At 56.5% G+C, this 54542-nt stretch carries 61 protein-coding genes, 1 tRNA gene and 1 other RNA gene (1 of these 63 only partly in view); 33 read left to right on the top strand and 30 right to left on the bottom strand.

Annotated elements, in window-relative coordinates; all coding sequences use genetic code 11:
• Nucleotides 1–746: the 3' portion of a fructose bisphosphate aldolase gene (locus tag ACR0CE_RS03680; RefSeq protein WP_480830977.1), read on the top strand. It extends 136 nt beyond the left edge of the window; only the last 746 of its 882 coding nucleotides appear in the window; its start codon lies beyond the left edge, outside the window; it ends in the stop codon at nucleotides 744–746.
• Nucleotides 747–749: 3 nt separating this feature from the next.
• On the opposite strand, the gene ACR0CE_RS03675 is transcribed toward ACR0CE_RS03680, so the two are convergent.
• Genes ACR0CE_RS03675 through fumC form a run of 4 tightly spaced genes read right to left on the bottom strand, consistent with a single transcriptional unit; the run spans nucleotide 750 to nucleotide 3200 of the window.
• On the bottom strand, nucleotides 750–1352 hold the full coding sequence (locus ACR0CE_RS03675; protein ID WP_480830975.1) for a DNA-3-methyladenine glycosylase I: 603 nt from the start codon (nucleotides 1350–1352) through the stop codon (nucleotides 750–752).
• 59 nt (nucleotides 1353–1411) lie between these two features.
• Nucleotides 1412–1633: a ribbon-helix-helix domain-containing protein gene (locus tag ACR0CE_RS03670; RefSeq protein WP_209504003.1), complete on the bottom strand. Its 222-nt coding sequence runs from the start codon at nucleotides 1631–1633 to the stop codon at nucleotides 1412–1414.
• Nucleotides 1630–1806 carry a DUF4169 family protein gene (locus tag ACR0CE_RS03665; RefSeq protein ID WP_480481060.1) on the bottom strand — a complete coding sequence of 59 codons (177 nt, stop codon included), beginning with the start codon at nucleotides 1804–1806 and terminating at the stop codon, nucleotides 1630–1632. Before ACR0CE_RS03665 ends, ACR0CE_RS03670 begins: the two co-directional genes overlap by 4 nt.
• Nucleotides 1806–3200 (bottom strand): class II fumarate hydratase, encoded by a 1395-nt coding sequence (gene fumC / locus ACR0CE_RS03660; RefSeq protein WP_480481058.1) that lies wholly within the window; start codon nucleotides 3198–3200, stop codon nucleotides 1806–1808. Before fumC ends, ACR0CE_RS03665 begins: the two co-directional genes overlap by 1 nt.
• A gap of 206 nt (nucleotides 3201–3406) precedes the next feature.
• On the opposite strand from fumC, the gene ACR0CE_RS03655 reads away from it, so the two are divergent.
• Nucleotides 3407–3970, top strand: a complete 564-nt coding sequence (locus ACR0CE_RS03655; RefSeq protein ID WP_480481056.1) for a hypothetical protein — start codon at nucleotides 3407–3409, stop codon at nucleotides 3968–3970.
• Nucleotides 3971–3997: 27 nt separating this feature from the next.
• On the opposite strand, the gene ACR0CE_RS03650 is transcribed toward ACR0CE_RS03655, so the two are convergent.
• The 9 genes from ACR0CE_RS03650 to ACR0CE_RS03610 form a co-directional block, all read right to left on the bottom strand.
• The gene (locus ACR0CE_RS03650; protein WP_480481054.1) at nucleotides 3998–4459 is read right to left on the bottom strand and encodes an SspB family protein; all 462 of its coding nucleotides are present in this window, start codon (nucleotides 4457–4459) and stop codon (nucleotides 3998–4000) included.
• Between the two features lie 76 nt (nucleotides 4460–4535).
• Nucleotides 4536–5789 (bottom strand): chromate efflux transporter, encoded by a 1254-nt coding sequence (gene chrA / locus ACR0CE_RS03645; protein WP_480830973.1) that lies wholly within the window; start codon nucleotides 5787–5789, stop codon nucleotides 4536–4538.
• Nucleotides 5786–6601, bottom strand: coding sequence for a chromate resistance protein ChrB domain-containing protein (locus ACR0CE_RS03640; protein ID WP_480830971.1), 816 nt, complete (start codon nucleotides 6599–6601; stop codon nucleotides 5786–5788). Before ACR0CE_RS03640 ends, chrA begins: the two co-directional genes overlap by 4 nt.
• A 131-nt stretch (nucleotides 6602–6732) precedes the next feature.
• Entirely contained in the window at nucleotides 6733–7164 is a 432-nt protein-coding gene (locus ACR0CE_RS03635; protein ID WP_267364373.1) for an ester cyclase, read from the bottom strand.
• 99 nt (nucleotides 7165–7263) lie between these two features.
• Nucleotides 7264–7610, bottom strand: a transfer-messenger RNA (tmRNA) gene (ssrA, locus tag ACR0CE_RS03630).
• Nucleotides 7611–7646: 36 nt separating this feature from the next.
• Nucleotides 7647–8009: a DUF4345 family protein gene (locus ACR0CE_RS03625; protein WP_480481048.1), complete on the bottom strand. Its 363-nt coding sequence runs from the start codon at nucleotides 8007–8009 to the stop codon at nucleotides 7647–7649.
• Nucleotides 8010–8074: 65 nt separating this feature from the next.
• Nucleotides 8075–8725: a hypothetical protein gene (locus ACR0CE_RS03620; RefSeq protein WP_480537820.1), complete on the bottom strand. Its 651-nt coding sequence runs from the start codon at nucleotides 8723–8725 to the stop codon at nucleotides 8075–8077.
• A 13-nt stretch (nucleotides 8726–8738) separates the two neighbouring features.
• Complete coding sequence (locus ACR0CE_RS03615; protein WP_480545599.1) at nucleotides 8739–10139, bottom strand: selenium-binding protein SBP56-related protein; 1401 nt, start codon at nucleotides 10137–10139, stop codon at nucleotides 8739–8741.
• A gap of 115 nt (nucleotides 10140–10254) precedes the next feature.
• The gene (locus tag ACR0CE_RS03610; protein WP_480830969.1) at nucleotides 10255–10986 is read right to left on the bottom strand and encodes a FadR/GntR family transcriptional regulator; all 732 of its coding nucleotides are present in this window, start codon (nucleotides 10984–10986) and stop codon (nucleotides 10255–10257) included.
• Between the two features lie 115 nt (nucleotides 10987–11101).
• Here ACR0CE_RS03610 and ACR0CE_RS03605 point away from each other — a divergent pair, with 115 nt between their 5' ends.
• The 19 genes from ACR0CE_RS03605 (at nucleotide 11102) to ACR0CE_RS03515 (ending at nucleotide 27650) form a co-directional block, all read left to right on the top strand.
• Complete coding sequence (locus ACR0CE_RS03605) at nucleotides 11102–11866, top strand: DUF2182 domain-containing protein (RefSeq protein ID WP_480831223.1); 765 nt, start codon at nucleotides 11102–11104, stop codon at nucleotides 11864–11866.
• 4 nt (nucleotides 11867–11870) lie between these two features.
• Nucleotides 11871–12575 carry a DUF1326 domain-containing protein gene (locus ACR0CE_RS03600; protein WP_209596177.1) on the top strand — a complete coding sequence of 235 codons (705 nt, stop codon included), beginning with the start codon at nucleotides 11871–11873 and terminating at the stop codon, nucleotides 12573–12575.
• 154 nt (nucleotides 12576–12729) lie between these two features.
• The gene (locus ACR0CE_RS03595) at nucleotides 12730–12864 is read left to right on the top strand and encodes a DinB family protein (protein ID WP_480564860.1); all 135 of its coding nucleotides are present in this window, start codon (nucleotides 12730–12732) and stop codon (nucleotides 12862–12864) included.
• Nucleotides 12865–13968, top strand: coding sequence for a dimethylsulfoniopropionate demethylase (locus tag ACR0CE_RS03590; protein WP_480830966.1), 1104 nt, complete (start codon nucleotides 12865–12867; stop codon nucleotides 13966–13968).
• A gap of 104 nt (nucleotides 13969–14072) precedes the next feature.
• On the top strand, nucleotides 14073–15068 hold the full coding sequence (acuI, locus tag ACR0CE_RS03585) for an acryloyl-CoA reductase (protein WP_480830964.1): 996 nt from the start codon (nucleotides 14073–14075) through the stop codon (nucleotides 15066–15068).
• A 181-nt stretch (nucleotides 15069–15249) separates the two neighbouring features.
• Nucleotides 15250–15813 (top strand): ribosome recycling factor, encoded by a 564-nt coding sequence (gene frr, locus ACR0CE_RS03580; RefSeq protein ID WP_209596181.1) that lies wholly within the window; start codon nucleotides 15250–15252, stop codon nucleotides 15811–15813.
• A 9-nt stretch (nucleotides 15814–15822) separates the two neighbouring features.
• A complete protein-coding gene (locus tag ACR0CE_RS03575) occupies nucleotides 15823–16554 on the top strand; it encodes an isoprenyl transferase (RefSeq protein WP_480505250.1) in 732 nt (243 codons plus the stop codon).
• Complete coding sequence (locus ACR0CE_RS03570; protein ID WP_480564848.1) at nucleotides 16551–17333, top strand: phosphatidate cytidylyltransferase; 783 nt, start codon at nucleotides 16551–16553, stop codon at nucleotides 17331–17333. Before ACR0CE_RS03575 ends, ACR0CE_RS03570 begins: the two co-directional genes overlap by 4 nt.
• A complete protein-coding gene (gene dxr, locus ACR0CE_RS03565; RefSeq protein WP_480830962.1) occupies nucleotides 17333–18505 on the top strand; it encodes a 1-deoxy-D-xylulose-5-phosphate reductoisomerase in 1173 nt (390 codons plus the stop codon). Before ACR0CE_RS03570 ends, dxr begins: the two co-directional genes overlap by 1 nt.
• Nucleotides 18506–18509: 4 nt before the next feature.
• Nucleotides 18510–19862 carry an RIP metalloprotease RseP gene (gene rseP / locus ACR0CE_RS03560; RefSeq protein ID WP_480584175.1) on the top strand — a complete coding sequence of 451 codons (1353 nt, stop codon included), beginning with the start codon at nucleotides 18510–18512 and terminating at the stop codon, nucleotides 19860–19862.
• Nucleotides 19863–19941: 79 nt separating this feature from the next.
• Nucleotides 19942–20070, top strand: a complete 129-nt coding sequence (locus ACR0CE_RS03555) for a hypothetical protein (protein WP_267364732.1) — start codon at nucleotides 19942–19944, stop codon at nucleotides 20068–20070.
• 128 nt (nucleotides 20071–20198) lie between these two features.
• The gene (gene bamA, locus ACR0CE_RS03550; protein ID WP_480545594.1) at nucleotides 20199–22559 is read left to right on the top strand and encodes an outer membrane protein assembly factor BamA; all 2361 of its coding nucleotides are present in this window, start codon (nucleotides 20199–20201) and stop codon (nucleotides 22557–22559) included.
• A 6-nt stretch (nucleotides 22560–22565) separates the two neighbouring features.
• Nucleotides 22566–23144, top strand: coding sequence for an OmpH/Skp family outer membrane protein (locus tag ACR0CE_RS03545; RefSeq protein ID WP_480830959.1), 579 nt, complete (start codon nucleotides 22566–22568; stop codon nucleotides 23142–23144).
• Between the two features lie 73 nt (nucleotides 23145–23217).
• Nucleotides 23218–23691, top strand: coding sequence for a 3-hydroxyacyl-ACP dehydratase FabZ (fabZ, locus tag ACR0CE_RS03540; RefSeq protein WP_480831221.1), 474 nt, complete (start codon nucleotides 23218–23220; stop codon nucleotides 23689–23691).
• Nucleotides 23688–24473, top strand: a complete 786-nt coding sequence (lpxA, locus tag ACR0CE_RS03535) for an acyl-ACP--UDP-N-acetylglucosamine O-acyltransferase (protein ID WP_480564843.1) — start codon at nucleotides 23688–23690, stop codon at nucleotides 24471–24473. Before fabZ ends, lpxA begins: the two co-directional genes overlap by 4 nt.
• Before the next feature lie 4 nt (nucleotides 24474–24477).
• Nucleotides 24478–25272, top strand: a complete 795-nt coding sequence (locus tag ACR0CE_RS03530) for an LpxI family protein (protein ID WP_480830957.1) — start codon at nucleotides 24478–24480, stop codon at nucleotides 25270–25272.
• Nucleotides 25272–26438: a lipid-A-disaccharide synthase gene (gene lpxB, locus ACR0CE_RS03525; protein ID WP_480772673.1), complete on the top strand. Its 1167-nt coding sequence runs from the start codon at nucleotides 25272–25274 to the stop codon at nucleotides 26436–26438. The genes ACR0CE_RS03530 and lpxB overlap by 1 nt, the downstream gene beginning before the upstream one ends.
• Nucleotides 26431–27006 (top strand): hypothetical protein, encoded by a 576-nt coding sequence (locus ACR0CE_RS03520; RefSeq protein ID WP_267364740.1) that lies wholly within the window; start codon nucleotides 26431–26433, stop codon nucleotides 27004–27006. The genes lpxB and ACR0CE_RS03520 overlap by 8 nt, the downstream gene beginning before the upstream one ends.
• A 98-nt stretch (nucleotides 27007–27104) precedes the next feature.
• On the top strand, nucleotides 27105–27650 hold the full coding sequence (locus ACR0CE_RS03515; RefSeq protein ID WP_480493210.1) for a carboxymuconolactone decarboxylase family protein: 546 nt from the start codon (nucleotides 27105–27107) through the stop codon (nucleotides 27648–27650).
• On the opposite strand, the gene mnmA is transcribed toward ACR0CE_RS03515, so the two are convergent.
• A complete protein-coding gene (gene mnmA, locus ACR0CE_RS03510) occupies nucleotides 27647–28792 on the bottom strand; it encodes a tRNA 2-thiouridine(34) synthase MnmA (protein ID WP_480493209.1) in 1146 nt (381 codons plus the stop codon). The genes ACR0CE_RS03515 and mnmA overlap by 4 nt on opposite strands.
• Before the next feature lie 128 nt (nucleotides 28793–28920).
• On the opposite strand from mnmA, the gene sciP reads away from it, so the two are divergent.
• The 5 genes from sciP to ACR0CE_RS03485 all read left to right on the top strand — a co-directional run bounded on the left by sciP (nucleotide 28921) and on the right by ACR0CE_RS03485 (nucleotide 34714).
• Nucleotides 28921–29214 (top strand): CtrA inhibitor SciP, encoded by a 294-nt coding sequence (sciP, locus tag ACR0CE_RS03505; RefSeq protein WP_480481012.1) that lies wholly within the window; start codon nucleotides 28921–28923, stop codon nucleotides 29212–29214.
• An 85-nt stretch (nucleotides 29215–29299) separates the two neighbouring features.
• Nucleotides 29300–30016, top strand: a complete 717-nt coding sequence (gene ctrA, locus ACR0CE_RS03500; RefSeq protein WP_267364745.1) for a response regulator transcription factor CtrA — start codon at nucleotides 29300–29302, stop codon at nucleotides 30014–30016.
• A gap of 123 nt (nucleotides 30017–30139) precedes the next feature.
• On the top strand, nucleotides 30140–32392 hold the full coding sequence (gene ligA, locus ACR0CE_RS03495; protein WP_480830953.1) for an NAD-dependent DNA ligase LigA: 2253 nt from the start codon (nucleotides 30140–30142) through the stop codon (nucleotides 32390–32392).
• The gene (gene recG / locus ACR0CE_RS03490) at nucleotides 32389–34479 is read left to right on the top strand and encodes an ATP-dependent DNA helicase RecG (RefSeq protein ID WP_480830951.1); all 2091 of its coding nucleotides are present in this window, start codon (nucleotides 32389–32391) and stop codon (nucleotides 34477–34479) included. The genes ligA and recG overlap by 4 nt, the downstream gene beginning before the upstream one ends.
• A gap of 112 nt (nucleotides 34480–34591) precedes the next feature.
• Complete coding sequence (locus tag ACR0CE_RS03485; RefSeq protein ID WP_267366389.1) at nucleotides 34592–34714, top strand: hypothetical protein; 123 nt, start codon at nucleotides 34592–34594, stop codon at nucleotides 34712–34714.
• Between the two features lie 184 nt (nucleotides 34715–34898).
• Here the strand turns inward: ACR0CE_RS03485 and ACR0CE_RS03480 are convergent, their stop codons facing one another.
• Nucleotides 34899–35537, bottom strand: coding sequence for a MarC family protein (locus ACR0CE_RS03480; RefSeq protein WP_209596212.1), 639 nt, complete (start codon nucleotides 35535–35537; stop codon nucleotides 34899–34901).
• 58 nt (nucleotides 35538–35595) lie between these two features.
• On the bottom strand, nucleotides 35596–36048 hold the full coding sequence (locus tag ACR0CE_RS03475) for an iron-sulfur cluster assembly scaffold protein (RefSeq protein WP_480553459.1): 453 nt from the start codon (nucleotides 36046–36048) through the stop codon (nucleotides 35596–35598).
• 48 nt (nucleotides 36049–36096) lie between these two features.
• Here ACR0CE_RS03475 and hisI point away from each other — a divergent pair, with 48 nt between their 5' ends.
• On the top strand, nucleotides 36097–36486 hold the full coding sequence (gene hisI, locus ACR0CE_RS03470) for a phosphoribosyl-AMP cyclohydrolase (protein ID WP_480553460.1): 390 nt from the start codon (nucleotides 36097–36099) through the stop codon (nucleotides 36484–36486).
• 4 nt (nucleotides 36487–36490) lie between these two features.
• Here the strand turns inward: hisI and gluQRS are convergent, their stop codons facing one another.
• The 4 genes from gluQRS to ACR0CE_RS03450 all read right to left on the bottom strand — a co-directional run bounded on the left by gluQRS (nucleotide 36491) and on the right by ACR0CE_RS03450 (nucleotide 40402).
• A complete protein-coding gene (gene gluQRS / locus ACR0CE_RS03465; protein ID WP_480830948.1) occupies nucleotides 36491–37372 on the bottom strand; it encodes a tRNA glutamyl-Q(34) synthetase GluQRS in 882 nt (293 codons plus the stop codon).
• Nucleotides 37369–37983: a class I SAM-dependent DNA methyltransferase gene (locus ACR0CE_RS03460; RefSeq protein ID WP_480830946.1), complete on the bottom strand. Its 615-nt coding sequence runs from the start codon at nucleotides 37981–37983 to the stop codon at nucleotides 37369–37371. Before ACR0CE_RS03460 ends, gluQRS begins: the two co-directional genes overlap by 4 nt.
• A gap of 37 nt (nucleotides 37984–38020) precedes the next feature.
• Nucleotides 38021–39361 carry a methylenetetrahydrofolate--tRNA-(uracil(54)-C(5))-methyltransferase (FADH(2)-oxidizing) TrmFO gene (gene trmFO / locus ACR0CE_RS03455; protein ID WP_480830944.1) on the bottom strand — a complete coding sequence of 447 codons (1341 nt, stop codon included), beginning with the start codon at nucleotides 39359–39361 and terminating at the stop codon, nucleotides 38021–38023.
• Between the two features lie 255 nt (nucleotides 39362–39616).
• Complete coding sequence (locus ACR0CE_RS03450) at nucleotides 39617–40402, bottom strand: enoyl-CoA hydratase (RefSeq protein ID WP_480505211.1); 786 nt, start codon at nucleotides 40400–40402, stop codon at nucleotides 39617–39619.
• A gap of 58 nt (nucleotides 40403–40460) precedes the next feature.
• On the opposite strand from ACR0CE_RS03450, the gene ACR0CE_RS03445 reads away from it, so the two are divergent.
• Nucleotides 40461–40904, top strand: a complete 444-nt coding sequence (locus ACR0CE_RS03445) for a PaaI family thioesterase (RefSeq protein ID WP_480505210.1) — start codon at nucleotides 40461–40463, stop codon at nucleotides 40902–40904.
• Between the two features lie 60 nt (nucleotides 40905–40964).
• On the opposite strand, the gene ACR0CE_RS03440 is transcribed toward ACR0CE_RS03445, so the two are convergent.
• On the bottom strand, nucleotides 40965–41192 hold the full coding sequence (locus tag ACR0CE_RS03440; protein WP_480472702.1) for a DUF1127 domain-containing protein: 228 nt from the start codon (nucleotides 41190–41192) through the stop codon (nucleotides 40965–40967).
• A 98-nt stretch (nucleotides 41193–41290) separates the two neighbouring features.
• Between ACR0CE_RS03440 and ACR0CE_RS03435 the strand changes: the two genes are divergently transcribed.
• The 3 genes from ACR0CE_RS03435 (at nucleotide 41291) to rpsI (ending at nucleotide 43806) form a co-directional block, all read left to right on the top strand.
• Nucleotides 41291–42694 carry an aminotransferase-like domain-containing protein gene (locus tag ACR0CE_RS03435; protein ID WP_480830942.1) on the top strand — a complete coding sequence of 468 codons (1404 nt, stop codon included), beginning with the start codon at nucleotides 41291–41293 and terminating at the stop codon, nucleotides 42692–42694.
• Nucleotides 42695–42855: 161 nt separating this feature from the next.
• Nucleotides 42856–43314: a 50S ribosomal protein L13 gene (gene rplM, locus ACR0CE_RS03430; protein ID WP_209503960.1), complete on the top strand. Its 459-nt coding sequence runs from the start codon at nucleotides 42856–42858 to the stop codon at nucleotides 43312–43314.
• A gap of 6 nt (nucleotides 43315–43320) precedes the next feature.
• Nucleotides 43321–43806: a 30S ribosomal protein S9 gene (gene rpsI, locus ACR0CE_RS03425; protein WP_209503959.1), complete on the top strand. Its 486-nt coding sequence runs from the start codon at nucleotides 43321–43323 to the stop codon at nucleotides 43804–43806.
• A 68-nt stretch (nucleotides 43807–43874) separates the two neighbouring features.
• Here rpsI and ACR0CE_RS03420 read toward each other — a convergent pair whose 3' ends face one another.
• From ACR0CE_RS03420 to ACR0CE_RS03380, 9 genes are all read right to left on the bottom strand, one after another.
• Nucleotides 43875–45035: an ABC transporter substrate-binding protein gene (locus ACR0CE_RS03420; RefSeq protein WP_480537837.1), complete on the bottom strand. Its 1161-nt coding sequence runs from the start codon at nucleotides 45033–45035 to the stop codon at nucleotides 43875–43877.
• A 25-nt stretch (nucleotides 45036–45060) separates the two neighbouring features.
• Complete coding sequence (locus ACR0CE_RS03415; protein ID WP_480830940.1) at nucleotides 45061–46947, bottom strand: AMP-dependent synthetase/ligase; 1887 nt, start codon at nucleotides 46945–46947, stop codon at nucleotides 45061–45063.
• A gap of 5 nt (nucleotides 46948–46952) precedes the next feature.
• Nucleotides 46953–47726: an ABC transporter ATP-binding protein gene (locus tag ACR0CE_RS03410; RefSeq protein ID WP_480558414.1), complete on the bottom strand. Its 774-nt coding sequence runs from the start codon at nucleotides 47724–47726 to the stop codon at nucleotides 46953–46955.
• Nucleotides 47723–48487: an ABC transporter ATP-binding protein gene (locus ACR0CE_RS03405; RefSeq protein WP_480830938.1), complete on the bottom strand. Its 765-nt coding sequence runs from the start codon at nucleotides 48485–48487 to the stop codon at nucleotides 47723–47725. Before ACR0CE_RS03405 ends, ACR0CE_RS03410 begins: the two co-directional genes overlap by 4 nt.
• On the bottom strand, nucleotides 48484–49581 hold the full coding sequence (locus ACR0CE_RS03400; protein WP_480830936.1) for a branched-chain amino acid ABC transporter permease: 1098 nt from the start codon (nucleotides 49579–49581) through the stop codon (nucleotides 48484–48486). Before ACR0CE_RS03400 ends, ACR0CE_RS03405 begins: the two co-directional genes overlap by 4 nt.
• A 3-nt stretch (nucleotides 49582–49584) precedes the next feature.
• Nucleotides 49585–50460 carry a branched-chain amino acid ABC transporter permease gene (locus tag ACR0CE_RS03395; RefSeq protein WP_480830934.1) on the bottom strand — a complete coding sequence of 292 codons (876 nt, stop codon included), beginning with the start codon at nucleotides 50458–50460 and terminating at the stop codon, nucleotides 49585–49587.
• Nucleotides 50461–50535: 75 nt separating this feature from the next.
• Complete coding sequence (locus ACR0CE_RS03390; RefSeq protein ID WP_480830932.1) at nucleotides 50536–51564, bottom strand: alcohol dehydrogenase catalytic domain-containing protein; 1029 nt, start codon at nucleotides 51562–51564, stop codon at nucleotides 50536–50538.
• Between the two features lie 209 nt (nucleotides 51565–51773).
• Nucleotides 51774–52328: a hypothetical protein gene (locus ACR0CE_RS03385; protein ID WP_480830930.1), complete on the bottom strand. Its 555-nt coding sequence runs from the start codon at nucleotides 52326–52328 to the stop codon at nucleotides 51774–51776.
• A gap of 249 nt (nucleotides 52329–52577) precedes the next feature.
• Nucleotides 52578–52667 (bottom strand) — tRNA-Ser (locus ACR0CE_RS03380).
• A 123-nt stretch (nucleotides 52668–52790) separates the two neighbouring features.
• Here ACR0CE_RS03380 and ACR0CE_RS03375 point away from each other — a divergent pair.
• Nucleotides 52791–53633, top strand: coding sequence for a DUF2059 domain-containing protein (locus ACR0CE_RS03375; RefSeq protein ID WP_480830928.1), 843 nt, complete (start codon nucleotides 52791–52793; stop codon nucleotides 53631–53633).
• A complete protein-coding gene (locus ACR0CE_RS03370) occupies nucleotides 53633–54436 on the top strand; it encodes a DUF2059 domain-containing protein (RefSeq protein WP_480830926.1) in 804 nt (267 codons plus the stop codon). The genes ACR0CE_RS03375 and ACR0CE_RS03370 overlap by 1 nt, the downstream gene beginning before the upstream one ends.
• Nucleotides 54437–54542 lie beyond the last annotated feature (106 nt).

Below are 54542 nucleotides of genomic sequence, written 5' to 3'. Positions count from 1 at the left end.
AGATGTTCGGCGAAATTCAAAAGATGCGCGCGCGGATCATTCTGGCAAATGACTTCACCAAAGACAAAGTCATCGGTGCGATCCTGTTCGAACGCACCCTTGGTGAAGAGATCGAGGGCCGCAAAGTCGCTGATTACCTCTGGTCGGTCAAAGGAATCGTGCCATTCCTGAAAATCGACAAGGGCCTTGAGGATCAGGCCAACGGTGTTCAGTTGATGAAACCGATCCCCGGTCTGGCCGACACGCTGGCTAAGGCAGAAGGCGTGTTCGGTACCAAAGAACGTTCGGTCATCCACGAGGCCAATGCCGAAGGCATCGCGGCCGTGGTTGGCCAGCAATTCGACGTTGCCCGTGAAGTGACTGACGCCGGAATGGTTCCGATCGTCGAGCCTGAGGTCAACATTCATTCAGAAACCAAGGCTGAGGCCGAGGAGATTCTGAAAGCTGAAATCCTGAAGAACCTCGACCAGCTGGGTGAGGGGCAGGAGGTCATGCTGAAGCTGACGATCCCGACACAGGCAAACCTGTATGACGAACTGGCCGACCATCCTCGCGTTCTGCGCGTTGTTGCGCTGTCAGGTGGGTATTCGACCGAAGAGGCCTGCGACCTGTTGGGGCAAAACGGCAAGATGATTGCGTCTTTCTCGCGCGCACTGACCGAAGGTCTCTCGAAACAGCAGTCGGACGCCGATTTCAACGCCGCCTTGGGCGGCAATATCGACAAGATCTTCAAAGCCTCTGTCTGATCCTCAGACAGGTTTCGTGAAAGAGCGGCGCAACTGTGCCGCTTTTTTTCTGCTGATACAGCCTTTGGCATGGTCATTGACCAGCCCCATGGCCTGCATGAACGCAAACACCGTCGTGGGACCAACAAATTTCCAGCCCCGTTTCTTGAGGTCCTTCGACATTGCCACCGACTCGGGCGATGTGGATGTCGATTGTGGCGGCGGCGGGGTTTCCGCCTCATACCGCCAGACATAAGCCGCCAGCGATCCTTCCGATGCCACCAGTTCCTGCACGCGGCGGGCGTTGTTGATCACCGCCTCGATCTTGCCCCGGTGGCGAATGATCCCATCATTTTGCAGCAGACGTTCAACATCGGCTTCAGAGAACTCGGCCATCTTGTTGAAATCAAACCCGTAAAACGCTTCTCGGAAATTCTCGCGCTTGTTCAGGATCGTGCGCCAGCTAAGACCCGACTGAAAGCTTTCCAGGCACAGTTTCTCGAACAGTCGCTGGTCATCCGAGACCGGAAAGCCCCATTCGGTGTCATGATAGTCAAAGAATTCCGGCGCCGCCTGGCACCAGGAACACCGAGGTTGACCGTCAGGTCCCAATACCGTGTTTCCCATGAGTGTACCCCTTTTGTTCCTTGGGGACGTTACACCCAACAGCCAAGATCTGACAAGCGTTAAACCTTGTCTCGGTACCAGTTCAGAATAAACACGCGAATAGCCGAGGCCAATCCGGTTTCCGGGTCGCGGTCAACATCAATTTGCGCGGCCAGTGCATTGATTGGCTGATCTTTTTCTTTCGCAATGTCGCGAAATGCCCGCCAAAACTCATCTTCAAGCGAGACAGATGTCCGGTGTCCTTTGAGGGTCAATGAACGTTTTACCGGGCGGCCGCTCATTCATCCAGCTCGTGATTGTCAAGGTCACGCCTCTGCTTGTCCTGCTGAAGCCTGACGATTGTTTTCTCGGACTTGGTGCGCCCAAAGGCGACGGCATTCTGGTCTGCGCGGGCCTTCTTTTCGGCCCGCGCCTTTTCTTTTCGATACCGGTTCAGGTTGACCGGCTTGCCCATCAGTCTTTCGGGCCGATCATCTGTTCGGGGCGCACAACGGCATCAAAGGTTGCCTCGTCCACAAACCCCAGCGCAATGGCTTCTTCCTTGAGGGTTGTGCCGTTCTTATGCGCGGTCTTGGCGACCGTGGTGGCGTTGTCATAGCCGATGGTCGGGGCCAGCGCCGTCACCAGCATCAGCGATTCCTTCATCAGCTTGTCGATGCGCGGCTCATTGGCCTTGATGCCCAGCAACATCCGCTCGGTAAAGCTGTCGGCAGCGTCGCCCAGCAACTGGATGGATTGCAACAGGTTGTAGGACATCATCGGGTTATAGACGTTCAGCTCGAAATGGCCCTGACTGCCTGCAAAATTCATCGCGGCGTTGTTGCCCATCACGTGCGCAGCAACCTGTGTCAGAGCCTCGGCCTGGGTCGGGTTCACCTTGCCGGGCATGATGGACGAGCCGGGCTCGTTCTCGGGCAGGATCAGTTCTCCAAGCCCCGAACGCGGGCCAGAGCCCAGGAAACGGATGTCGTTGGCGATTTTATAGCAGCTGCCCGCGATGGTCGCCAAAGCCCCGGACATAAAGACCATGGCGTCATGGGCGGCCAGCGCTTCGAACTTGTTCGGCGCGGTCACGAAGGGCAGGCCGGTGATCTGCGCCATATGGCCCGCAACCGCTTCGCCCCAACCGTTTTGGGTGTTCAGGCCGGTGCCTACGGCGGTGCCGCCTTGCGCCAGTTCGTAGATGCCGGGCAGCGCTGCGTGAACGCGTGCAATCCCCTGACGAATCTGGTGGGCATAACCGCTGAATTCCTGCCCCAGTGTCAGAGGCGTTGCATCCTGCGTATGAGTCCGGCCGATCTTGATGATGTCCTTGAACTCATCAGCCTTCTGCTCAAGACCAGAGGCCAGTTTTTCAAGCCCAGGCAAAAGGACGTCACGAACACTCATCGCTGTGGCGATGTGCATCGCGGTGGGAAAGGTGTCATTCGACGACTGACCCATGTTGCAGTGATCGTTCGGATGCACGGGGTCTTTTGAACCGATGACACCGCCCAGAATTTCGATGGCGCGGTTCGCGATGACCTCGTTCGAGTTCATGTTCGACTGGGTGCCGGAACCCGTCTGCCAGACGACCAGCGGAAAGTTGTCGTCAAACTTGCCTTCGATCACCTCACCCGCGGCCTGAATGATGGCGTCGGCAATCCTGGCATCCAGTTTTCCGGTCGCCTTGTTCTCCATCGCGCAGGCTTGCTTGATCACGCCCAGCGCACGCACAATGGCAATGGGTTGTTTCTCCCAACCGATCGGGAAGTTCATGATCGAACGCTGCGTTTGCGCGCCCCAATACTTGTCGACAGGAACCTCGAGCGGGCCAAAGCTGTCGGATTCGGTGCGGGTCTGAGACATCTGTCACTCCGTCTGGTATGCTGTTGTATGCCGTTTAGCCGCAGCCAAGCTGTGACGCAATCGGCCAGTTGCGCGCACCTTAAACCCAAGGGCGTCAAAGGTATAGGCGCGGGGTGCGTCACTTTTATTGTTATCGTCAGGGAATGTGCCATTGTGCGCGGCCCCCTCTCAGCTACAATAGGTTCGTAGCCGCCTTGGAGGACAAGATGTCAAATTTCCATCGCATTACGCTTGAAAAAGCGATCGTGTTATTTGCTGTCTGTGCTTTGTGGCTGTCTGTTCTGGGCGCATCTGCGCGCGCCGCGGACATTACCCCGTTCCTGGGGGATTATGTGGGCTCGGCAAATGTCGTAGATGCGGACGGAACCTCAACCCCGCGGGATATGAGCGTTTCCATTTTCGAGACCAAAAACGGGTTCAACGTCAGCTGGCAAACCACGACCTACAAGCTTGATGGGCGGGTAAAAGAACAGCAGTTTTCCATCGACTTCGTGCCCTCGGACCGCCCGGATGTGTTTTCAGCCGCAATGAAACGCAACGTGTTCGGTCATGAGGTTCCGCTGGATCCGATGAAAGGTGAACCCTTCGTCTGGGGGCGTATCGAAGGCGAAACGCTGACGGTGTTTTCGTTGTTCATTGACGTTGACGGCGGATATGAATTGCAGCAGTTCGACCGAACCCTGGCCGAAGACGGGCTGAACCTGTCATTCTCGCGCTTCATAGACGGTCAGAAATCCCGATCTGTCGAAACATTTCTGATGAAACGCTGAACCCCGCGCAGGGCGGGGCTCAAAGGCTTATTTGCGGAAGCTGTCCAGCGACACGACATCGGCGTCGTGATGCGCCTGTTCTTCCTCTTCGACTTCGATCAAGTCCTCTGCAACATAATCGTCCTCATCTTCGTCGTCCGGGCTTTCGAACCGCAGTCCAAATTCCACCGATGGATCGACAAAGGTCTTGATCGCGCCATAGGGGATGTAAAGCGGTTCCGGCGCGTCTCCGAAATTAAGGGTAATGGCGAATCCGTTCTCTCCGACCTCGAGGTTTTCAAACCAGTGTTGCATGACGATTGTCATTTCTTCCGGATACCGGTCGCGCAGCCAATCGGCGATATCCACGCCATCTTCGCGTGTGTCGAAGGTAATGAAAAAGTGATGCGCTCCGGGCAGACCGGATTTCGATACATCCGTCAGCACAGTCTTGATAAGCCCGCGCATGGCGGTGTGCATCAGGTTGCCATAGTCGATGCCTTGCGACATGTGTCATCCTCAAAAGTGGTTAAGCTCAGCATAGGGGTTTTGTTCGGAAACGAAAGGGCAGGTATGATCGGATTGATCAGATATTATGCGCAACCAGCCCTGCCAGTGACATCAGAACCAACACTGTTCCGATCCCCAATTTTAGTCGAAATATCAATATTCCAGCAATAAAGGTTAACGCAAGCGCCGGAATGTTCAGCGAAGACACTTGGGGCACGGGTATTGCCGCCGGACCCAAATTCATGTCTGGCACCGATTCGAAAAGAACGTTCAGGGCAAACCACACGGAAAGGTTGAGAATCACTCCGACAACAGCGGCGGTAATGCCGTGAAGGGCGGCAGACAGGCGGGGGCGTGTGGCCAGACGGTCAAGGTAAGGGGCCGTCAGGAAAATCCACAGAAAGCAGGGCACAAACGTTGCCCATAGCGCAACAGCGCCCGCAGCAAGCGCCAGTGAGAATCCACCGTTGATCTGTCCCGCCAGCATGGCGACAAACTGTGTAACCAGTATCAATGGCCCAGGGGTGGTTTCTGCCAGCCCCAATCCGTCAATCATCTGGTCTGCACTGATCCAGTGGTACTGATCCACAACGGTTTGCGACATATAGGCCAGAACGGCATAGGCGCCGCCAAAGGTCACAACAGCCAGACGGGCAAAGAACCACCCCAGATCGCTGAGCAATTGATGGCCGCTGAGTGTTAAAGCAACAAGCGGCCCCAGCCAAAGCGGCAACCAGACCGCTATCGTCCGGGCCGAACGGGCAAGGTGCGGCGTGTCCTGAACAGCGGTTGCCCCAATGGATCCGTTATAACGCAAATACCCCCACAGGGCCGCGATCAGAATGATCAGCGGGAAGGGCAGGTTGAACAGAAAGATTGACAGAAACGACAGGCCTGCGATGACACGATGTTCCGTATCCGTCAGCGCCTTACCTGACAGCTTGCGCAGGGCTTGCAGGACGATCACGATGACGGTCGCCTTGATGCCGGTAAATGCGGATTGCACCAGTGGAACGTCGCCGAATGCTGAATAAAGCGCGACCAGGACAGTAATGACAAACGCCCCCGGCAAAACGAACAGGCTGCCCGCAATCAGCCCGCCCGCGACGCCGCGCAAGCGCCAGCCTGCGTAGGTTGCCAATTGCATTGCCTCGGGACCGGGCAGCAACATGCACAAGGAAAGCGCGCGCAGATAGGTCTGTTCATCCAGCCAGGGCCTGCGCTCGACCAGTTCCTGATGCATCAGCGAGATCTGGGCAGCGGGCCCCCCAAATGACAACAGGCCGATCCGTCCGAATACCTTGAAAAGGTCCAGTGCCGTAGGTCTCATGCGCCATGACCCGATGGCCAGTCATGCTTTTCATCAAACCCGTCGCGTGCCCAGCGGAACAGGGCATCATAAAGGTGCAACCCGGCTTCAAGCTGAGCATGATCATCGCGATACTGGCGGGACAAACCGACCGAGAACGCCAGCAACCCAGCGGCTTCCGGGGCCAGATCATGCTGGTCGGTATCTGCAGCGTGAATGATCCGGGCCATACGCTCAAGCGCCTCGGTTCGCAGGTCAAATGCCCGGATCATCGTGTCAAATGTGCAGCCGCTGTCCTGATGCGTCCAAAATGTATTCGGAACGTCAAAGGGGGTGGCACCAAAGTGATCAACGACTCCCTGAACTTCTTCCGACGCGACGAAAAGGAACCGTGCATTGCGATCAACAAACCGGCGGATCAGCCAGGGGCAGGCGATACGGTCAATTTTGGGCCTTTGGCGCGTAACCCACAATGTGCTGCCATTAATGGGCGCCGGCAGAATCGACTGTGGGACCAACGGCGCCTCGCGCTGTTCGTGCCACCCTTCAAACCCGCCTTCCAGATGTTCGGCGTTTTTGCCCTTCCCGCGCAGCCAGGACGCCACCCCCTGACTCAGCTTTTTGCCTTTGTGGCAGATAATTACACAAGGGTCGTTGCCAATCAGACGAGTCATCGCGTCGATTTCCGTGTGCGGTAAGCGAGTTGATCCCGGTATCAGCCGCGGGTCCTCACTGAAATCCGCGTCGGTGCGTATGTCGATCAGAACAGGCGCCTGAGGCGTTCCGATCAATCGGCTCAATTGGGTTGGTGTGATGGCGTTAAGAGCAGCCATAGCATGTCTCCTTTAGTCATTCGGATCCATGCGAAGCTTGGGCTGACGCCTCACGGGGTGTTCGCAAGCTGACCCCCTGCATCAGTGCTACCGCGCAAGAACGTAGGGGGTCAAGTTTGCGTTTTGAACCGTCAGGCCCAGTCGAGCCGCTGACCGGTCATACACACGGGAAGGGTGTCGGCGGGAAACTGACCCATCTCTTCAAAGAACGAGATGAAATCGAAATGATTATACGCTTCGACCATCTTATTGTCCTTGAACCGGGCCATGACCTGACCGGTCACCTCCAAAGGGGCACCATTATCGGCCCGGCACGTCTGCACATGCAGGATGGCGGATACCCAATCGCCATTCTCGATGATCTTGGGCAAATCCACTTTGATATCCCCCAAGACATGACGAAAAGCCGTTACGAGGTCCCGAAAATCGTCTGCACCCACCTGCATTTCGGGGATCAGCCCCTCGGCCATGGTTTCGGGCGCAAAGAACTGATCGATCGCCTCGGTGTTTCCGTTTTCCCAAACCTCAGAATACCAGGATCTGAGTATCTCTGAATTCGTCATCCCAACGCTCCTGTCCAACTGCGAACACGATGGCAAAAAGGAATGAACAAACTCTGAATCTGCGCAAAGGCGGCATAAATCTCAGACATATTGGGGGGAAGTGCAGGTTTCTGTTGCCAGGTACCTGCGAACCCCGCCTTACGCGGCTAGGCGCAAGGACTTAAGTTTCGGTCTTGTTACTGCTTACGCAGCAACTGCAACCGGAGCACGATTGTCGTTTGCAATTGTACTGTTTTCGCCGGTAACGGTGGCAGACAGCCGAGACAAAGCTTACCCCTTTAGACGTTCGTCGATCCTGTTTCGGCCCCGTGATCCTCAAACGAAGGATTTTGGTGGAGCCGCCGGGTACCGCCCCCGGGTCCGATCCGCTTATTACGAGCGCGTTTATGTCCATAGTCCCGAAGGACACCTCATATATAGGTGAGGTCAGCGACGGATGCAAACCTGGATTGCACATCTTTGTTAGCTTTAATTACAGATCGTTACGCGGCCCTATTGAAGTTGGCGGCGATCAACCATGTCGCCAGAACCAGTTCGATTCCTCCAAAAGTCGCTGCCTTCAAAAAAGGCGGGTTATCTAGCGCCAGTGACAGGAAGCGGCCCAGTGCGGCACCGGCATAGACAATGCCCAACATCGTGTAGGCCATCGGAGAATTCAGCCAGATGACAGCAATGCCCGAGACGACAAACAGCCCTCCGACCGAAGCGCGCAGTTCGCTCAGACCCATGGTGCTGTTGGTGGGTGCCAGATCCAGCGCGTTGGCGGTATGAACTGGCGCCAGAAAGCCGAACAGGCCAAAACCGATTGTCAGCAACGCGGCAATGACATTCAGGGTCGTGATCATCCGGGCCTCATTGAATTGTAATATCAGCACCTGAGGATAGTGTGTTGCGGCCCAAAGGAAAGCGATTAAACCGCCGACCACAGCCCCAAAAGACCAACTAAAACAAGGCTGAGCGCCCAGATGAGTTCCAGGTTGAACCAGCTGCGGGACAGGAAACGCAGCCCCAGCCAACGATAAACAGCGAAGGCCAGAAACCCTCCGCCCAGAACCATGGCGGCGGTATGCAAGGCCGCAACTCCCAGAACCAGCAGACCGTTTGTTGTCATGATTTTGGAGATCGCCTGATGACCGGCATCCAGTTCATCCAACTGGCACAGACCAAGATAGATCGGAACCAGCATAAGGGCGGCCCCGTGGGCAAGCGCCACGAGAAACGACCACAGTGCCAGTTTGCTGGGCGGTATGCGCGACAGAAAACGGGGATGACGGCGGGTGATCGCAATGTATAGCCCCATCGCGATGACAATCAACGCAGCCCCGATGCGGATTTCCCGTTGATTGTCGACCAGAACGGCCATCAGCGCAAAAGGCAGAAGGACACCCAGCATGGCAACAAAATGCCCGCCGGCCAAAGCCGCCAGCGCGCGCCAGAGAGCGGATTGGCGCTGCTCCATCAGGGCCGAGGAAACCGCCAGCGGCCAGCCCATCCCGGGGTTCAGCCCGTGATACGCGCCGCTCAGAACAACGGCCAGCCAAAGGCCAGCCGTTGATGTCATCAGAATCTCCAATTCAGACCGAGGGGTAGCAGAAACTGTCGGTTGAGCAATCCCCCCCCTCCAGCCGGATTTGGTGGCTGCGATATCCTTTGGGGAAATCAACCCAGAATTTCGGGTCCAAAACCAGCCCGCCATTCTCGCCGACATCCGCCTTGACCATGGCCGCGCCGCCTTCTTCGGGATAGAACTGATCGTCCCACGTGGAATAAAGTGAATTGGTCCAATAAACGCGTTTACCATCGCGGCTGATCTCGACCATTTGTGGCCCATAGCCAAAGGTCTGTCCGTTCGGATGTTTGGTCTTTTTTACAATACCTCCGATTTCAACTTTCCCGGCAAGGGTCGGGTTCATCGGATCGGATACATCATATTGATGCATCTCGCCGGTGCCCCAGCAGGCGACATAAAGGTATTTGTCATCCAGGCTCAGGTCGATATCGGTGACCAGCGGTGGTACGGCGGCAAACCCCTTCAGAAGTTCAGGAAGATCATCTGGATCAGCGGGTTGTGGGTCGATGGTGATCGTTTTCTTGGCTTCGAACGTGCCATCTTCATTGCGCCACCACGTAAAGATTGCGCCTTGCAGGTTGGTGGTATCGACGACAACACCACAGAACCCGTATTGTTTGACCGGGTCATGCGCGGGCCGGATTTCCAGCGCCATCTGGTGGTTTTCGCCCAGATCGATGGTTTGGATATTGGTCCGGTTGCGCAGGTTCCAGAAATGGATGCGGTGACCGTATTTGTTCGAAAGCAGATCCTCGGCCACTAGCCCGTTTTCAAATTGCGGGGGAAGGCCCCATTCGGAACTGACCATGTAATCGCGCGGCAGATTCCACCAGAAATCATAGTGCTTGTCCTGCACGCCGCGCTCAATCTCATAGCGCCCGATGATCTCGAAGGTTTCACAATCCATGATGAAAATACCCGGAGGGCCATCCATGCCGTCCTCACCGCCGCCGCCCAGCGTGCTCACATAGATGCCTTCCGGCCCGCAATGGATCGTGTGTGGTCGTGAATACCCTGTTTTGTCAAAGACTTCCTCGGGTTCGATGATCTTGTGAATCTTCGCCTCAAGCGGGTTCTTTACATCGATGATGTATATCCGGCTCGACCGGATGCCGGGGATAATCAGATAGCGACGTTCCAGAAACGCATGACCACTGAGCGGTGACAGCGACGACGAACAGGCATTCCAACCAAAATGGTGAAACTCGTCGCCTTTTTCGGGCATGATCACCTGATGCACGATCTTCCCGAAATCGGCCGAGGTTGGATCGACATTCACTACTGCCAGCCCGTCGGGTTGCGAAAAATCGGGGCTGAGCATCAGCGTGAAAGCAAGCGTTTCTGCGGGGCCCTTCATCGCCAGCTTGGCCGAAGGATAAAAGGTTGGGTCCGGTCTTTTGTTCATAACGTCCTCCCGTAAATCATTGTCATTCAATTCTTATTGAGAGTTCCGGTCTTGATGCCGGATGACATTCTGCCTGCTCGACCTCTGCCTTTAAAGTATGTTTCCGTTTAAGCCTTCAGGCCGGTTTCCGTTTGCGTTCGGCCACATTGTGGGCCAGTTGCTGTGTGTAATATTCCAGATCGACCAGCGCGGCGTCGACGGTATCTGCGTCTCTGGCCTCAAGCGCGTCTGCAATTCTGGTGTGCAATGCGATGATTTCTTCGCGCGAACGTGCCGTGAAGGTAATCATGTTCATCAAAGGCTGCATCGCCTCGACCGCGCCAGCCAGTTGATAGGACAGGACCGGGTTGTCGGCCCCGTCTACCAGGGCCCTGTGAAAGGTGACGTCTGAGGCACAAAACGCCTCATCCGTCAGACCGGGCTGGGACTGGCGAAAGATTTCCGCCCGCATCGTGGCAAGCTGATCCGCCGTTCGTCGTTGGGCAGACAGGGGGGCACAGGCCCGTTCCAGCGCATAGCGGGCCTCGCAGGCCGTATCAAAGCTGACCGCGTTCATCGACAGCAGCAGGGTCGAGGTCGTGATCTGCTGCGAATAGGCATCTTCGAAACTCAGACGGTTTACGAACGCACCTCCGGTTGCGCCACGCTGCGTGCGGATCAGGGATTGCGCCGCCAGTCGTTTCAAAGCCTCACGCACAGTTGGGCGCGAGACTTGAAATTGCTCGGAAAGTTCCGCTTCCGAGGGTAGGCGCGCATCCACGATCAACTCGCCTGAGACAATCGCGTCCCGGATGGCATGTGCAATCTGGGCAGACAGGTCGGCGGTTTTCCGAGGCGCGGTTTTCATGTTCAGAAGACCCTGAGCAAATTTTTATTTGTCTGACATTTAAAAGTCTGACATTTGAAAAGCAAGAGAGTTGAGTCGGGAGGCCGAAGTGAGTCGTACTTGGCTACGCAGCGGAATGTGGCTGGGCTTTTATGTCCTGATCCTGTGGGCATGGTGGGTCATGTTCGCGATGGGCCGCGACATGGACTTGGACCTGATCGGTCGTCCGGGGCCCATGGGGCAGGCGATGGCTGCGATGGACCCGCGCATGGACATGTACATGCCCATGGCCGAGTTTGGCACGCTGTTCTGGATGTGGGCGATCATGATGGCGGCCATGATGCTGCCAACGCTTGTTCCGACCCTGCGCAGCTATGACGACCTGATCCAAAGCGCCAATGGCACCCGTGCCGGGTGGCTGGGTGTGCTTGCAGGGTATTCCTTGGTCTGGGTCGGATTTGCGGCTGTGATCGCGGGAACGCAACTGGCTTTGCTGTTTGGTGGTGTGATCGACATGCTGGGCATTGCCAGATCCGGCTGGGTTGCGGGCGGGTTGATGATCGCGGTTGGCGCGTTTCAGTTCTCGCGCGTCAAAGAGGTCTGCCATGGCGTGTGCCACGCCCCAATGACCTATTTCCTGGGCCATTGGAAAACCGGATTTGCGGGCGGTGTGCGCATGGGGCTGGGCCTTGGTGCCTTCTGCGTCGGATGCTGCTGGGGTTTCATGGCGCTGGGATTTGTGGGCGGCGTCATGAGCCTGTTGTGGATGGGTCTTGCGACCCTGTTCATGGTATTGGAGAAACTTCCCCAGATCGGGCATGCTGTGACCCGGCCAATGGGGTTTGCGCTGATTGCGGGCGGTCTTGTTCTGCTCGTTTATCCAATTAGCTACGGAGGATAAGCCAATGGCTAAGAACAGAAAACCAGACGCCGACCGGTTGCCCGTCAGCCAACGCATCGACAGCCGGATGCCCAATCCCAAACGGCGCGAGATGAGTCCGACGGACTGGGCCATCAAGGGTGAGTTGATCCTGAACTGCTCGTGTGATGTGTTCTGTCCCTGCGTCGTTTCACTGGGCGCGCACCCTCCGACCGAAGGGCATTGCCATGCCTGGATGGGTATTATCGTTGATGAGGGCCATTATGAGGGCGAGGACCTGTCGGGTCTGAATGTCGGCCTGCTTGTGGATATTCCCGGCCGGATGGGTGAAGGCCAGTGGAAAGTGGCGGCTTACGTCGACGAACGCGCCAGCGGCAAAGCCTATAACGGGCTGCTGCAAATCTTCAGCGGGCAGGCGGGCGGTACCACCGGTCTGTTCACCATGCTCGTCAGCGAAATCATCGGAGCCGAACGGGCGCCGGTTCAGATCGAGCGCGACGGCACCAAACGCCGCATCATGATCGGTCGCAAGATTCAGGGTGAGATCGAGATGTTGGCGGGCAAAGACCCCGAGCATCCCGTGATGGTTTCAAACTCAAAATACTGGATGGGACCGGACATCATCGTGGCGCGCGGCACCAAATCGAAAGTGCGCGACTACGGTCGCGTTTGGGATTTTGGTGGCAAGTCCGCTGAGATTTGCCCGATTGATTGGCACGGGCCCAAATGATGATCACAGGCGCGTTTGCGCAAGATGTGGCGCGCCAAAAACACTGGCAAAACTCGCAGTTGGCCGCGTTTCTGCATTAGCTGTCGCATCAGGAACTGACCTGTTTATCGGGCCAATCACCTGTTGCTTAGTCGTAAAAGAGGTCGATGTCACAATGCCTTACGAAAACTATGTGATCCATTTCTTCAACCATCAGACCCACCACCGGGGTCAAATGCGCAAGATGCTGACCGAAGTTGGGTCGCAAGCGCCCGTCAGCGATATCATTTTTATGCCCAAGGAGGTTTGAATGCCGCAGATTTCCGCCTCTCGCCGCTTGCGGCGCACACCGTTTTCAGAAGGGGTCGAGGCCGCAGGGGTCAAAGGATACACGGTTTATAACCGTATGCTGTTGCCCACGGTCTTCGAAAGCGTCCAAGTCGATTACCGGCACCTGAAATCCCACGTGCAGGTCTGGGATGTCGCATGCGAGCGGCAGATCGAGCTACGCGGACCGGACGCCGCGCGCCTGATGCAGATGCTGACCCCGCGCGATTTGCGGGGGATGTTGCCGGGGCAATGTTTCTATGTCCCCATCGTGGATGAAACCGGCGGTATGCTGAATGACCCGGTTGCGGTAAAACTGTCCGAAGACCGCTGGTGGATTTCAATCGCTGACAGCGATCTGTTGTTGTGGGTCAAGGGAATCGCCGTTGGATATCGTCTGGACGTGCTGGTGGACGAACCGGATGTGTCACCTCTTGCTGTTCAGGGTCCCAAAGCCGACGATCTGATGGCGCGTGTCTTTGGCGACCGGGTGCGCGACATCCGGTTCTTCAAATTCGATATGTTCCAGTTTGAAGGTCGCGATCTGGCTGTGGCGCGATCGGGTTATTCCAAACAAGGCGGGTTCGAGATTTATGTGGAAGGCAGCGATATCGGCATGCCCCTGTGGAACGCTCTGTTTGCAGCAGGGGAAGATTTGCAGGTGCGCGCCGGGTGCCCGAACCTGATCGAACGGATTGAAGGCGGTCTGCTGTCTTATGGCAATGACATGACCGACGACAACACCCCGCATGAGTGCGGTTTGGGCAAGTTCTGCAATACACATACCGCGATTGGCTGTATCGGCAGGGACGCGTTGCTGCGCGTGGCCAAGGAGGGGCCTGTTCAGCAAATCCGCCCCGTCGCCATTGCGGGCGATCCGGTGCCGGGCTGTGACCGACCATGGGGCCTTTACGCGGACAGCAAGCGTGTGGGGCAGGTGACCTCGGCCGCGTGGTCACCCGATTTCAACACCAACGTCGCCATTGGCATGGTACGCCTGAGCCATTGGGATTCGGGAACGGAGCTGGACGTGGAAACACCAGATGGAATGCGCCGCGCGACCGTGCAGTCACGTTTCTGGATTTAAAGGGGATTTGGGGGCGCTGCCCCCGTCGCTGCGCGACTCCCCCGGGATATTTAGGGCCAGGTGAAGCAACGGGCCGGTTACAGAAACACGAAAGGAATTGAGAGATGTTCAATGCACTTGTGATGGACAAGGACGAAGAAAGCGGTTTGGCGAGCGCGTCGGTCAGGCAGCTTACGCTGGATGATCTGCCGCATGGCGACGTCACGGTCGCGGTTGAATATTCCACAGTGAACTACAAGGACGGTCTGTGTCTGTCCCCCAAGGGGGGCGGTTTGGTGCGGGCGTATCCGCATGTCCCCGGAATTGATTATGCCGGTACCGTCGAGGCATCTTACGACGCGCGTTACAAGCCCGGTGACAAGGTCGTTCTGACCGGGTGGCGGGTAGGTGAAGCGCACTGGGGTGGTTATTCGCAGAAAGCCAGTGCCAAAGCGGACTGGCTTGTGCCTCTGCCGGATGGGCTTGACGCCCGGCAAGCGATGGCTGTTGGGACTGCCGGGTTTACCGCGATGCTGGCCGTGATGGCGCTGGAGGATCACGGGCTGACCCCCGATCGCGGCCCAGTTCTGGTAACCGGGGCGGCCGGTGGTGTTGGGTCTGTGGCCACTGCCATTCTGGGCCATCTCGGGTATGAGGTGGCCGCCGTGACCGGGCGACCTGAAACCGGCGATTATCTGAAATCGCTGGGCGCAACGACAATAGTGCCCCGCGATGAGCTGAATGAGACAACCAAGCGCCCGCTGGAAAGTGAAACCTGGGCGGGTTGCGTGGATGCCGTGGGCGGTGCGATGCTGGCGCGTGTGCTTGGGCAAATGAAATACGGCTGTTCGGTCGCGGCCGTGGGTCTGGCGGGTGGCGCGGCGCTGCCTGCAACGGTGATTCCCTTCCTGCTGCGCGGTGTGAACCTTCTTGGCATCGACAGTGTGATGCAGCCCTATGAAAACCGGGTTCGTGCCTGGAAAAGGATTGCAACCGACCTGCCGATGGACAAGCTTGAGTCGATGATACAACCAGCTGCCTTGTCCGACCTTCCGCAACTGGGTGCCGATATCCTGAAAGGGCAGGTCAAAGGGCGCGTTGTTGTCGATGTGAATGCCTGAGCGCAGTTGACAGCCTAAACCCGATACGATGCCGTGTCGGGTTTTGCGAAGGCGCGTTTGGTACAAAATGATCGCAACACCTCTGGCCATTGGTACAAAACCGCCTCATGATTGCTATACATCCCAAATGTGATGGCGTAAGACCCATCCAAAGAGTACCTGAATACGGGGAGTGAGCAGCATGTCTGACGACTTCGAACTGGACACCGATGACCTGAAACGCCGCATGGATGGCGCAATGGTCAATCTGAGAACCGAATTTGCCTCGCTGAGAACCGGGCGCGCATCGGCCTCGATGCTGGAACCTGTCATGGTCGACGCATATGGTTCGATGACACCGATCAACCAGGTGGGCACCGTCAACGTGCCAGAGCCGCGCATGGTCACTATAAATGTGTGGGATAAGTCATTGGTCGGGAAGGTTGAAAAAGCCATTCGCGAAAGCGGACTGGGCATCAACCCGCAGCTGAACGGCACCATCATCATGCTGCCGATTCCCGAGTTGAACGAAGAGCGTCGCCGTGAACTGGGCAAGGTCGCTGGCCAATATGCGGAAAGCGCCCGGATCGCGATCCGCAATGTGCGCCGGGATGGCATGGATCAGATCAAAAAGGCAAAGGCGGACGGTATGTCTGAAGACGATCAGAAGCTGTGGGAAAGCGAAGTGCAGGATCTGACGGATGCGATGATCAAGGCAGTCGATACAGCGCTTGAAACCAAGCAAACTGAAATCATGCAGGTCTGATCTGGTCTGATGCCGAAAGATCCCCAAACCGATCCGGTCTGCGGTCCGCGCCATGTCGCTATCATCATGGATGGCAATGGCCGCTGGGCACAGGCGCGTGGTCGCCCAAGGCTGTTTGGGCACCATGCCGGAGCGCGGCGTGTTCGCGAGGTTGTCGAGGCCTGCCCGCATCTGGGGATCAAGTACCTGACAGTGTTTGCATTCTCGACTGAGAATTGGAAGCGAACGCAGGTTGAGGTGGCCGGGTTAATGAGCCTGTTTCGGCGCTACATCATCAAGGAGACACGGACCCTGGCGGATAATGGCATCCGGGTACGGTTCATTGGCGATCGGGTACGGTTGGATTCGAAACTGACCGAATTGATGGATTCACTGGAAGAAGAAACCAAGGACAACGACCTTGTTCATCTGACAGTCGCACTGAACTATGGCGGTCGGGACGAGGTGGCGCGCGCCACCAAGCGCCTTGCGCGGGATGTGGCCGACGGGCGGCTTAAACCCGAGGATGTGGATGAAGAAACGTTACCTAAGTATCTGGATACACGCGTTCTTCCGGATCCTGACCTTGTCATTCGGACCAGTGGCGAAGCACGGATTTCGAACTTTCTGCTGTGGCAGTCCGCCTATTCCGAGTACGAATTCATAGATACCTTGTGGCCGGATTTCACCGCGGCGGAACTCGAAAGGCTTTGTCGCAACTACGGGGCCAGAGAACGCCGTTACGGGGCGGTTCTGGCATGAGTGATGGCCGGTGGTCTGATCTGACGAGCCGGGTCCTTTCTGCCGCCGTTCTGGTTGCGATAGGGGCCATTGAAGTCTGGCTTGGTGGTCTCTGGTTCGAGGTCTTCATTGCGGCTGCTTGTGGCCTGATGACCTGGGAACTGGTTCGGATGATCGACCCTGAAAGCCAGGGTGTGGCCGTCCAGTTGGGCGTTCTGACTGCGATTGCGGTTATCCTCAGCTACCACCTGCCGGCGCTATACACGCTCCCGGTCGTGCTTGCGCCGGCTTTGGTGGGCATGGGACAGATCAGCCGTTCGAAACCCCTGTACGGCTTGTTCGCGGTCTGGATTGTTGCGGCTGGTCTGGGTTTCATATCCATTCGCGAAAACTCGGGTTTTGGCTGGATGGTCTGGCTGATCGCGGTGGTGGTTGCCACCGATGTGGCGGGCTATTTTGTGGGTAAAATGGTCGGTGGACCCAAGTTCTGGCCAAAGGTCAGCCCTAAGAAAACATGGTCGGGAACGGCAGGCGGATGGGCTGCTGCGGCCTGTGTCGGTATCGCCTTTGCAAGCCACGCGGGTTTCGGCTTTGCCTTTGTTGTTGTTTCCGTTCTCGCATCAATGGCCAGTCAGGCGGGTGACATAATCGAAAGCGCGATCAAACGTAAATTCGGGGTCAAGGACAGTTCAAATCTGATCCCCGGCCATGGCGGCTTTCTGGATCGGTTCGACGGCATGATGGGGGCTGCGGTGTTTGTTCTGATCGCAGGGCTTCTGTACACGCCGGGTGAGATGTAATGCGACGGATTTCCGTTCTTGGGGCCACGGGGTCGATCGGGCAAAACACGCTTGATCTGATTTCGCGTAAACCCGAAGACTATGATGTGGTGGCCCTTACCGGCGGCGCGAATATTCGACAACTTGCTGATGACGCTCGTCGGTTGCGTGCCGATTTGGCTGTCACGGCACATGAAGACAGGTTGGAGGACCTGCGCGCCGCACTGGCCGGAAGTGGGGTCGAAGCGGCGGCCGGGCCGCGTGCGATCGCCGAGGCCGCAGCGCGCCCGGCGGATTGGGTCATGTCAGCCATCGTCGGAGCAGCGGGCCTTGCGCCTGGGATCGAAGCCCTGAAACAAGGAACAACACTGGCCTTGGCCAACAAGGAAACATTGGTCTGCGCAGGATCGTTGGTTCTGGACACTGCAAAAAACCATGACGCGCGTTTGCTTCCTGTCGACAGTGAACATTCGGCGGTGTTTCAGGCATTGGTTGGTGAAGATATCGACGCTGTCGAGAGGGTGATTATCACCGCAAGTGGCGGAGCGTTCCGCGATTGGCCGCTGAAAGATCTGGCAAACGCCACCGTCGAACAAGCGTCCAGCCATCCGAATTGGGATATGGGCCAGCGGATCACGATCGACAGTGCCTCGATGTTCAACAAGGCGCTGGAAGTCATAGAAACAAAAGAATATTTCGGAGTTTCCCCGGATCAGATCGAAGTTTTGGTTCATCCCGAATCCATTGTCCATGCAATGGTCGGGTTTCGGGATGGCGCGATGATGGCACATATGGGCGCCCCCGATATGCGCCACGCCATTGGGTATGCGTTGCACTGGCCCGACAGGCAGGAGCTGCCGGTTCAGCGGCTGGACCTCGCAAAGCTGGGACAGCTGCGCTTTAACGAACCGGATCTGACACGCTATCCAGCCCTGAAACTCGCCTGGGACGTGATGCAGCGTGGTGGGCTGGCTGGCGCAGTATTCAATGCCGCCAAGGAACGCGCGCTGGATCACTTCATTGCGGGCCGGATCGGCTTTCTTGATATGGCGGATACCGTTTCTGCCGTATTGGACAGGTTTGACGCAACGGGTGGCCTTATTGATGCCCCGATGACACTTGATAACGTGCAGCAAACCGACCATCTGGCACGTCAGTGGGTCGATAACACTGTGATGGAACGAGCAGGATAGAAATTTGGACGTACTTTCGCTGATCCCGCAATTCGGCAATCTGCTGTGGACGATTGTTGCCTTTGTTATTGCGCTGTCGGTCATTGTGGCCGTGCATGAATATGGCCATTACATTGTGGGCCGGTGGTCTGGTATCCATGCCGAAGTCTTTTCGCTCGGGTTTGGACCGGTGCTCTGGAGCCGCAAGGATAAGCGCGGAACCAAGTGGCAGATCGCAGCGTTGCCTTTTGGTGGATACGTGAAATTTCTGGGCGATGCCAATGCGGCCTCGGGCAAGGATGAAGAGGCGATGGAAGACATCGCGACCCAAAATCCTGAGGAGTTGCGCCGCACCATGCACGGCGCCCCGCTATGGGCACGGGCAGCAACTGTCGCGGCTGGCCCGGTCTTTAATTTCGCCATGTCCATTCTGGTTTTTGGCCTGATCTTCTGGTCACAGGGCGTGTCGCGTGAACCCCTGACCGTTGGCGCGTTGCAGCCTTTGCCAGGCACCGTGCAGGAATTGCGCGAGGGAGATGTGATTACGGCTATCGCCGGTCGTCCGACACCGGACTATGACGAAGAAGTCGCATGGAAGGAGTTCATCGATCAGCTGCCTGTTCAACCGGTTCTGGATTATTCCGTGATCCGCGATGGCCAACCCCTTGAGGTTCAGGCCCCCTGGATGCTTCCGCCGCTGATCCGTCAGGTTGCTCCGCGTAGCGCGGCTATGGATATCCAACTGAAGCAAGGGGATGTCATCACCTCGGTCAATGGTGAACCAATCTTTGCCTTCGAACAGCTAAAGGATCATGTCGAAGGATCGGACGGTCGCGTCTTGCTGCTTGAAGTCTGGCGGGATGGGTCCGAGTTGGAATTTGCCCTGGCGCCCCGGCGCACGGATGAACCGCAGCCTGATGGTGGTTTTGTCACCCATTGGCGCATCGGAATCGTCGGTGGCATGATGCTTGAGCCTGCTACCGTACCGGCTGGTCTTTTTGATTCCCTAAAGGGCGGTGTCATCCAGACTGGCCGCATCATCGAAGGGTCCTTGTCCGGCATGTGGCACATGGTGACAGGTGCAATCAGCACCTGCAACATCTCGGGGCCAATCGGAATTGCCGAAACTTCGGGGGCGATGGCCAGCCAGGGGGCGCAGAATTTTATCTTCTTCATTGCTGTCCTGTCGACGGCGGTCGGGTTGTTGAACCTGTTTCCCATTCCGGCGTTGGATGGCGGACATCTCGTCTTCTACGCCTACGAAGCCATTGCCGGGAAACCGCCCAGCGACCGGGCGTTGCGAATACTCATGGGCATTGGAATCTCGATCATTCTAACCCTGATGCTGTTTTCGGTCAGCAACGACCTGTTCTGCTGAATGTGGCGGCTGGAGCAGATTCCAGCCGCATTACCGCCATATTTTAGCGCTACAACATTCCCGTCTAAAGGGAACAGTCATGTCCAAAACGCTGAAAAAATCGTATCAAAGCTTTAGCTTCCTGTTCATGTTGAATTGGGATGTTATGCTGAGTTTTGCCGTTACAGCGTTGGCGATGGCTGGGGCCGCCTATCTGGCGGGAATGTGATTCTCGGGAAAATCGTAGGTCTGTTGTCGCGAAGCCGTCTGCCTAACTGCTTCGATATCGCCTTTTGACAAGCTCATTCAATCCCGTTACTCAGCATTAAAGTCTCAAAATTCTGGGTAGAGCATAAAATGACTGACAGGCGAGACGCAGGCACATCCTGCGGGGGGCATATGCCGACAAACAATATTTTGTGGCAGGCGCTAACGGTTTTTTTCCTTTTTGTTGCGGTAAGTTTACTGGCGTTTCCGCATGCGGCATCGGCGCAAAACTACACAATCAACTCGTTCGATGTTGAAGGGAACCGCCGGATCGAAACCGGAACAATTATCGCTCGGACCGGAATCGAACCGGGCCAGACTGTAACTGCCGGGCAGCTTAACGATGCCTATCAGCGTTTGCTTGACAGTGGTGTATTTGAGACAGTTGAACTGACGCCGCGCGGCACGACTCTGGTCATTCAGGTCCAGGAATATCCAACGATCAACCAGATCAGCATCGAAGGGAACGCTCGCGTCAAAGACGACGTTCTTCTGGACGTGATCTCGTCGCAACCCCGCCGGGTCTTTACGCCACAGGCGGCCGAAGCAGACGCCGACACCATTGCCGAAGTGTATTCCGCCCAGGGTCGCGTCGCGGCAACCGTTATTCCTCGCATTATCCGTCGCAGCGACAACCGGGTTGATCTGGTCTTTGAAGTGGCAGAAGGCACGACCATTGAGGTCGAGCGCGTCAGCTTTGTCGGCAACCGCGCCTATTCGGACCGGAGGCTGCGCCGGGTTCTGGAAACCAAGCAGGCAACCTTCCTGCGGACGTTCTTCCGTAACGACACGTTTATCGGCGACCGCATTGAATTCGACAAACAGGTCATTCGCGATTTCTACCTGTCGCGGGGCTATATCGATTTCCGTGTGAACAGCGCCAACGTTGAATTCACCCGCGAACGGGATGCGTTCTTTCTGGTGATGAACGTCACCGAAGGCCAAAAGTTCTCGTTTGGAAAGATCACGACGGTTAGTGAAATTCCCGGCGTTGATGCAGCGCCTTATCAGGATGTGCTGAAAATCAAACCGGGCGTGACGTATACGCCGACGCTGGTGGAAAACTCGATCGCGCGGCAAGAACGCCTTGGGTTGAAACAGGGTGTCGATTTCCTGCGGGTTGAACCGCGTGTGACGCGCAATGACCGTGATCTTACCCTGGACATTGAATTTGTTCTGACGAAAGGTCCGCGGATTTTTGTTGAACGGATCGATATCGAAGGCAACACCACCACGCTGGACCGTGTGATCCGCCGCCAGTTTGACACTGTAGAAGGTGACCCCTTCAACCCGCGTGAAATCCGTCAGGCCGCGGAACGCATCAATGCGCTTGGGTTCTTTGCAGTTGCGGAGGTCGAGCCTCGGGAAGGATCGTCACCCAGCCAGGTCATTCTGGATGTGGATGTCGAGGAACAGCCTACAGGTTCGCTGAGCCTTGGCGGCAGCTACTCGGTCACAGACGGCTTCGGGATTGCAATCGGCCTGAACGAGGCAAACTTCCTGGGACGCGGTCAGAATCTTGGTGTTTCGATCTCGACAGCACAGGATTCAGAACAGTACACGATTAACTTTACCGAACCCTATTTGCTGGGCCGAAAGCTGCGTTTCGATCTTGGACTGGGACTGTCGGCAACCAATTCCGGCTTTGCCAGCTACGACACGAGCTCGTTGTTCTTCACACCTCAGCTGACCTATGCAATCGGTGAACTGTCCGCTCTTCGTCTGCGCTATGGCTGGGACCGCAGCGAGATGACGCAACAAAGCAATCAGACCAATGGCGCAGTGATCGCATCCGAGATCGCACAAGGCAAACGGACGTCCAGTTCACTGGGACTGTCCTACATTTATGACAGCCGGATTGGTGGTCTGGACCCGAATTCTGGTGTTCTGTTCGAGGTAGGCGTCGACGCGGCAGGCCTTGGCGGTGATAACAAGTATTTCAAAACCACTGCGCGCGGTATCGCTCAAACGCGGGTCTGGAATGAAGAAGTGGTACTACGGGCCACATTGGAGCTGGGTGCGTTGAATTGGAGTGGAAATGACTTCAGCCGCACCGTCGACCGTTTTGTGTTGGGGCCTCGTACTTTCCGCGGTTTTGAGCCTGCGGGTCTTGGCCCGCGTGATTTGTCCAATGGTCAGGACGATGCCATCGGCGGCAACTATTACTGGGTCGCGCGTTTTGAAACCGATTTTCCCTTGGGTCTGCCCGAGGAACTGGGCCTGCGGGGCGGTCTGTTCTATGACGTTGGAAACCTTTACAACATCAACGATGTGAACACCGCAGGGGCAAATATCGTTGGCGCAGACGGGTCCATTCGTCACGTTATCGGTATCTCGGTCTTGTGGGAAACGCCGTTTGGACCTTTGCAGTTCAACTTTTCGAAGGCTCTGAAAAAGGAGACGTTTGACAAGGAACAGAACTTTGACCTGACCATTCAGGCCCGGTTCTGATCTGCGATGACGAACAGGTTCTTTACCTCGATACAGGGCCCGCTTTGGGCCCTGTGTGCATTTATGATGCTGTTTCAGGCCCTTTCGGCTGATGCGCAGCAGCTGGGTGTTCCGCAAGCCAGCGTGGTTACGTTGTCCGGTGAGCAGCTGTTCAAGAATTCCGCATTTGGGCAACGTGTGTTGCGCGAGATCGAAAAAGAAAGCGCAATGCTTGCGGAAGAAAATGAACGGATTGTCGCGGAACTCAGCCGAGAAGAAAAAGACCTGACCGAAAAGCGCACGACCATGCCAGCAGAGGAGTTTCGCCCGCTGGCCGAAGCGTTCGATGTCAAGGTTCAGTCCCATCGCGACGGGCAAAGGGCAAAGCTTGACGCGCTGGCACGTCGCAGCGAGGAAGCGCAACAAACGTTTTTCGAAATAGTTCGCCCGATCCTTGTTGATTTGCTACGCGAATTTGGTGCCAGCGTGATCATCGAACGCTCTAATGTCGTTGTAAGCACGTCTGATATCACAGAGGCTGCGATAATCCGCGTGAACACAGCAATTGGCGATGGCAGCGGACTTCAAAAGGACACAAGCGAATAGGTTCGCTTGCCCTTGCGAGGCTGTATTGCTAACCACGCTGAAAAAGAAACATCCAGAACAGGATAACCGCATCATGACAACGGAAACCAAAAGTGCCGATATTCAGTTGATCCAAAGGATCCTGCCGCATCGTTATCCGTTTTTGCTGGTCGACAAGGTGGTGGACATCTCTGGCTATCAATCGGCTCGAGGTATTAAGAACGTCACCATGAACGAGCCGCATTTCCAGGGCCACTTCCCGGGAACACCGATCATGCCGGGTGTTACCATCGTCGAGGCGATGGCGCAGACCGCAGGCGTAATGCTGGGCGTAGGGATGGATGTCATCGACACCGAGTTGCTGATCTATTTCATGAGCATAGACAAATGCAAATTCCGCAGGAAAGTTGTTCCTGGCGACGTCCTGGAAATGCATGTCGAAACGGTTCGCGGCAAGAAAGGTGGCAAGCTTTTCAAATTCAACGGCCGCGCAACTGTTGATGGTGAAGTGGCCGCCGAGGCAGAATTCTCGGCCTATGTCGATTGGGATATGGAAAAAACAACATGAGCCGTATCCACCCCAGCGCGATTATCGAAGACGGGGCGCAGATCGGGCAGGATTGCGTCATCGGTCCTTTTAGCTATGTGGGCGCCAATGTAAAACTGGCTGATCGGGTCGAACTGAAGTCTCATGTCGTTGTGACCGGTGACACATCGATTGGCGAAGACACCGTGATCTTTAATTTTTCGGTGATCGGTGAGATTCCGCAGGACCTGAAATTTGGCGGTGAAAACACGCGCCTTGAAATCGGTCAGCGCAACCGCATTCGCGAGCACGTGACGATCAATACCGGGACCGAAGGTGGCGGCGGTGTAACCCGGATCGGGGATGATTGCCTGCTGATGGCAGGTGTTCATGTGGCCCATGACGTGCAGATCGGCAACCGGGTTATCATGGTGAACCACGCAGGGGCAGCTGGTCACTGCATCGTCGAGGATGATGTGATCGTCGGTGGCATTTCGGGCCTGCACCAGTGGGTGCGTGTTGGTCGCGGGGCGATCATCGGTGCGCTCACCATGGTGCCAAAGGACGTCATTCCCTACGGTTTGGTACAAGCCTCCCGGGGTGAGCTTGAAGGTCTGAACCTCGTGGGTCTCAAGCGTAAAGGTGTTTCGCGCGAAGACATCTCGGCGTTGCGTGCCGCGTTCAAGGAGCTGTCTGAAGGCGATGGAACATTCATGGATCGCGCCTACCGTCTTGGTCAGGGTAACGACAGCGACTATGTGCAGCGGATCGTTGATTTTGTCACCGGACACAGCGATCGGTCGTTCCTGACACCGAGGAAATAGGAACATGCTTGCGTTGATTGCGGGAACCGGGGCACTGCCGACCGAATTGGTTGCCCAACTGGCGGAACGTCCGCTGATCTGCGCGATGGAAGGGTTCCTGCCGGATGATCTGGTCGCAGATATCGTGTTTCCGCTTGAACAGCTTGGCAGTTTTATTGCCGGGCTTCAGGCGAAGGGCGTGACCGAGATTTGTATGGCCGGCGCAGTTCGGCGCCCGAAGGTTGATCCTAAACGTATTGACGCGGCGACGATGCCATTGGTTCCGGTGATCCAGCAGGCCATGCTGTCGGGTGATGACGGAGCATTGCGGGCTGTCATTGGCCTGTTGGAAGGCGCAGGATTGCGGGTGTGCGCCGCGCATGAAATCGCCCCTGGCCTGTTGCCGCCTTTGGGCTGTCTGACTGATGTGCACCCATCCGAGAGTGATATGGCAGATGCAGACCGCGCTGCCGGAATTCTGCGGGCCATGGGGGCTGTGGATATTGGTCAGGCCTGTGCAGTCTCAAAAGGGCAGGTGTTGGCAATCGAAGGCATCTTTGGAACCGCCTGGATGCTTCAATCCCTGACGCAACGCCCGGACGCGGGGGGCGGCATACTGTTCAAAGGCCCAAAGCCCGATCAAGATCGGCGTGCTGATCTGCCTGCCATCGGGCCCAACACCGTCACGGATGCGGTCGCGGCAGGCTTGTCTGGCATCGTTCTGGAAAAGGGCGGTGTGCTGGTTTTGGAAAAAGAACAGGTCATCGCCGAATGTAACCGTCTTGGGCTGTTCCTGTATATTCGCGAGCGGGCGGTCTGATGCGCGTCTTTCTGGTCGCCGGTGAACCTTCGGGCGACCGGCTGGGCGGCGCGTTGATGGAGGGGCTGAAATCCCTGATCCCCGATATTGAGTTCGACGGGGTGGGCGGACCTTTGATGGCTGCTCAGGGGCTGACCAGCCGGTTTCCGATGTCGGAACTTTCGGTGATGGGTTTGATCGAGGTTCTGCCGAAGTTTTTCCACCTCAAGCGTCGAATCTCGGAGACCGCGCAAGCAGTGTTGGACACGCGGCCGGACGTTCTGATCACCATCGACAGCCCCGATTTCAGCCTGCGTGTCGCCAAAATCGTCAAAGTCGCCAGTGGTATTCGCACCGTGCATTACGTTGCGCCCAGTGTCTGGGCCTGGCGTCCGGGGCGGGCGGATAAAATGGCAAAGGTCATCGACCATGTGCTGGCACTGCTTCCGTTCGAGCCGCCATACATGGAGCGGGCAGGGATGGAGTGCGACTTTGTCGGCCACCCTGTTGCCAGCGAACCGACGGCAACACAGGCCGAGATTGCGGCCTTCCGGAGCAGGTACGACCTAGGGGATGCACCAGTCCTGCTGGCTCTGCCCGGATCGCGACGGGGTGAGATCGAACGTCTGGCAGACACGTTCGGTGAGGCATTGCGGCTGTTTTTGACGGACCATCCCAGTTATCGTGTCGTGGTTCCAACCGTGGGTGCGACAACTGACCTGGTCAACGCTCTGACGCAAAGCTGGCCGGGCGCACCAATAGTGCTCGACCCGCGACAAATGGGGGCCGGGCAAGCCACGGTCGAAAAACGCGCGGCTTTTGGCACGGCATGTATCGCGCTGGCCGCTTCGGGTACGGTTTCTTTGGAACTGGCGGCGCAGAATACACCTATGGTGATCGCCTACAAACTCAATTGGCTGACCCAGAAAATGGCCGAACGCATGGTCAAGCTGGACACTGTTACATTGGTCAATCTGGTATCTGAAACACGCGCCGTGCCTGAATGCCTGCTGAACGATTGCCAGCCGGACAAGATCGCCAAAGCCCTGCATGATGTGACCAATGCCCCTGACGCTCAGCAACTCGCGATGAACCTGACAATGGAACGGTTGGGGCGCGGAGGAGAAGCTCCGGGGTTGCGGGCGGCACGAGCTGTGCTGGACAGAATGCAGATTAAGCATGCTTGATCACACGCTGTTCGCCGCTTCAGCCGGGGTTGCCATGATATCCACCAATCTGGACAATCTGGCCGTCCTACTGGGTTTGATATTGGTGATCGAGCAACGCCGCGCCATCATTGGCTTTGCCGTCGCGCAGACAATTGTTCTGACATTGGCCATGACCGTCGCATTGGGTGTTGACCAGAGCGGCGCACCGTTTTGGATCGGGTTTCTGGGTCTTGTACCACTGGCCTTTGGTTTGCGCGGAATCTGGCGGCAGTTTTTCGGGGCCAACTCTGAAGGAACCGAGGTAAAAGGGGCCGTAACATCGGTGGTTACCCTGTTCCTGAGCCTGTCGATTGACAGTTTCGCGGTCATGACACCGCTATTGGCGGAGTCTGCCCCTTCATACCGTGTTGCCGCCTTGATCGGCGCAGCACTGGCCGCTTCAGTTCTGGTCGTAGTTGCCGCCTGGGGCGCACCTCGGGCCAAAAGCCTTGGGCCACGCGTGGCCCGTATGGATCGGATCGCCCCATATATCATGGTCTGCGTCGGGCTTTACATCCTCTTCAATTCGCCCACGGATGCCCTGTAACAGACCTGTTTCGGCATTCCGTCGCGGGTTTGTTATCCGCGACCGTCTGTTGCAGCGGTGCGGACTTAAGATATCCTCGCTGAAAAGGAGATTTCATCATGACCCGCATCCCCCCTTTGTCAGACCCTGAGATGGCAGACGAGACACGCGCGTCACATGCGGCTTTGGGTGCTTATGGCCCGTTCGACAATTGGGCCCGGGTTGCCGCACATTGTCCACCGGTTCTGGAACATGTCGCCGGCATGTTGACGGCGTTGCGGGAACAGCAAACTTTGCCGCGTCGTGCGCTGGAACTGGCCATGGTGACGGTTTCCAAATTGAACGCCTGTGACTACTGCGTCTCGCATCATACTCCACTGTTGACGGTTGCAGGTCTCAGCCCCGAAGGCGCGGCGCGTTTGCCAGATGTCGACAACCACCCCGAACTGGACGCGTGCGACAAGGCCGTCGTGCGATACGCCGAGGCTGTAACGACACGATCAGGCCGTATACGCGACGCCGAGGTTTCCGGCCTGCGGGACTGGTTCAGCGATGCCCAGATTGTCGAGTTAACCTGGCGCATCGCATTGTGCGGTGCATTCAACCGGTTCAACGATGCGCTTCAGATCCAGATCGAACCCGAGGTTGAACCCGTTTCAGCCTAGTACCCACGCCAGATCCAGCCGCCGCCAAAGATGCGGCTGCCTTCTGAGGCATAGAAGACGCAGGCCTGACCGGGCGAGATGCCTTCTTCGGGTGTCAGCAATTCAACTTCGGCAGTGGTGTCGGACAGCGGTCGAATAATGGCCTCGCGCGGGGGGCGGGTCGAACGGACCTTGACTGAAAGGTGCCATTCTTCGCGCGAAGTGAAGGGTTCATCGCCCAGCCAGTTGATCTCACGCACGGGAACGACACGCGTTGCCAGCATCTCTTTGGGGCCGACGACGACCTGTTTCTTGTCCACGTCCAGCTTGACCACATAAAGCGGCTCGCTCAGGCCGCCGATGCCCAGGCCGCGCCTTTGGCCGATCGTGTAGTGGATCACACCGTTATGCTGTGCCAGTACGTGGCCATCGGCATGAACAATCTCGCCCGGTTCCGCAGCACCGGGGCGCAGCTTTTCAATGACGCTGGCATAGTTGCCGTCGGGCACAAAGCAGATGTCCTGACTGTCGGGCTTGTCCGCCACAGACAACCCATATTGAGCCGCCATTTCGCGGGTCGCGTCTTTTGAGGGCAAATGACCAAGCGGGAAGCGCAGGAAATCAAGCTGTTCCGGCGTTGTCGAAAACAGGAAATAGGATTGGTCCCGGTTGGCATCTTCGGCGCTGTGCAGTTCCGGGCCGTCTGGCCCCATTTTGCGCTGGATATAGTGCCCGGTGGCCATACAGTCGGCCTCAAGATCCTTGGCGGTTTCCAGAAGGTCCTTGAATTTTACCCGCTCGTTGCAGCGAATGCAGGGGACGGGTGTTGCGCCTGCCAGATAGCTTTCCGCGAACTCATCGATCACCGCGTCTTTGAAGATGTTTTCGTAGTCCAGAACATAGTGGGGAAACCCACGCTCTTCTGCTACGCGGCGCGCATCGTGGATATCGATCCCGGCACAACACGCCCCTTTCTTGGCCAGAGCCGCGCCATGGTCATAGAGTTGCAGTGTCACCCCCACCACATCATAGCCCTGATCGGCCAAGTAGGCCGCGACGACAGAGCTATCGACGCCCCCTGACATGGCCACAACCACCCGCGTTTCCGACGGCGGTTTGGCAAAGCCAAGCGAGTTCAGCGGGGTCTCGGTGTCGAGGGCCATTGGCGGTTCCTGTCCGGGTTAAGAAAGACCGGCAGAATATAGGAAAATTCTACACACTCTCAAGAGGCGGTTTCATACGACCTTAAGTAGGCTGGCGTCAGCTTTGATGCAGCAAAAAGGGTAAAGCGATGTATTTGCACAAAGTGGAAGGGCCAAGGTCTGTTTCTCTGCCGGACGGGTCCATACTGACGCGCGCCGATCTGCCGCCAACAAGCACAAGGCGGTGGGTGGCCTCACGCAAGATTCTGGTCGTGCGTGGGGTGCTTTACGGGCTGATCAGCCTGTCTGAGGCAAAACAGAAATACGGCATAAGTGACGAAGAGTTCAACGGCTGGGTTTCCCTAGTCGCGGAACACGGTGTCGAGGCTTTGAAAGCCACGGCCTTAAAAAAGTATCGACAACTTAAAGGAGAGCGAGAATAAATGATTCAACGGTAACGTCAGATTAACCATTCTTGGTCAGGTTTGATTTTAATTGGAATTATTGACCCGAATTGGAGCAGTGAAAATGCGTATTCTTCTTGTCGAGGATGATCCGACCACGTCTAAAAGCATCGAACTGATGCTGACGCATGCGAACCTAAACGTTTATGCAACGGATCTTGGCGAAGAAGGTATCGATCTGGCAAAGCTCTACGATTACGACCTGATCTTGCTGGACCTGAACCTGCCGGACATGAACGGGCATGAAGTGTTGCGCCAGTTGCGGATTGCCCGGGTGGAAACACCTATCCTGATCCTTTCGGGCGCAGATGATACGGACAGCAAGATCAAAGGTTTCGGGTTTGGCGCGGATGACTATCTGACCAAACCCTTCCATCGCGAAGAACTGGTGGCTCGCATTCATGCCATCATCCGCCGGTCGAAAGGGCATTCGCAGTCCATCATCCACACTGGTCGCGTGGCTGTAAATCTGGACGCCAAGACCGTTGAGGTGGACGGAAAAACCGTGCACCTGACAGGAAAAGAGTACCAGATGCTGGAATTGCTCAGCTTGCGTAAGGGCACGACTCTGACCAAGGAAATGTTTCTGAACCACCTATACGGCGGCATGGATGAACCCGAGTTGAAGATCATCGACGTCTTCATCTGCAAACTGCGCAAAAAACTCAGCAACGCAACGGGTGGCGAGAATTATATCGAAACCGTATGGGGCCGGGGTTACGTGTTGCGCGATCCGCAAAGCAACACTCTGGACGAGACGAGAATGGCGGTCGGCCTCTGATTTGAACTGTTTGTGTCGCTGGTAGTCCAGGGCGGCACGTTGCACTCACGGCTCAGCACATCTGGACCTGGCCATGACCTCGCCCTATCACTGAGGTCCAAGAACGCGTGACAGGGCGAGGCCATGAGCAATTCCACTCCCATATCAGACCTGACCGATGATGAGGCGCGTGCCGAACTGGCGCGGTTGGCGGACATACTGTCCCGAGCCAACACGCTGTATCACGCAGAAGATGCGCCCGAGTTGTCGGATGCGGATTATGATGCCCTCAAACGCAGAAATGCCGAGATCGAGGCGCTTTTTCCCCACCTGAAACGTGCTGACAGCCCAACAGAACAAGTCGGGGCCAAACCGTCGGACGGGTTTTCAAAAGTTACTCATGCCGTCCGAATGATGTCACTGGGAAATGCGTTCGACGATGGGGACATTGCCGATTTCGACAGCTCGATTCGCAAATATCTGGGCCTTGATGCAGGCGCGCCGCTGGCTTTCACAGCTGAACCCAAGATTGATGGCCTTTCTTTGTCCTTGCGATATGAGAACGGACAGCTGGTTCAGGCCGCAACGCGGGGCGACGGTGAAGTTGGCGAGAACGTAACGGCCAACGCCTGCACTGTCTCTGATATTCCACAGCAGATTGAAAACGCGCCTGAAGTTCTTGAGGTTCGGGGCGAGATTTACATGTCCCACTCTGATTTCGAAGCCTTGAACACGCGACAAGCCGAACGGGGGGGCAAACCCTTTGCCAACCCGCGCAATGCAGCGGCAGGGTCACTGCGTCAGCTGGATTCAGAAATTACCCGATCCCGCCCATTGCGCTTCTTCGCCTATGCCTGGGGTGAACTGTCAGAGCCTTTGGCGGATACCCAGATGGGAGCGATTGAGCGTCTTGCGACGCTTGGGTTCCCCACGAATTCCTTGACGCGCCTATGTGCCACGACTGAGGACATGATTGCTCATTACCGGGATATCGAAGCGCAGCGTGGGACTTTGGGGTATGATATCGATGGGGTCGTCTACAAGGTAAACGATCTGTCATTACAGGCACGTTTGGGTTTCCGTTCGACGACGCCAAGATGGGCAATCGCACATAAGTTCCCAGCCGAACTGGCCTGGACCAGATTGGAGGCGATTGACATTCAGGTTGGTCGAACAGGGGCGCTCAGCCCTGTGGCACGGTTGCATCCTGTAACGGTTGGCGGGGTGGTCGTCTCCAATGCCACTTTGCACAACGAAGATTATATCGCTGGGCGCGACGCCAAAGGCGGCACGATCCGTGATGGAAAAGATATCCGAGTGGGCGATTGGGTTCAGGTCTATCGCGCGGGCGACGTGATCCCCAAACTTTCGGATGTCGACTTGTCCAAACGCCCCGCCGATGCACGCCCCTTTGCCTTTCCGACACATTGCCCCGAATGCGGAAGCGATGCGATCCGCGAAGAAGGCGACGCGGTTCGACGGTGCACCGGCGGCCTAATCTGTCCTGCGCAGGCCGTTGAAAAGCTGAAACATTTCGTGTCGCGCAAAGCCTTTGATATAGAAGGGCTGGGTGCAAAACAGATTGAAATGTTCTATGGGGATCCAACCCTTCCGATCAATGCGCCAGCTGATATTTTCACGCTGGAACAGCGGGACGCAGCCAGTCTGACGCGGTTGAAAAACCGGGACGGGTGGGGCGAAACATCCGCCAGGAACCTTTTTGAAGCCATTGATGAAAAGCGGAAAATTCCTTTTGCGCGCTTGTTGTTTGCACTGGGCATTCGACATGTGGGCGAAGTCGGTGCGCGCGATCTGGCACTGTATTATCGTGATTGGGATGCGATGGCGCTCGCGTTGGACACTGCACGACCGGCTGCACTGGCGCAACGGCGGGCGGATGAGGCGGAAGACGCAGAGCGTGCGGCAGCGCAGCTTGAAGGGCGTCGCGCACGCGTGAAAGAAGTGCGGGACGCAACGATCGCGGAGGCCAATGTCGCAGCCGATGCCAATGCCGCCTGGGCAGAGCTGATTGGCATCGACGGAATTGGCGCAACGCTTGGCCTTTCACTGTCGGACGCATTTGCCAATGAAGAGGAACGACGGGCTTTCGACACGCTGCGCAGCGAATTGACGGTTATCGCCCCCGACGCGCCAGCCTCGGACAGTCCGGTCGCGGGTAAAACCGTAGTGTTCACCGGAACGCTGGAAAAATTGACCCGCGCCGAAGCCAAAGCGCGGGCCGAGGCGTTGGGCGCCAAGGTTTCCGGATCTGTCAGCAAGAAAACCGATATTCTGGTCGCGGGTCCCGGGGCCGGGTCAAAGGCGAAAAAGGCAGCGGAACTTGGGATCGAAACTTTGGACGAGGATGGCTGGCTTCAGCTGATAGAAGGCGCATGAGCGGACGGCCCGAACAGCTTTTCCCGCTATTTGCGGGGCTGGAAACGTTGGATGGCGTCGGCCCCAAGACAGCGCAGGCCATGGCGCAGACCGGGGTGGAATCCCCGCGCGATGTTCTGTTCAGCCTGCCTTATGCCGTGGTGGATCGGCGCAGGCGGGATTCAATACAGGGGGTGGACCTGCCGGCCACTCTGACCGTGGAAGTGACAGTTGGCCCGCACAGACCGCCCCGCAGCAAGGGGGGTGCCTATCGCGTTCATGTCGAAGACAGTCAGGCCGATTTCCAGCTGGTCTTTTTCCACGCACGTGGTGAGTATCTGAAGAAAGTGTTGCCACAAGGATCACGCCGCGTGGTTTCCGGAAAGTTGGAACTGTTCGACGGCATGGCGCAGATGGTGCATCCGGACCACATGCTGCCCGTTGAACAAGCAGAAGATATCCCGGAATTCGAACCGGTTTACCACCTGACGCAAGGGCTGACGCAGAAAACAGCGTTCAAGGCCAGCCGCAGCGCATTGGCACGCGCACCCGAACTTGAGGAATGGATCGATCCGGCGCAGGTGTCACAGCAAAACTGGCCGAGTTGGTCGGTGGCCGTTCACGCCGGTCACAATCCGCGCGGCGCGGATGATGTCGCGCCGTTTGCCCCTGCACGTCAGAGGTTGGCGTATGACGAGTTGTTTGCGCATCAGCTGACGCTCGCTCTGGCCCGGCAACGAGAGCGCAAGTCGCGGGGAATCGTCAGCGTGGGAACCGGGGTACTGCAATCGAAAGTGCTGGCAAGCCTTCCATATCGCCCGACTGGCGCACAAACGCGCGCCATTGATGAGATTTCGGCTGATATGGCGTCTGACGCCCGAATGAACCGGCTGTTACAGGGCGACGTCGGCGCCGGTAAGACGCTGGTGGCCTTCATGGCCCTTCTGATCGCGGTTGAGGCAGGCGGGCAGGGCGTGATGATGGCCCCGACCGAAATTCTGGCGCGCCAGCATCTGGAAGGATTGCGCCCCCTGGCCGAGCAGGCCGGAGTGGTTCTGGAACTGCTCACCGGGCGTGACAAGGGCGCGGAGCGGCGTGCCAAGCTTGAGGCGCTTAAACAAGGCGATATTCACATACTGGTTGGCACACATGCAGTGTTTCAAAGCGATGTTGAATTCAAGGCGCTGAGATTGGCCATCGTCGACGAACAGCACCGGTTTGGCGTGCGGCAGAGGATGGAGTTGTCGGAAAAAGGCAAGGGGGCAGATGTTCTGGTAATGACTGCCACCCCCATCCCGCGCAGTCTGGCGCTGGCGCAATATGGCGACATGGATGTTTCGGTGCTGGATGAAAAGCCTCCGGGGCGAAAACCGATCAAAACGGCGATTGTCAACACACAGCGCATGGACGAAGTCATAGCCCACCTGCGGCGTGCGATTGATGAGGGGCGACAGTGTTACTGGGTGTGCCCTCTGGTCGACGAATCCGAAGTTTCGGACCTGACAGCGGCCGAGGAACGCTTCAAACGCCTGCGGGCCATTTTGGGTGAGGGCGTTGTGGGGCTGGTTCATGGTCAGATGCCACCAGCCGACAAAGACGCCGCGATGAGCGCATTTCATAATGGGAAAACAAAGGTCCTTGTTGCCACGACGGTGATCGAGGTCGGCGTGAACGTACCCAACGCAACGATCATGGTCATTGAACGGGCCGAGATCTTTGGGCTGGCGCAATTGCACCAGTTGCGGGGGCGCGTCGGGCGCGGGGATGCGGAATCCACCTGTTTGCTGATGTATCAACCACCGCTCAGCGAGGGAGGGCGCAAGCGGCTGGAGGTTCTGCGCGAGACAGAGGATGGCTTCCGAATCTCGGAAACTGACCTTGAGATGCGAGGCGCGGGCGATCTGATCGGAACTGCGCAATCCGGGTTGCCAAAATTCCATATCGCGGATCTGGAACGTCAGGCAGGATTGATGGCCGTCGCCCAATCCGATGCGCGGGCGCTGCTAACGACCGATCCCAAACTGACTTCGGACAGGGGACGGGCCGCACGTGTACTTTTGTGGCTGATGAAACAGGATCAGGCGATCCGTTTGATTTCAGTGGGTTAGCTGTAACGCTCCCTAAAGTTCACAAATGTTCTCAAAAAGTTCTTTACCTGTGCTTGGAAATATGAGAACAAAAGGTCAACAAAGGATTAAAACTCTGACCGGAGGTGACCCTATGCTGACCCAGATCAAGACCGCTTTCAGCCGCGCGCAATCGACCATCCTGCAGGATGCCGTTGGCGTGTTGTCTTTGGTCGTGATGCTGATGGTGGCCCTTCACCTGCCGGTTGGTTTCTAAGCCTTTCTGCCTGCGATCTCGTGCCGAAAAATCCGCGCTGTCATCCCCATTTCAGTCAAGGGTGACCTGCCTGTCCCAAACCCCTTGAGGGGCCATGCCTCGGCCCCGCGCGGTACACCGGACCCCACACGAGACACGCAATACCTGCCGCCGCCCTTTCGCCCGGAAAGCGCGGCGGCTTTTTTTACAATTGGCCGGTTTTGAAGATTTCCAACAGCGCGGACAGGACTGAGTTAGCAGCTACCGAGGCCAAGATCATGCCCATGACACGGCTGATGATTGCCGCGCCTGAATGACCGATCAGCCGGATGATGGGCTCGGCCAAAAGCATCAGTACAAACGCAACCAGCAATACGGAAAGCATGACAAGCGCTGTGATACCCTGATCCGCGATGCTGTAACGGTGGTTGTCAGTCAGGATAACGATTGCCAGCATTGCGCCGGGGGATGCCAGTGAAGGCACGGCAAGCGGGAAAATCGCCGGGTTCTGCTGGTGATACGCGTCTTCACGGTCTTCTTCGGCTTGCCTTTGTTCAACCTCTTGTTTGCTCTCACCAAAGATCATCGTCAGGGCAAAAAGAAACAGGATAATACCGCCAGCGACCTGAAACGAATTCAGCCCGATATCCAGCGCTTCAATCAGCACCTGACCAAATACTAGGAAGAACAGCAATACGGCAGCACTTATCACGGCTGCTAACAGCGCTGTCCGCCGCCGGCCTGCCGCGTCCAATCCGGCCGTAACGGCAATAAAAACGGGAATTGTTCCAATCGGGTCGATAACGACCCAAAGCGTCACGAAATGCTCGAGCAAATTATTCAAACCCATCCCTCCTGAAATCTGGGCAGAGGGTAAACGGGTTTACGCCAAATAGCTATAATCAGGCGCAGTTTGCCTGTTCAGCCTGCGCCATGGCCTCAGCCGTGGCATCCAGAACCAGCAGGATCGACGCGTGGCGGTTTTTATAATCCCGTGCGGGCATAAGCACCTCAAGCCCATCAAACGGCGCATCAGGTGCAGGGCCGCCAGTCTTGAGCATGGCCGCCAACTGATCGCGCGCAGCTTCGACCTGCGCCCGCGACGCGCCAATTATCGCGTCCCCAACGACCGAGGCGGACGCTTGCCCCAAAGCGCAGGCTTTGACGTCCTGACCAAAGGCACTGATCTGACCATCGCGAACCTTGATGTCCACAGTTACAGTCGATCCGCATAAAGGTGAGCGTTTCTTGACGGTTGCATCGGGATCTTCCAGTCGCTCAAGATGCGGAATATCCGCAGCAAGCGCCAGAATGCGCCCGGAGTACAGCTTAATCAGGTCGTTCTCGCCGCTCATGGCTTTCCCTCGTCGTGTGTTACCCATACATAGTGGCCAGCCCACCGGTTGCAAAAGGTTTTTGAGATGTCTGACCCAGTCGTGTTTGATCCCTCTACTTTGAGATTTAATGAGGCGGGTCTGATCCCGGCGATTGCGCAGGATGAAACATCAGGCGAGGTTCTGATGATGGCCTGGATGAATGTACAGGCGGTTGAAAAGACCCTCGAAACCGGGCGGGTGACCTATTGGTCACGCTCGCGGCAGGCTTTCTGGATCAAGGGCGAAACCTCGGGCCATGTGCAGGAATTGGTGGATTTCCGGATCGATTGCGACCGGGACTGTCTATTGGTTCTCGTCCGTCAAACCGGAGCAGCCTGTCATACCAACCGACGAACCTGTTTTTTTACCGCCGTTCGGGATGGGGTCGAAACTGAACTGATGGCGCCAATGGAATAGGGGGTCAAAGCCCAACCATTCGGCGTATGTCATCTGCGCTGGCCCCTTCGGCCCGGTACTTTGCAATTGCGCGGGCATCGTCGCGTTTGGCCAGCCGTTTGCCTGCATCATCGCGGATCAGATCATGGTGGAGATACTCGGGTGTCGGTAGGTTCAGTAAAGCCTGCAACAGAACGTGGATGCGGGTCGCTTCGAACAAGTCCCGCCCTCGAACCACCTGTGTTACACCCTGAGCGGCATCGTCAAGCACAACGGACAAGTGATACGACGTCCCCATGTCGCGGCGGGACAGAACTACATCACCTATGGTGGCAACCAACTCATCAGGCGTGAAAGTGATAATGCCGGTTTCGCCGCCCGGACCCGATCCCAGCTCAAGAAATTGGTACCTGTCCGGGTTGCGGACCGCCTGACACGCCTTGACCACGTCCAATCGCAAGGGGTCCTGAGTTGGACGAGGAAGGATCGATAAATCTTTGCCAACAAACCTTTTTCGACAGGTTCCGGAGTACACAAGCCCGTCGGGTCCAAGCATGGGTGCGCCTTCCTGCGGCGCACTGGCTGCTGCTGCGATATCTTTGCGATTACACGTGCATGGATACAAAAGCCCCTGCGCCCATAGCTGGTCCAACGCCTTATGGTAAACGTCCATACGATCCGATTGGCGCATTACGGGTTCAGGCCATGTCAGCCCCAGCCATCTGAGGTCGCTGTATATCTGATCCTCCCATAGCTGTCGTGAGCGGGATCGATCGATATCCTCAATTCGCAGCAAGAACCGGCCGCTTTCAGATGTGGCCCTATCGCTGGCAACCAACGCAGAATACGCGTGCCCAAGGTGAAGGGGGCCTGTTGGGGATGGCGCAAAGCGCGTTACAAGAGTCACGCTTTTTCTAATACATACACGTCAGAGTTAAGGTTGATCCCAGGCAGGTGGGGACCGTGTTCACGAAATAACAAACGTGCTGCCCCCATGTCGACCCAATCCGTCAGACGGCAGGTGAATTTATGGTCCGCCAACGCATGATCGTTCAGCGAAAAGCCAAGCAAACCACCCTTGGGCAGTGCGTGCATCAGCACATCCAGTGTCTCGGGCGGGGCAGCACCTTTTCCGATCACTCCTATGGCTGTGATCATCGTGTATTCCCCACGCTTCAACGGCGCGGGCTTGGCGATATCGAATCCGGTCAATGTTCGGTAAACACCTTTGCTGGCGGCTTCCTGAAGCATGTTCTCTGTTGGGTCCATCCCATCTATGACCTCAAAGCCAATAGCGCGCAGGGCAAGCCCTGACAACCCGGTGCCGCAGCCGTAATCCAGAATGGGTGTCTGAGGCTTCGGTGCGAAAGACCACAAAGCCGCTGCTACACGGCCCGGCGTGGCGTAACCGTGTTCACCAACTTCCTTTTCATAGGTTGCAGCCCAGTTCTGATAGTGCGCTTCAGTCGCTTCAGGCGTGCCGAGATTGTATGTGCTGTTCAGAAACGTGTCGTTCATTCCAGCATGCTAGGCTGAGACCGCATTACGCGTCCAGTCAGCAATGCTCCAACCAGGTACTCCATTCGGCTTTGGCCCGGTCGGTATAGGCCTTGTACCTGTCTTTACGACCCCGACGACCGCCTTTCAGACCATCCACGGGGCGAAACAGGCCGAAATTCACGTTCATCGGCTGAAAGGTCCTAGCCTCGGCACCGCCCGTTATGTGGTGAATCAAAGCACCCATTGCGCTGTCTTGCGGAACGGTTGGCAGGTCACGCCCCAAAATCTGAGCGGCGGCAAGCCGACCGGCCAGCAATCCCATCGCGGCGCTTTCTACGTAGCCTTCCACACCCGTGATCTGTCCGGCAAAGCGGATGTTGGGTTTTGATTTCAACCGCATTTGCGAATCCAAAAGCGTGGGAGAGTTGATGAACGTGTTGCGGTGGATGCCACCCAACCGGGCAAAGCTGGCATTTTCCAAGCCCGGGATCATACGGAACACTTCGGTCTGGGCACCATATTTCATCTTGGTCTGAAAACCCACGATGTTGAACAAGGTGCCCAAAGCGTTATCACGGCGCAGCTGCACCACCGCATGAGGTTTCACGTCGGGCTCATGCGGGTTGGTCAGCCCGACCGGTTTCATCGGACCATGGCGCAGCGTTTCGCGACCGCGTTCGGCCATAACCTCGATTGGTAGACAGCCGTCGAAGTAACCTGCTGTCTCTCCTTCGTGAAATACGGTTTTATCTGCTGCCAGAAGCGCGTCTATGAAGGCTTCGTACTGGTCCCGGTCCATCGGACAGTTCAGATAGGCTGTGCGTTCTTCTTCGGTCTCGCCCTTGTCGTAGCGTGATTGCATCCACGCTTTGCTCATGTCGATGCTCTCGGCATAGACGATCGGTGCGATGGCGTCGAAAAAGGCAAGTGCGTCAGACCCTGTCTCGGCCTGGATGGACTGACCCAGCGTGGGTGACGTCAGGGGACCGGTCGCAAAGATCCACTGGCCTTCGTCGGGCAGGGTCGTCACTTCTTCGTCGGTTACCGTCACACGCGGGTGGGCGCGAAGTTTTGCGGTCACACTTTCTGCAAACGGGTCACGATCCACAGCCAGCGCGCCACCGGCTGGCAGGCGGTGTTCATCGGCCGTTGTCATGATCAACCCATTGGCGGCGCGCATTTCCCAATGCAGCAGGCCCACGGCATTCTGCTCATCATCATCCGAACGGAACGAGTTCGAACACACCATTTCCGCCAGATTGCCGGTCTGATGTGCAAAGGTGCCGATGGTCGGACGCATTTCGTGGATCACAACATCCACACCCATTTCAGCAGCTTGCCAGGCCGCTTCTGACCCGGCCATGCCGCCGCCTACAATATGCAAAACTTGTGTCATGCGATGCCACATAGGGCAGACCACAATCGGGCGCAACTGAGGCAAAGCGGTTTCGCGAATTTTATGGAAGGGGTCTTGGGGTCGCCGCTGCGGGATTGTCAGCGCTGGTGAGAGAGACCAGCTGGAGGGACCTTCCGCCCACGGCGACCCAAAAGTGTCCTGAGGCCTTGGCCTCGACCCAGCTTTGCCACAGTGTCGCCCTTTTGAAAAGTGCAAAATTCAAAACAGTGGCGAAAAATGTGCAAAACAATTGCATTATTGGGACCAATTTGGGGGACGTTTTTCGATAAAGGCTGAAATGCCTTCTTCTGTATCCCGGTACAGCATGTTTTGCGCCATTACGTCGCCGGTATAGGCATAGGCCTGATCCAGCGGCATCAGAAGCTGTTGATAAAACGCCTCTTTACCGATTTTGACGGCGGCTCCTAGTTTGGAGGCAACCTGTTCTGCAAGCGCATTGGCTTCTTGTTCAAGATGCGTCATGGGGACAACGCGGTTGACCAAACCCAAATCGGCAGCACGTTCGGCTGATATGAAGTCTCCTGTTGTCAGCATTTCAAATGCCTGCTTTCTGGGGATATTGCGGCTGAGGGCCACCATTGGGGTGGAGCAGAATAAGCCGATATTAACCCCGTTCACTCCAAACCGCGTGTCTGCGGCGGCGACGGCCATGTCACAGGTTGCCACCAACTGACACCCGGCGGCGGTTGCAATGCCGTGGACCTGTGCGATGACGGGCTGGGGCAGGGACTGGATTGACATCATCACCTTCGCGCAGCGCGAAAACAGGTCATTGAAATAAGCTTTGCCGCCATCTTCGGACTGGCGTCCGGCCGTCATCTGTTTCAGATCGTGGCCAGCGCAAAATGCCTTGCCCTGACCCGCCAGGATCACTGCCCGGATCGACGTGTCCTTACGCAACGTGTCCAGTTCAGCCTGAAGCGCCGACAGCATCTCGTCACTCAGCGCGTTCAGCCGCTCTGGGGCGTTCATTGTAAGCCGCGCAACAGCGCCGGTGTCGTTACGTTCCAGAATTGCCATCTTGCCCTCCGATCCCATGTTGGGCCAACTCTAGGTCGGTATGAGCAGGAGGGAAAGCATGGCTTTGGCAATGAACCGGGACGAACTGTCACAATACCTTAAGCAGGTTTTCCCGCAGGTGCACAAAGACTTTGTCGTCGAGGACCTGACCGAAGATACAATCACAATGCGCCTTGTTGTGCAGGATCAGCATTTGCGGCCGGGGGGCACGGTTTCGGGGCCATCCATGTTTGGGTTGGCCGATGTTTGTGTATACGCAATGGTTCTGGCGCGAAAAGGGCGTCAATCCCTGGCGGTCACGACGAACAGTTCCCTGGATTTTTTGCGCAAACCAGAAGGCAACACGGACATGATCGCCAAATGTCGCCTGCTGAAACTGGGCCGGACTTTGGCCGTCGGTGACGTGCTTATGTATTCCGATGGCGCAGAAGACCCAGTTGCCAGAGCGACGATGACCTATTCCCTGCCACCTGCAGGGTCCGTGGCCGCGAAATTCGGATAAAAAAGACCGGGGACAAGCCCCGGCCCAGGAAGAGGTCCCAATAATGGGACTGGGGATCAGTTAAATCTGCCAAAAATGGCGCTTTACCTCGCGGCGCGCATCATGGCGTGTCAGACCGACGTCTTTCAGCAAGCGGTCATCCAGATAACTAAGATTGACGCGGCTACGGCGACGACGCTCCCATTGAGTGACCGCTGCCGCAAACCGCACGGCCAGTGCAGCGGCCAGAGGCAGCCGGGGGCTGTCGGTCAGCAGCAGAAGGGCGGGGGTGTGCATTGTGCGTGTCATCTCGGAATTCCTTTCAATTGTATTGACACAAATTAGCTGTACTTGGTACACGTGACTGATACATTCGAAATTGTGTCAAAAGCAAAGGAAGAATTGTAATGGATACAATTTGGCCAGAGGCGCTGTCAAAATCTAAAGGACCGAAATACACTCTGGTTGCTGACACAATTCGAAAAGCCATAGATAACAAATCTTTGGAAGTCGGTGTCAAACTCCCTCCGGTGCGCGAACTGGCGTATCGCCTGCAAATAACACCTGGTACAGTCGCGCGCGCCTATACAATCCTGACAGATGAGGGGTTGTTACAAGCCGAGGTCGGACGTGGTACATTTGTTGCGCCGCCGAAATCGCCCATTCTTGACGACGTTTGGGCGCGGCAACTGCATCTTCGCGACGACAAGTACAATGCCAATGTAAGTCTGTTCAGCCCTAGGTTGGCAGATATAGGGCAGGTGTCCCTGATCCGTGAATGTCTGAAAAAAGTGTCGCAAGCCGATCCGGGTTTGTTTCTGAATTACCCGACGCGTGACGCGTACCAGCCCGTGCGACAGGCGGTTGTGGACTGGTTGTCAGACCTTCCGCTGGGCGCACTGACCCATGATGATATTGTGTTGACACATGGCGGCCAGAACGGGCTTTGCGTTGTGTTTCAGACGATCCTGCGCGGGCCCAAACCTGTCGTACTGGTCGAGGACCTGTCTTATGCCGGGTTCCGTCGCGCAGGCGAACTGATGCGCGCGGAAGTGGTCGGTGTGAAGATGGACAGATGGGGTGTCGATCCGGCAGCGTTAGAACATGTTCTGCGCCACACGACAGCGCAGGCCGTCTGCGTGTCGCCAGAAGTTCAAAACCCAACGGGCGCACACACACCGTTGGAGCGGAGGAAAGAGATCGTTGAGATTGCCCGTCGCTTTGATTTGCAGATCATTGAAGATGATTGCTATCGCATGGGCGATGCCCGAGAGCCCAGCTTTCGGGCACTGGCGCCTGAACGGGGATGGCATGTGTCATCAATCTCGAAGATTCTGACACCGGCATTGCGTGTGGGTTTTGCTATCGCCCCCAGAGAAAAAAGTGTGGATCTGCGCCGGTCCGCTGAATACGGATATTTCGGATTGGCCCAGCCCTTGGCGGAATTGACCCGCCTTCTGCTGTCCGATCCGCGTACGCGTCAGATCGCCAAGGATGTGCGCACGCGGATGGGGGATTATTTACGCGTTGCCGTCAATACCCTGGGTGGGTTTGATCTGAACTGGGCCCCGGACGTTCCCTTTGTCTGGCTGAGCCTTCCGTCTGGCTGGCGGTCGGCTGCATTCAGTCGCGCGGCCGAGCGGGAAGGGATACAACTCCGATCCGCCGACGAGTTCGCGCTGCGCGATGGGCGCGCGCCGAACGCGGTACGTATTGCCATGAATGGTCATGTGTCACTGGAACGGTTCGAGGACGCGATGCAGCGCCTGCGTGTTCTATTGGACAATCCGCCTGAACAAATCAGCGTTTGAATATGGGGTAATATAATACCTATTTTCTAAGTATTTGGTTTTACGTGCATAAATAAGACTAATGCCGCTTGACCTGCGTGCAGGCACCTCATAAAACCCGTCCATCGAATTCGGGCCGCTCCGCTGGGGCGGTCTTTCACATCAAACAGGACTATCCTGCCATGAAAACCTTTTCTGCAACACCTGCAGACATCGACAAGAAGTGGATCCTGATCGACGCCGAAGGCGTTGTTCTGGGCCGTCTTGCTTCGATCGTCGCCATGCGCCTGCGTGGCAAGCACAAAGCGTCGTTCACCCCGAACATGGACATGGGCGACAACGTCATCGTGATCAACGCTGACAAAATCCAGATGACTGGTAAGAAGCGCGAAGAAAACTTCTACTGGCACACTGGCCACCCTGGCGGCATCAAGTCGCGCACCAAACAGCAGATTCTGGAAGGTGCACACCCCGAGCGCGTGGTCTTCCAGGCCGTCAAGCGCATGCTGCCAGGCAACCGCCTGTCGCGCCAGCAGATGACCAACCTGCGTATCTATGCCGGTGCCGAGCACCCGCACGAAGCCCAGGCCCCCGAAGTTCTGGACGTCAAGTCCATGAACAAGAAAAACACCCGGAGCTAATGACCGATGGTTGATCAGATCAATACTCTCGAAGAGCTGAGCGCCGTCGCAGGCGTTGAAACCGTGGCCGAAGAAGTCATCGTGCGTGAACCCGTACGTGACGAGCTGGGCCGCTCCTACGCCACTGGCAAACGTAAAGACGCTGTTGCCCGCGTTTGGATCAAGCCGGGTTCCGGCAAAGTCACCGTGAACGGCAAAGATCAGGACGTCTATTTTGCACGCCCTGTTCTGCAGCTGATCCTGCGCCAGCCGTTCCAGGTTGCCGGCGTAGAAGGTGAATTCGACGTTGTTGCAACCGTCAAAGGCGGTGGCCTGACCGGTCAGGCCGGTGCGGTCAAGCACGGCATCTCGAAAGCGCTGCAACTCTATGATCCGAACCTGCGTGGTGCCCTGAAAGCCGCTGGCTTCCTGACCCGCGACAGCCGCGTTGTGGAACGTAAGAAATTCGGTAAGCGCAAAGCCCGCCGTTCGTTCCAGTTCTCGAAGCGTTAATTCGCCGGGAATACCCAAAAGAAAGGGCTCGCACTTGCGAGCCCTTTTGCTTTGCGCGGGTCAGGGATTCATTCTTCGTGAACGAGTTTCCACGCACCGTTTTCAACAACGTTGACGAACACAGTATCCGCGCCCTGATGATCCTCAGGACCATAGGTGATGTGGTTGCCGACCAGATCGTCCTGATAATCCAGAGTTTCCATCGCTGCGATGAAACTGTCCTGCGTCAGATCGGGGCCTGCGGCTTCTAACGCCTTGACCATCATCTCAGCCGCCGAATAACCCAGCATGGCAAATCCGACCGGATCTTCGCCCGTTGCTGCCTTGTATTCCTCGATAAATGCGGCCGGCGCAGGTTGATCCGCACGCGCCCAAAGATCCTGCCACGAAGCTGCCGCGTAGAATCCATCAGTCACGCCACCGGGCACCTGCGCCACGACCGTTAGGAAACTGGCCGAGGTGCCGAGAAATTTCATATCAGTCAGGCCCATTTTCTTTGCGGTGCCCACGACGGTGATTGCCTGCCGCACCCCAAGCGCCATGGTGACGATATCGCAACCCTCTTCCTTGAGCTTGCTCAGCGATCCGACAAAGTCCGTCTCATCCGGTTTATGGGTGGTTTCTGATCCAAAAGTGATCCCGGCCTCTTCGGCTCCGGCCTTGCTGCCTTCTAGAATTTCCTCACCAAAGTCTGTCGGCAGGTACATGGTGCAGACCGTCTTTGATCCAAACTCGCCTGACAGATAGTTCACACCAACACGCGCCTGATCGAAATAGGTCGAGAAGGAGGTGAACTTGTTCCGCATGGGTTCCTGCAACATCTGACGCGCAGCTGTAAGAGGCGCTACGTTGGGAATGCCTTTGGGATCCAACAGCTTGAACCCTGCCATGTTCATCGGCGTGCCAAGCGATTGCAGCATGGCGAATACTTTGTCGCGATTCAGCAGTTTGTTATAGCCCTGCATGGCTCGCGGCATCTGATAGCCGTTGTCTTCGACCACGTAACGAATTTTGCGCCCGTGCACGCCGCCAGCCGCATTCACCCGATCAAAGACAACATTTGCACCTTTGGTTGCCGGAACACCCACTGCGGCGAAAATCCCGCTCAGGTCGTTAACCGAACCAATGACAATCTCATCATCGGTCACGCCCTGTGTTTGCGCCCAACCCAGTGTTGCCGATGCTGTCAGCAGTGATGCAGCCGCCAGCCTGTTACGTAATTTCTTCATCTCTTTCCTCCCGTTAATCTTTTGGTCAAGTGTACATATCTTCGATCAGATGCCCGTGTTTCTTTTCAACCAATCCGCGTTTCAGCTTCATCGTGGCTGTAAGCTCGTCGTCTTCAGCGGTCAGCAGGACGTCAATCAGACGGAAATCCTTGATCTGCTCGACCCGCGCAAATTCTGCATTAACAGCGGCAATTTCCGAACTGATCAACTGCCTGATTTCCGGTGCTGCGCATAGCGAGGCAAAATTCGAGAAGGGGATTTTATGGCCCTGCGCGTATTTTTCGACATTTTCCTGATCAATCATAATCAGTGCCGTCAGAAATTTACGCCTGTCCCCGATGATGATTGCGTCCGCGACATAATGACTGAACTTAAGGCGGCTTTCGATCTCGGCTGGGGTGATGTTCTTACCACCTGCGGTGATGATAATGTCCTTCAGGCGGCCCGTGATGGTGACATAGCCATCCTTATCTAATGTCCCCATATCTCCGGTACGCAGCCAGCCGTCGGCGGTAAAGGTTTCTGCCGTTTTCGCGTTGTTGCGCCAGTATCCCTGAAAAATGTTCAGGCCCTTCAGTTGGATTTCGCCATCGCCCGAGATACGGATGTCGCACCCTTCGACGGCTTTGCCTATGGTTCCGATCTTATTACTGTCTGTGGTGTTGAGTGTGGCAAGGCCCGAAGTTTCGGTCATCCCGAACCCTTCCACCAACGGCACGCCGATGGACCAGTACCATTTCAGCAGATCAGTCGAGATTGGGGCGGCACCTGTTCCGCCTCGTCGCAGTTTGTCCAGACCCAGCATCCGGCGCAGGTTTTTCAAAACCAGCTGATCCCAGAACCAGAATCTGGTGGCGACGCCGGATGGAACTGGTTGGCCTGCGCTCAGATATCCGGCACGGCGCGCACCAGCTTTCAATGCCAAACCGAATGCCAGCCGCCCCAAAGGCGTGGCTTCCTGTGTTAGGATCTGGACATGTGAGTAGATCTTTTCCCAAACCCTTGGCACCGCTGTGAAGGTTGTCGGCGAAACCTCCTGAAGGTTTGCAAAAACAGTTTCAGGGCTTTCGGCAAAATTGACAGTGCAGCGGGCCGCCAATGGAAAATAGACCGAGACATTACGTTCCAGAATGTGACACAGAGGCAGGAAACACAGCTGTTCATCGCTGGGCAGTGCTGGCAGCGCCCGTGCCGCGGATTCGACGGCGGCCAGAATGTTTTCATGGCTAAGCATTGCGCCTTTCGGCTGACCGGTTGTGCCCGACGTATAGACCAGCAAGGCAGTGTCCTGCGGTTTGGCCAATGCAATTTCCGCTTCGAAGCGCCCGGGCTCGGCCAGTTCTGCCTTTTGGCCCAAGGCGAACAGCTCGTCGATCATCATGCAGCGCGGATGGTTCAGGTCATGCAATCCTTCGTCCTCAAGGATGATTACCTTGATCAGATCGGGAACCTCGGTCTCAATTCCCAGAAACTTGTCCAGATGTTCTTCGTCCTCGACAATCAGAAACCGGCTGCCGCTGTCGTTGATCAGATACTGCAACTGACTGGCGGAATCCGTGGTGTAGACGCCGGAAGCGATACCGCCAACGCCCTGAATACCCATGTCGAGCCAGGCCCATTCCTTGCGATCTTCGGACAGGATTGAGACCACATCGCCACGCTCCAGTCCCAGCTTGCGCAAGGCCAGCCCGATCCATTTGGCATGCTGCCAGTAATCGGCCCAGGAATAGGACTTCCAGATACCCAGGTCTTTTTCGCGATGCGCCGTTCGGCTGCCTAGTTCGGCACATCGGCTTTGGAACAACTCAGCAATTGTGATGCAGCCATCAACACGCACCGGGCGCTGACCTGCCGTTGCGTTGAACTGAACGCCGTTTATCACGACCTGTGGGGGTAGGGGCGTGGCGTCCATCCGTCTTACCTCCACGTCTTTTTCCGCTTCCAGCGGCGGCTTTCGCGCGCGCCTTCTTCTTGTTTTCCAAGATAGAAGCTTTGAATATCCTCGGATCGCAAAAGCGCGTCGGCGGCCCCGTCCATGACGATGCGACCCACCTCCATGACATAGCCGTGATGCGCCAGTTCCAGCGCCGCATTGGCATTCTGTTCAACCAGCAACATCGTCATATTCTGTTCTTCGTTCAGACGTTTGAGAATGCCAAAGATCTCTTGCACCAGCAGAGGGGACAGGCCCAATGACGGCTCATCCAGCAACATGATACGAGGTCTGGCCATCAATCCGCGCCCTATGGCCAGCATCTGTTGCTGCCCACCCGAAAGGGTTCCGGCCTCTTGCGACCGACGGCTTTTCAGAACCGGAAAATAACGAAAGACCAGCTCACGATCCTGTTCGATCTGGTCTTTGTCTTTGCGGGTGTAGGCGCCGAGGCTCAGGTTATCATCAACCGTCAGAAGTGGAAAAACTTCGCGCCCTTCCGGAATGTGAACCACCCCGCGCTGGACAACCTTGTGCGGTTCCCAGCCCTGAATGTCACCGCCGTCAAAGGTGATCGTTCCCTTTTCCGGGTCCATCACGCCAGAGATGGTTTTCATCAAGGTGGTCTTGCCCGCGCCGTTTGCGCCAAGGATCGACACGATTTTTCCTTCGTGAACATCCAGCGAAACGCCCCGAATGGCCATGATTGGGCCATAGAAACTTTCGATATTGCGGACTTGCAAGATCGGAGCGTTCATGAGGCTTTCCCCAGATAGGCCTCGATCACGGCCGGGTGCGATTGCACGTCTGCCGGTGGCCCGAGGGCCAGCTTTGCCCCATCTGCCATGGCCAGGACCCGGTCGGACACGCCCGATACCAATCCCATGTCGTGTTCGACCATCAGCACGGTAATGCCCATTTGCCGCCGGATATCGTCGATCCACCAACGCATATCGGTCGTCTCTTCCACTGACAGTCCCGAGGCCGGTTCATCCAGCAACAGTAACTTGGGATCGGTCGCCAGGGCACGTGCCACTTCGACCACTTTGCGCACGCCGTAAGGCAGCCCGGAAATCAACTTGTCGCGATAGGCCTGCAGGTCGAGGAAATCGATGATCTGTTCAACTTTTTCCCGGTTCTCCAGCTCTTGCCGTCGGACTGAAGGGGTGAACAAAAGTTCCGAAATCAGGTTCGTCTTGCGGTGCCGATGCCGTCCAACCAAAAGGTTTTGCAGGACAGTTGCGTGTTCGAAGAGCTCAATGTTCTGGAAGGTCCGCGCCACACCAAAGGCCGCCACGCCTGACGGTTTGACCCGAAGCAGATCGTGACCATCAAACCGGATCGACCCTGAAAACGGTTCGTAAAAGCGCGAGATCAGATTGAAGACCGTCGATTTGCCCGCGCCATTCGGCCCGACTATGGCAAAGACTTCGCCCTGCTGAACCGCGAAGGACAAATTGTCCACGGCCGTCAGGCCACCAAATTTCAGGGTAACGTTTTCAAATTCAAGCAAGCTCATCTCAGACGCTCCGTCTTGAGATAGGATTTCTGCCGTTTGAACATGTCCTTGCGATAGAAGGGAAACAGTTCGAACCAGGTGCGGATTTTCAGCCAGCGGCCATAGATGCCCATGGGTTCGAAAAGGATGAAGCCGATCAGGATCATGCCAAAGATGCCGAACTCCAGCCCCGGAATGGCAACGGTGTTTCCGCCGATGATCGCGCCGACATATTCCTTTGAAATCGATAGAAACTGCGGCAAAAAACCGATGACAATCGCGCCCAGAAACGCGCCGTGGATCGAGCCCAGCCCGCCGATAACGATCATCATCAGCAATTGGATCGAGATCAGGACGCTGAAGGTTTCATTGTTAAACGCACCAGCAAACAGACCCATCAACGCGCCGGCCCAACCTGTAACCGCACAGGACAAGGCGAATGAAATCATCTTTGTTCGCGCGATATCGACACCCATCGCCTGCGCCGAAACCTCGGAGTCGCGAACGGCGATGAAGCTACGTCCTAGCGGGGCCCGCAGCAGGTTTAAATATCCCAACGTGACCAGAACGGTGACGAACAGAACCAGCCAGTAAAAAAGATCAGGCGTCCCCCAGCGGTCAACCGTAAGGCCAAAGATCTCGACCCCGCCGATATATTTACCCGCGACACCACCAGTGATCGGCTCGGACAATACGATGATGTCATCCATCAGGATGGAAAGCGCCATGGTAAAGATCGCCAGGTAGATACCGTGAAGCCTCAGGGCAGGGACTGCGACGGTCACGCCCGCGATCCCGGTCAGAATTCCGGCCAGCGGAAACGCGACCAGAAACGGCACGCCTGCCTCAATCAGGGCCACGTTGGCGTAACAGCCAAAGGCCAGAAAGGCCGCATGACCCAGACTGACTTGCCCTGTATGTCCGGTCAGGATCATCAGACCCAGCCCGGCGATGGCCCAGATCAGAACGTTTGTCAGTTCGCCCAGATAGAAATCGTCGAGCGCGAAAGGCGCGGCCGCGACGACAAACAGAAGAAGTAGATAAAGGCGCAGCTGAAACCCGTCTTTCCAGGGGCGAATATCCTGCATGTAGTCGGTTTTGAAAACGATCCGCATAGCTCAGACTTTCTTGACCCGGACCTGACTGAATAGCCCGTTTGGTCGGAAGATCAGGACGGCAAGCAGCAAAGCGTATGGCGCGACCTGGCTGTAACCTGCCGCAATGTACCGGCTGGCGAAGGGTTCGATAATGCCGACAATCAGCCCTCCGGCCAATGCACCCGGCAAACTGCCGAATCCGCCGATAACGGCGGCGGCAAACGCCTTGATGCCCAGCAGTCCGGTTGTCGGATCCACAGCGCCTTTTGCAGCAAAGAGAATTCCGGCAATTCCTGCAACGCCTCCAGCCAAAGCCCAGACCCATCCCTGAACACGCCTGACGGGAATGCCCATGTAATAAGCTGCCAGCTGGTTTTGCGAGGCGCCCTGCATCGCCAGACCCAGCTTGGTGCGGCTGAAGAAAACATAGAGTGCCCATGTCAGCAGCAACGTGACAACGATTATCGCGACATCCTCCATCCCCAGTACAAGACCGCCCATACGCACTTCTTTGCCCGCAAGCGGGTTTTGCAGCGTTTGCGGCTCGTGCCCCCAGATCAGACCGGCAACGAAACGGATCACAAAGCCCAAAGCAATGGTCAGTATGACAACGGCGGTCTGGCTTTCACCAAACAGGCGGCGAATGATCAGGCGATCCAGAAGATAACCAAGCGCCCCCATGATTCCCAATGAAACAGGCAGAGCGAGCCAGAACGGCAACCCCATATATTCGGTATTTGTCAGGCCGATGGTCACAAATGCGCCCAGCATCATGAAATCGCCCTGCGCAAAGTTCACCGCTTCGGTTGCCTTGTAGATCAATACAAAGCCAAGCGCGATCAGGCCGTAGACACACCCGTTCGCCAGCCCGCTAATCAGCAGCTGCGCATTATCCACACTGTCCTCCCTCCACCGGTTTTCCAGCGTCTTCTGCCGCCCACGTGTATCCTCCGGCAACGCGGGTGAGTTCTACTATGGGGTGATAATCACCTTTCCGTCACTCTTTTTCAGCGCATCGGCAAGATTCGACACAAGATTTTCGAGTGTAAGGTGTTCGGAAACATCCGTTTTCCAGCGACCATCGGCAAAGCGGGCCTGAACTTCGGCCACAACCCGCATCTGGTCAGCGGGCGGTGTCGACATCATCCAGTGCGTCAGCCAGAAACCTTCGATCCGTTTGCCCATGAAGATCAGCTGGCCGGTCTGAGAAAGCGTTGGCGCTTCGGTCGAAAGTTTGCCGTAGCTGACCCAGCGCGCCCGGTTGGGCATGGCGCAGAACAGTTTCTCGGACAGTTGATCCGTCACCGCATCAAGGAAGACCCGAGGTTTCAGCGTGGTGCTTATTGCGGCAAACTTCTCGACGATTTCAGGATCGGACGTCACAAGCACTTCGGCTGCTCCAAGACTTTTCAGCGTATCGACTGTCTCGGCCCGGCGCACCAGCGCGATGGGTTTCAACCCCAGATCACGCCCGAGGCTGCACATCAGTTTTCCCAATTGGCTGGACGCAGCGGATATCACAAATGCATCGCCGTCTTCCCTTGCCATGTCCACCATCGCCATCGCGGTGAGAGGGTTGACGATTTGCGCGGCGCCGTCATCATCTGAAATATCCGGACGCAAAGGAATACACATTTGCATCTGCGTCACGATGTATTCCGCCCAGGCGCCGGAACCTGCGGCCACGAAAGCGACGCGCTGTCCCTTCAGCGCCTCGGCACCTTTTCCGGTTGCAACGACGTCGCCACAGCCTTCGAAACCAGCCGCCGTACCTTTGACGCGCGGCTGGCCGTATTCACCCTTGATGAAGTGGAGGTCGGACGGATTGACCGACGACGTGCGCAGGCGGATCAAAACCTGACCGGGGCCGGGATTGGGAACGGGCAGTTCTGCTGCTTCAAGCCAGTCTGCTGCATCCTCGATAACCGGTCCGGTCGAAGTGGCCGAGTACCCGCCGTGTTTCAGGATGGCAGCTTTCATTGTTTGGGGCAGGTCAGTCATGGGATCATCCTCAAGATGGCTTGTTCAATGCGCACACCCCCTTAAACAGGAGATTGCCAACGGGCGACCCCGGGGTGAGGATGTGTTGTCGGGGCAGCCAATCAAAAGCCACACACTGGGTCAATTCAGAGAAACGATAACGTAAGGGCACGACTGGAAAATTGGCGCGCGGGGTAGGGGCCGGGAACGGGCTACCGGCCCCTTCTTTGTTATTGCTGCGTCAACAGCGCGGTCAGTTCCTGAATCTTCAAGGCGATGGTTTCAGGCGACTCTTTAATGTCATTTACGATCTTGATCACCTGTTCTTTCAGATCCGTGGCCAATGTGCTGTCCTGAATCGAGGTCATGATACCTTCATAGTCGAAGTTGGTGGGGTCCAGCTTGCCTTCCTGAATCCAGGAGCTCAGCAATTCCTGTCCCTGACCCGCCAGCGCCGCCACCTGATCACCGGCTTGCTGTGCTGCCTCGGATGCTTGTTCCGCAACAGACGAAGCTGCCTCACTGGCTTGGTCGGCAACCGACGATGCGGCTTCCTGCGCCTGTTCGGTCAAGGATGAAGCTGCCTCGCTGGCCTGTTCTGTTGCACCTTCCAGCGCATCAGACGCAGCTTCCTGAGCGGTTGACGCGGCATCAGCCACTGCATCGCCCGCCTCCTGCGCTGCGGATTGCACTTGTTCAGCCGGAGTTTGTTCGGACTGGTTGAGATAGTAGTAACCACCAACACCGACAGCGGCGATGATGATCAGGATAAGAATACGCGACATGTGTGTCTCCTTTGGAAAATGTGTCGCCGGGATGCGTTAAATGTAGCGGAGATACAAAGGGGAATTCCTGTGAATTCTCAGCAGAATACAGGTTTGGGCCGTGCTACGCTGATTGCACCAGATTTCACGGCAAGAACACGCCGGGTGACCCAGGCCACTATAGTTTCTGACAGCGGACCACTTGCAATTTTGTTGAGAACCCAAATCAGACCGGAAGACGTTTTCTGACAGCCTTCGATATTGGGAATGTGGCGGAGAGACAGGGATTCGAACCCTGGGTGGGCTTGCACCCACAACGGTTTTCGAGACCGCCCCGTTCGACCACTCCGGCACCTCTCCGCGGGGGTCTGTGAGGGGGGGATTTAGTCAGGAACGAACGGGGGCGCAAGCAGAAAATTCCGGAAATCGTGATTGCCGGGATTTTCCGTTGCCTGCCGGCGCAAAACACCTACTCTGAAAGGTATGACACAGTTTGCACACCGCATCGCCTTTTGGTTTCTCGCCCCGTTTCTGGCGCTTGTTCTGGTTCCTCTGGAGCTTTCTGCGGCGAACCGGGATCGGATTGAGGCTTTTCTGACGACGACCGGTTTTGACGTAGCTCTTGAAAGCATCGCCCTGAGCTCACGGTCCGCGCCGCAGATGTTGGGTGTCGACCCCGAGGGGTTCGGTTCGGACTGGTCTCGTTTGACGGACGAGGTTTTTGAAGTCGGTGCAATGCACGACACCGCGGTGTCCATTTTGGAGCAGACCCTAAGCGACGAGGCCCTTTTACACGCGGTGGAGTTTTACGCGTCTGATCTGGGGCAGCGTCTGGTCGAGGCCGAAAATGCCTCACACATGCAAGAAGACGATGACGTCAAGCAATTGGCAGGCCAAAGGATCATCTCTGACCTGATCAAAAGCGGATCGAAACGGGTCGAAAGTTTTAAACGCATGAACACGGCGATCGATTCCACAGGTACGGCGTTGCGTGCCTTGCAGGAAATTCAGGTGCGCTTCCTGCTGGCGGCCAGCGCATCGGGCGTCATCGAGTTGCAGCTGAACGGAGATGAACTGCGTGAATTGATCAAGCGAAATGAACCGGCAATGCGTCAGTCACTGCAACTTTCTAATCTGGCGGGTGCGGCCTACACCTATCAGGATTTTTCCGACGCTGATGTGGATACTTATGTTGACGCGCTGGAACAGCCGCTGATGCAGGAAGTCTACGAGCTGTTGAACGCCATCCAATATGAGATCATGGCCATGAGGTTCGAGGTTCTGGCCGCGCGGATGGCCGAATTGCACCCGGCACAGGACATTTGATGCAGCGCGCTATTCTGGCATTTGTGGTCGCCTTGTGTTGGGCACTGCCGCTTTATGCCGATGGAAAAGTCGATCGATTGGCAAAAGCCATGCGTCTGACACAGGTGATGGAAATCCTTGTTCACGAGGGGCAGGGCCACCGCGATACTCTTGACGATACTTTTTTGGACAACAAGGGCGGCGCTTTTTTCGAGTCGCAGGTCAATCGTATCTACGATCCACTTTGGATGCGGCAACACATGACGAACGCCTTCAAAGATGGTTTGTCCGATGTTCAGCTTGATCAGGCCATCTTGTTTTTTGAAAGCGATCTTGGCCAGACCATCGTAACACTGGAAAACTCGGCCCGGCGCGCCATGTCGGATCAGGCAATCGAAGACATGGCCCGAGAAGCCTACAAATCCGCAGAACGCAGCACCGCTCAGTTTGCTTTGGTCAAGGAATATATCGAGGCAAATGACCTGATCGAAAAGAATGTTCAGGGGGCATTGACGTCTGACTACAGCTTCTTTCAGGGACTTGATATTGATGCGCGGACCGATGATCAGGAACTGCTGGCAGAGCTTTTGTTGCAGAAAGACAGCCGGGCCGAGGACACTGAGGAGTGGCTTTATTCGTTTCTTCTTATGGCCTACCGTCCGTTGGACGAGGCGCAGATGCGCGAAAATATCGCGTTTTCCAGAACCGAGACGGGACAGGCCCTGAATGACGCCGTGTTTGACGGCTTTGATCGCATGTTCAATGATATTTCCTATCGCCTGGGGCAGGCGGTTGCACAGGCGTTGAGGGCGTCCGATCTTTGACACCGCTTTGGTGTTGACTTTTACCTGTAATCTATGGATAAGCGCGCATCCCGGCCGGTTTTCCGCGCCGGGTATCGTTATTATTTGGCCCTCATGACGTTGTCAG

It is taken from the genome of Ruegeria sp. L11, assembly GCF_056531755.1.
Note: the sequence above shows the minus strand (reverse complement) of the source record. Positions and strands in the feature narration are given on the sequence as shown.

Bases quoted from the DNA above. Each gene is read 5' to 3' on its own strand.
- ACR0CE_RS03475 (WP_480553459.1), bottom strand. From the start codon at position 36,048: ATGAGCGGCGAGAACGACCTGATTAAGCTGTACTCCGGGCGCATTCTG.
- ACR0CE_RS03545 (WP_480830959.1), top strand. From the start codon at position 22,566: ATGACGAACAGGTTCTTTACCTCGATACAGGGCCCGCTTTGGGCCCTG.
- ACR0CE_RS03600 (WP_209596177.1), top strand. From the start codon at position 11,871: ATGGCTAAGAACAGAAAACCAGACGCCGACCGGTTGCCCGTCAGCCAA.
- ACR0CE_RS03415 (WP_480830940.1), bottom strand. From the start codon at position 46,947: ATGGACGCCACGCCCCTACCCCCACAGGTCGTGATAAACGGCGTTCAG.
- recG (WP_480830951.1), top strand. From the start codon at position 32,389: ATGAGCGGACGGCCCGAACAGCTTTTCCCGCTATTTGCGGGGCTGGAA.
- ACR0CE_RS03555 (WP_267364732.1), top strand. From the start codon at position 19,942: ATGTCCAAAACGCTGAAAAAATCGTATCAAAGCTTTAGCTTCCTGTTC.
- sciP (WP_480481012.1), top strand. From the start codon at position 28,921: ATGTATTTGCACAAAGTGGAAGGGCCAAGGTCTGTTTCTCTGCCGGAC.
- ctrA (WP_267364745.1), top strand. From the start codon at position 29,300: ATGCGTATTCTTCTTGTCGAGGATGATCCGACCACGTCTAAAAGCATC.
- ACR0CE_RS03595 (WP_480564860.1), top strand. From the start codon at position 12,730: ATGCCTTACGAAAACTATGTGATCCATTTCTTCAACCATCAGACCCAC.
- rplM (WP_209503960.1), top strand. From the start codon at position 42,856: ATGAAAACCTTTTCTGCAACACCTGCAGACATCGACAAGAAGTGGATC.
- ACR0CE_RS03450 (WP_480505211.1), bottom strand. From the start codon at position 40,402: ATGGCAATTCTGGAACGTAACGACACCGGCGCTGTTGCGCGGCTTACA.
- ACR0CE_RS03460 (WP_480830946.1), bottom strand. From the start codon at position 37,983: ATGAACGACACGTTTCTGAACAGCACATACAATCTCGGCACGCCTGAA.
- ACR0CE_RS03520 (WP_267364740.1), top strand. From the start codon at position 26,431: ATGCTTGATCACACGCTGTTCGCCGCTTCAGCCGGGGTTGCCATGATA.
- ACR0CE_RS03515 (WP_480493210.1), top strand. From the start codon at position 27,105: ATGACCCGCATCCCCCCTTTGTCAGACCCTGAGATGGCAGACGAGACA.
- ACR0CE_RS03400 (WP_480830936.1), bottom strand. From the start codon at position 49,581: ATGCGGATCGTTTTCAAAACCGACTACATGCAGGATATTCGCCCCTGG.
- dxr (WP_480830962.1), top strand. From the start codon at position 17,333: ATGCGACGGATTTCCGTTCTTGGGGCCACGGGGTCGATCGGGCAAAAC.
- ACR0CE_RS03440 (WP_480472702.1), bottom strand. From the start codon at position 41,192: ATGACACGCACAATGCACACCCCCGCCCTTCTGCTGCTGACCGACAGC.
- ACR0CE_RS03370 (WP_480830926.1), top strand. From the start codon at position 53,633: ATGCAGCGCGCTATTCTGGCATTTGTGGTCGCCTTGTGTTGGGCACTG.
- trmFO (WP_480830944.1), bottom strand. From the start codon at position 39,361: ATGACACAAGTTTTGCATATTGTAGGCGGCGGCATGGCCGGGTCAGAA.
- fumC (WP_480481058.1), bottom strand. From the start codon at position 3,200: ATGTCTCAGACCCGCACCGAATCCGACAGCTTTGGCCCGCTCGAGGTT.
- ACR0CE_RS03650 (WP_480481054.1), bottom strand. From the start codon at position 4,459: ATGTCGCAAGGCATCGACTATGGCAACCTGATGCACACCGCCATGCGC.
- ACR0CE_RS03575 (WP_480505250.1), top strand. From the start codon at position 15,823: ATGCCGAAAGATCCCCAAACCGATCCGGTCTGCGGTCCGCGCCATGTC.
- bamA (WP_480545594.1), top strand. From the start codon at position 20,199: ATGACTGACAGGCGAGACGCAGGCACATCCTGCGGGGGGCATATGCCG.
- lpxB (WP_480772673.1), top strand. From the start codon at position 25,272: ATGCGCGTCTTTCTGGTCGCCGGTGAACCTTCGGGCGACCGGCTGGGC.
- ACR0CE_RS03445 (WP_480505210.1), top strand. From the start codon at position 40,461: ATGGCTTTGGCAATGAACCGGGACGAACTGTCACAATACCTTAAGCAG.
- ACR0CE_RS03675 (WP_480830975.1), bottom strand. From the start codon at position 1,352: ATGGGAAACACGGTATTGGGACCTGACGGTCAACCTCGGTGTTCCTGG.
- ACR0CE_RS03570 (WP_480564848.1), top strand. From the start codon at position 16,551: ATGAGTGATGGCCGGTGGTCTGATCTGACGAGCCGGGTCCTTTCTGCC.
- ACR0CE_RS03640 (WP_480830971.1), bottom strand. From the start codon at position 6,601: ATGGCTGCTCTTAACGCCATCACACCAACCCAATTGAGCCGATTGATC.
- ACR0CE_RS03530 (WP_480830957.1), top strand. From the start codon at position 24,478: ATGCTTGCGTTGATTGCGGGAACCGGGGCACTGCCGACCGAATTGGTT.
- ACR0CE_RS03405 (WP_480830938.1), bottom strand. From the start codon at position 48,487: ATGAGCTTGCTTGAATTTGAAAACGTTACCCTGAAATTTGGTGGCCTG.
- ACR0CE_RS03610 (WP_480830969.1), bottom strand. From the start codon at position 10,986: ATGAAAACCGCGCCTCGGAAAACCGCCGACCTGTCTGCCCAGATTGCA.
- ACR0CE_RS03635 (WP_267364373.1), bottom strand. From the start codon at position 7,164: ATGACGAATTCAGAGATACTCAGATCCTGGTATTCTGAGGTTTGGGAA.
- ACR0CE_RS03665 (WP_480481060.1), bottom strand. From the start codon at position 1,806: ATGGGCAAGCCGGTCAACCTGAACCGGTATCGAAAAGAAAAGGCGCGG.
- ACR0CE_RS03615 (WP_480545599.1), bottom strand. From the start codon at position 10,139: ATGAACAAAAGACCGGACCCAACCTTTTATCCTTCGGCCAAGCTGGCG.
- fabZ (WP_480831221.1), top strand. From the start codon at position 23,218: ATGACAACGGAAACCAAAAGTGCCGATATTCAGTTGATCCAAAGGATC.
- chrA (WP_480830973.1), bottom strand. From the start codon at position 5,789: ATGAGACCTACGGCACTGGACCTTTTCAAGGTATTCGGACGGATCGGC.
- ACR0CE_RS03670 (WP_209504003.1), bottom strand. From the start codon at position 1,633: ATGAGCGGCCGCCCGGTAAAACGTTCATTGACCCTCAAAGGACACCGG.
- ACR0CE_RS03375 (WP_480830928.1), top strand. From the start codon at position 52,791: ATGACACAGTTTGCACACCGCATCGCCTTTTGGTTTCTCGCCCCGTTT.
- ACR0CE_RS03410 (WP_480558414.1), bottom strand. From the start codon at position 47,726: ATGAACGCTCCGATCTTGCAAGTCCGCAATATCGAAAGTTTCTATGGC.
- ACR0CE_RS03620 (WP_480537820.1), bottom strand. From the start codon at position 8,725: ATGACATCAACGGCTGGCCTTTGGCTGGCCGTTGTTCTGAGCGGCGCG.
- rpsI (WP_209503959.1), top strand. From the start codon at position 43,321: ATGGTTGATCAGATCAATACTCTCGAAGAGCTGAGCGCCGTCGCAGGC.
- ligA (WP_480830953.1), top strand. From the start codon at position 30,140: ATGAGCAATTCCACTCCCATATCAGACCTGACCGATGATGAGGCGCGT.
- ACR0CE_RS03625 (WP_480481048.1), bottom strand. From the start codon at position 8,009: ATGATCACGACCCTGAATGTCATTGCCGCGTTGCTGACAATCGGTTTT.
- frr (WP_209596181.1), top strand. From the start codon at position 15,250: ATGTCTGACGACTTCGAACTGGACACCGATGACCTGAAACGCCGCATG.
- ACR0CE_RS03605 (WP_480831223.1), top strand. From the start codon at position 11,102: ATGTGGCTGGGCTTTTATGTCCTGATCCTGTGGGCATGGTGGGTCATG.
- acuI (WP_480830964.1), top strand. From the start codon at position 14,073: ATGTTCAATGCACTTGTGATGGACAAGGACGAAGAAAGCGGTTTGGCG.
- ACR0CE_RS03655 (WP_480481056.1), top strand. From the start codon at position 3,407: ATGTCAAATTTCCATCGCATTACGCTTGAAAAAGCGATCGTGTTATTT.
- lpxA (WP_480564843.1), top strand. From the start codon at position 23,688: ATGAGCCGTATCCACCCCAGCGCGATTATCGAAGACGGGGCGCAGATC.
- ACR0CE_RS03390 (WP_480830932.1), bottom strand. From the start codon at position 51,564: ATGACTGACCTGCCCCAAACAATGAAAGCTGCCATCCTGAAACACGGC.
- ACR0CE_RS03435 (WP_480830942.1), top strand. From the start codon at position 41,291: ATGGATACAATTTGGCCAGAGGCGCTGTCAAAATCTAAAGGACCGAAA.
- ACR0CE_RS03420 (WP_480537837.1), bottom strand. From the start codon at position 45,035: ATGAAGAAATTACGTAACAGGCTGGCGGCTGCATCACTGCTGACAGCA.
- mnmA (WP_480493209.1), bottom strand. From the start codon at position 28,792: ATGGCCCTCGACACCGAGACCCCGCTGAACTCGCTTGGCTTTGCCAAA.
- ACR0CE_RS03385 (WP_480830930.1), bottom strand. From the start codon at position 52,328: ATGTCGCGTATTCTTATCCTGATCATCATCGCCGCTGTCGGTGTTGGT.
- ACR0CE_RS03485 (WP_267366389.1), top strand. From the start codon at position 34,592: ATGCTGACCCAGATCAAGACCGCTTTCAGCCGCGCGCAATCGACCATC.
- ACR0CE_RS03590 (WP_480830966.1), top strand. From the start codon at position 12,865: ATGCCGCAGATTTCCGCCTCTCGCCGCTTGCGGCGCACACCGTTTTCA.